This window comes from Bradyrhizobium sp. LjRoot220 (assembly GCF_964252915.1).
In the GTDB taxonomy this organism is placed as follows: Bacteria; Pseudomonadota; Alphaproteobacteria; order Rhizobiales; family Xanthobacteraceae; genus Bradyrhizobium.
In genome coordinates this window covers 222,146-277,137 of the sequence record NZ_CAXUPS020000008.1, presented here as the reverse complement: position 1 = coordinate 277,137, position 54,992 = coordinate 222,146, and the positions used below count along the sequence as shown (strand labels likewise).

The following is a 54,992-nucleotide window of genomic DNA, read 5'->3' as shown; positions in this document are numbered from 1 at the left end:
GCATGGTGGCTTTCTGTGGAGCTGGGGTAAAAAAGGCTTTTGGGGTCGAAGGCGCCTATGCTCAATGGCGCGGCGGCCCAAGGTCGTCAACCCTTTGAGTCCGCCACGGCCGGATGGTTCAAAGGATCAGGACTCCGTCAACCCTTGGAAGCCCCAATTCCTCGTCGTCCCGGCCTTGAGCTCAGATGCGCAATTGCGCATCGGGGGACCCATAACTACGGGAGTGTGTGGTTATGAACGCTGGAGCTCCAGCCCCGGTGCACCAATAAGCATCGGTGGTTATGGGTCCCCGCGCCCCGTGCGCAATTGCGCATCAGGCGGGGACGACGAGAAGGGCGTTTCACACCTCCTGCCCCGACGGCGCGATGCTGGCATCGCTGGTGCCGAGACCGTCGGCCCCGAGGTCGGTCAGCTCGCATTCCAGGCATTCGACGTCCAGCCGCAGGGCACCGCCATGGCTGAACAGCAACAAGGCGCTGCCGCCGGGGGCCTCGCCGGGGTGGAATTCGATCCCGACCAGTTCCAGCACGGCTGCCGGCGCATCCATATCGATATTGCGCGACTTGCACGCCAGCACCCGGTCGAACCGCAGCGCCGCGAGCACCCGCCGCGGGGCGGTGCCGCCGGACAGCGTCTGCTCCCAGTCGAGCCGGTTGATGCCGACCACCAGGCGCTTTTCGCCCTGCCGCCAGACGACGTCGGAGGCCCGCACGCGGGCGTCCTGCACATGCGCCGAGATGACCGAGAGATCATCGGCGTCGAGTGCGATCAGTTTGAGCTGTTCAGCTGTTCCCATCCGATAAAAACTTACCTTTGATTTGCCCGCACCCCGATCGCAAAGCCGGCCCCGATCCCCGGATCATGTCCGGAGACATGGTACGCGCGTCGTTTTGCGCTTTCGCGAGATGCGCGCGTCAATCGCTGATGCGTTGAATGGATGCGCCGCAGGCCGACAATTTTTCCTCCAGCCGCTCGAAACCGCGGTCGAGATGGTAGATCCGGTTGACCATGGTTTCGCCCTCGGCGGCAAGGCCGGCGATGACAAGCGACACCGATGCGCGCAGGTCCGTCGCCATGACCGGCGCGCCGCGCAGTTTTGCGGTGCCCTCGATGGTGGCGGTTTCGCCGTCGAGCGATATTTTCGCGCCGAACCGCGCCAGTTCCTGCACATGCATGAAGCGGTTCTCGAAGATCGTCTCGGTGATCTGCGAGGAACCGCCGGCGCAGGTCATCAGCGCCATCAGCTGCGCCTGCAGGTCGGTCGGGAAACCCGGGAACGGCGCGGTCGATACCGTCACCGGCCGGATGCCGGTGCCGTTGCGGGCGACGTGTATGCCTTCGTTGTTGACCGTGATGACGGCGCCGGCCGCGGTCAGCACGTCGAGCGCCGATTGCAGCAGCTCGGGCCGCGCGCCGGCCAGTTGCACCTCGCCGCCGGTCATTGCCACCGCCATCGCATAGGTGCCGGCCTCGATGCGGTCCGGCAGCACGGGATGCCGCGCGCCGTGCAGCTTTTCGACGCCCTCGATGACGATGCGCGGCGTGCCGGCACCCGCGACCCGCGCGCCCATCTTGTTCAGGCAGTCGGCGACATCGGATATCTCGGGCTCGCAGGCCGCGTTGCCGATCACCGTGGTGCCCTTGGCCAGCGCCGCCGCCATCAGCGCGACATGGGTGCCGCTGACCGTCACCTTGGGAAAATCGATGGCCGCGCCGCGCAGGCCGCCCGGCGCTTTGGCGACCACATAGCCGGCATCGATGGCAAGGTCAGCGCCGAGTTTCTCCAGCGCCATGATCAGCAAGTCCACCGGCCGCGTGCCGATCGCGCAGCCGCCCGGCAGCGAAACCTTCGCCTCGTGCATCCGCGCCAGCAGCGGCGCGATCACCCAGAAGCTGGCGCGCATCCGCGACACCAGCTCATAGGGCGCTGTCGTGTCGATGATGTCCGCCGCCGAAATATGCAGGGTCTGGCCCTGATACGCGCCGTCGCCGGGCCGCTTGCCCACCGCGGTGATATCGACGCCGTGGTTGCCGAGGATGCGCTGCAGCTGCGCGACATCGGCGAGCCGCGGCACGTTGTCGAGCACCAGGGTTTCCTCGGTGAGCAGCCCCGCGATCATCAGCGGCAGCGCGGCGTTCTTCGCGCCCGAGATCGCGATGGTGCCGTTGAGCGGGCTTCCGCCGACAATCCGGATGCGGTCCATGCCAAACCCTTTTGCTATGGGCGAAGTATAGGGGCTACGGGGCCAGACACAAACCGCGAAAACAACCCCATGCAAAGAAAGGATCCTGTTGAGAACGCTTCGAAATTTGCGGCTATTTGATGGGGTTGGGGTTCCACTCGCACTGTCACGATACGTCGTCCCTGCGAACGCATGCGTTCGCAGGGACCCTTAACCCCGGTTATCCATTGTTGAAACGAAGTCGTCGACCGGCGTGCAAATGCAATGGCGTCACGGCGTATGGGTCCCTGCGTTCGCAGGGACGACAGCTAGAGAGATTTAATATCCTCGCTCTCCAGCACCGGCTTCCGGCTAAACAGAAGCTTCATTTCAACCCAGCTCACCCCCTGATGAAGGCGAGCAGGTCGGCGTTGATGGTTGCCGCCTCCGTGGTCGGCATACCGTGCGGAAAGCCCTTGTAGGTCTTCAACGTGCCGTTCTTCAGCAGCTTGGCCGAGAGCGGCGCGGAATCGGCATAGGGGACGATCTGGTCGTCATCGCCATGCATCACCAGCACCGGCACGGTGATCTTCTTCAAATCCTCGGTGAAATCGGTCTGCGAGAACGCGACGATGCCGTCGTAATGCGCCTTGGCGCCGCCCATCATGCCCTGCCGCCACCAGTTCTGGATCACGGCCTCCGAGGGTTTGGCGCCGGGCCGGTTGTAGCCGTAGAACGGACCGGACGGCAGATCGCGGTAAAAGATCGAACGGTTGGCCGCGAGCGCGGCCTGCAATCCGTCGAAGACATCCTTCGGCAGGCCGCCGGGATTGGCCGGCGTCTTCACCATCAGCGGCGGCACCGCGCTGAGGATCGCGGCCTTTGCCACCCGGCTTTCGCCGTGGCGGGCGATGTAGTGCACCACCTCGCCGCCGCCGGTGGAATGGCCGACGTGAACCGCGTTCTTCAGATCGAGATGCGCCGTCACCGCCGCGAGGTCGTCGGCATAGTGATCCATGTCGTGGCCGTCGCCGGTCTGGCTGGAGCGGCCGTGGCCGCGGCGGTCATGGGCAATGACGCGAAAGCCGTTGTTCAGGAAGAACAGCATCTGCGTGTCCCAGTCGTCCGATGACAGTGGCCAGCCGTGGCTGAACACGATCGGCTGGCCGGAGCCCCAATCCTTGTAAAAAATCTCGACGCCGTCTTTTGTGGTGATCGTGGGCATTAGAAACTCCTCTTTTTGCTCTTGCACGTCATTCCGGGACACGCGTCAGCGTGGACCGGGAATCTGGAGATGATTGATAGAAAATTCGGGTTTGAGCTTTGCGTCGTCCGGGAATGACGAAATCACGCAGCCATCGCCGGCCGGTAGCGCCTGATGACACCGATGATCACGACCACGAAAAACACCAGCAGGATGCCCTGGGCGATGGCGAACGGCGGCTCGGCCGGCGGCACGCTCGGCGCCAGCGCGTGCAGCGCCGGCACTTTCAGGAACGACTGGACCACCAGCACGAACACATTGAGATAGAGCGCCACCAGCGCGGTCAGCCCATAGATCCAGCGCCAGGCGCCGCGCTGCTTCATGACGTAGAGCGCGAAGCAGGCGATCGCCAGCAGCACCAACGAGAGCAGGCCGAAGAGATGCGACGGCAAGATCTTTTCGAACAGCAGCGGCGGAATCACAAAGCCGGTGGCGCTGGTCAGGATCGTGAACAGCAGAAAGATCGCGGTCAGGCCCGGCTGCCGCTTCGAGCCGAGCATTCCGAACATCACGATGAGGCCTGTAATGATCCCGATCAGACTGATGATGACATGGACGAGAACAAATGTCGCCGTGCTCATACCGAGTATCATGACGCGCCCCCTTCGTTGGAAACTTGGCGAACGTTACGACGCAGCCGAGGAAATTGCCACACGCATCCGTTGCAACTGCGGCAATGCAGGCATGTGCGGCAACGCACGAGGCACCGACGAAAGTCGCAGGATTTGCAGGACTGTCGCCATCCAAGTGCAATAGCTTTACGTATCGCCTACTTCGCAACCGTCATCCCCGGACGAACGCACTTGCGTTCGCTCGGGAGGTGCGAGTTGAACGGCGCTTAGCGCCGTTCGGCGAGCCTCGAAGGATGTACGGCCCGGCTGGTGGCCGTCGCCCTTCGAGGCGCGCAAGAGCGCGCACCTCAGGGTGACGGAGATAGTGCGAGCGTACTTCCTCAATCTGATTTCTCATAACGCCGGCTTCGAACCATCGGCGAGAAAGCCGTGCAATGCCGCCACCACTTGCGCGCCCTCGCCGATCGCGCCGCCGACGCGCTTGACCGAGCCGGAGCGGACGTCGCCGACCGCGAACACGCCGGACACGGTGGTTTCCAGAAGCGGCACCGGACGTTCGCCATTTTGGCCGCCCTGGACGCCGGTCAGAACAAAACCGGCGCGGTCGACCTTGACGCCGCAGCCCTCGAGCCAGCCGGTCGCGGGGTCCGCGCCGACGAACAAAAACAGGTTGCGGACGTCGAAGCTTTGCACATCGTCCGGCGCCAGACGGCTGCGCCAGCGCACGCGCCGCAGCGAAGCGTCCTCGCCCTCGAGGCCGACCACTTCGGCGTTGAAGATCAATTCGATATTCGGCGTCGCCTCGATGCGCTCGATGAGATAGTGCGACATGCTGGCGCCGAGGCCGCCGCCGCGGATGATCATGTAGACTTTTCGCGCATGACCGGACAAAAACACCGCGGCCTGTCCGGCGGAGTTGCCGCCGCCGACCAGCACGACGTCCTGATCGACGCACAGCTTGGCCTCGATCGGCGAGGCCCAGTACCAGACGCCGCGGCCCTCATAGGCGTCGAGGTTTTCGATTTCGGGCCGGCGGTAGCGCGCGCCGCTCGCGACCACGACCGATTTGGCGCGCAGCGACTGCCCGCATTCGGTCGCCAGCGCAAACAGGCCATCACGCTTGGAGCAATCCAGCGAGCGGATCGAGACTGGGATCAGCATCTCGGCGCCGAATTTTTGCGCCTGGTTGTAGGCCCGCCCGGCCAGCGCCTGGCCGGAAATGCCGGTCGGAAATCCCAGATAGTTCTCGATCCGCGCACTGGCGCCGGCCTGGCCGCCGAAGGCGCAGGAATCAAACACCGCGACCGACAAGCCTTCCGACGCCGCATAGACCGCGGTGGCAAGTCCGGCCGGGCCGCTGCCGACCACGGCGACATCGTAAAGCTTGTCATGCGCATGGTTGGTGATCATGCCCATCGCCAGCGCCAGCGATGTTTCGGACGGATTGCGCAATACGGTGCCGTCGGGACAGACCACCAGCGGCAGATCGCTGCGCGCCGCCGCATAACGCTCGACGAGATCGGCGGCATCCTTGTCAGTCCCGGGATCGAGCAGATGATGCGGCTGGCCGTTGCGCGTCAGGAAGTTTTGCAGGCGCGCCATGTCGCCGAGCGAGGCCGGCCCGATCAGCACCGGGCCGCCGGCGCCGCCCTGGATCAGGCTAACCCGGCGCAGCACCAGCGCGCGCATGATGCGCTCGCCGAGGTCGGCTTCGGCCATCAACAGCGCGCGCAACCGGTCCGGCGGAATTAGCAGCGTCTCGACATCGCCCTCGGCATGGCCGTCGACCAGCGCGACGCGGCCGGAGAGCTGGCCGATTTCGGCCAAAAACTGCCCGGCGCCCTGATCGATCACAGGCGTGACATGGCCGAGGCCGTCGCGCAGCGTGATCGCGACATGGCCCGACAGCACCACGAACATGCCGGGCCCCGGCTTGCCGGTCTCGAACAGCGCCTCGCCATGCCCAAAACTGCGCAATTCGCCGAATCGGCGCATGCGCTCGATTTCATGCGGCGTCAGCCTCGGAAATGTCTGCTCGTGGCGCGGAAACGCAAAAGAATGTTGGCCGGTCGCCGGACCGGCTGTCGTGTCGACTGCACTCATCTTGTTACCCCAAAAGAGAAAACGCGCTTTTCCAAGGCGCCCGGCCATCCGGCGAGCGGTCGGGAATTTTCCCAATCCGCTACTGGCCGGGCTTTTCTCCGCCTGCGTCATCTAGGGAGGCGTCCGCCGTTTCGGAAGATGCAGCCGTCTCGTCGCTGCGCCCCCGCGCCTGCGACTTCCTCCGCTTGAGATTTTCACGCAGCGCCAGCTTGAGGCGCTGCTGTCGCGAATCCTTCACAACCGGGCTGATTTTTCCCGCGCCTTTGCCTTGATCGTTCATCATGACGGGCCTGTTGCCTGCGCCGTCGCGGCGCTCCTGTTCTCCGGGCATATTGGGTTTCGCCGACCCGCCGCGCAATCGTCTCTCCGGATGATTGATTCGTCCGCCCGGGCTTCTCAAGGCCGCCGAGCGAAATGGAACCGGATCAGCCCGGAGTTGGCCCGATTTGAAGCAGCAAAGCTGGTATCCGGTTCGCCGAAACGCTTACGCGTCGATTTTTGCGCGTTTTGGGCCCTTCCCGGCCCCGCCGCGTGCTTGCGCCAGCGGGGCCCTTGTGGCAAGAACCGCCCGCCTGTAGGGGCCTTTCGGGCCGATTCTTGAATACCGGGCATGCTGCCGTAGCTCAGTGGTAGAGCACTCCATTGGTAATGGAGAGGTCGACAGTTCAATCCTGTCTGGCAGCACCAGCCCTTTCAGCATCGGCAAGTTGCCGAACGACCGAGCATTTCACGCTGAGCCGGCCGATGTTCAAGCGATCCTGGCCAAGCTGCCAAAGGATCAGCGGCCACCGCACTGGTCCAATGACCACGTCATGCAAGGTGGAAGACGATCATACACCGTGGAGTTTGTCGGCCGACACAAAATGCGGGTGCGCCCCCCCGACTTCATGCGGGACGATCCGATCGGTTGCACTGCGTATGATGTCGTAGCATTCACACGTTGCTTCCTCGAGCCGCACCCTGTCGATTTCGACCAGGCCTCGCCGAACCGATCTGATGGCACCCAAGGCGCGGAGTTTGGCAATCACCTGCGTCACGGTCGTTCGTCGTACCCCGAGCAACTGCGAAAGCGTCGTCTGCGTTAATGGCAGGGCATTGTCGTGCTCGGTTCGATCGTGCAGGTGAAGCAGCCACCGGGCCATGCGGGCCTCGACCGAGTGCAGTCCGTTGCAGGCCGAGACGTGCTGGAATTGCATGAGTATCGATCTCGTGTGCGCCTCGACCACATGTCTGATGGCGCCGCTCTTCATGTAGGCTGCATGAAACCGCGACACGGAGATTTGCGATGCGGTGCCGCGCACCCGCACGACCGCGGTCACGGACGACATGAAAGAGGGTCCCAGCACCGATAATGCGCCGATCGCTCCCTCGCGCCCGATTACCGCAGTTGCGATCGTTTCTCCGTTCGGCAGGCCGAGCATGAAGGAGATGGCACCGCTATGGGGAAAATAAACATGGTCGCGTCGATCTCCCTCTCGTGTCACCACGGCGTCCTGTTCAAGCGACACCTTCTGGAGATGAGGGGCGAGCAACGCGAGGTCTGCCGCCGGCAACGCGGCGAGAAGACGATTACCGGCGCTCGCCGGACGTCTCATCACGAGAGACTTCTGACCTCAGAAGAACACGCAGCTCTCCTGGAATGTCTTTGGCAGGAATGTCTTCTGCGCTGCGCCGACACTAACTCCACTTTCATCGTGCCGGCTTTGAACGGCCTTCGTGGATACGATCCTTGCTGAGTACCTTAACGCGCCATGCCAGTAAAGGTAAGGCGAACCCTTGAGGCGGCAGGTGATCGGGCGGGACCGCTTCGACGCCAGTGCCCCGCTGGTCAAAGTTCCCGCCAAGGGGCCTGCCACCAGTTCGTAGTTGCTGGCGACCCGCCGATACGGGCTGTCCGTAGGGTATACGTGGCCCGATCAGTGTTTTTGCGCGATGGTAAAATTCGACGATTGTCAGCTAATCGCAGTTGTTCTATCTTTGTTCCGTAACGATTAGTCAAAGACGCCGTTGTATTATCTAGGCTGGGACTGAGAGAACCGGGCCATGGCCGCCGAGTACCGCCTTCGCATCGAGAGCGACATGACCCCCGACACCTTTCCCATGGATCGGTTGGCGGAGTATCTGGGCGCGTTGGCCAAGTTGCTTGGTAAGTCCAAGAGCGTTCACTTCGCGGACATTGAGAGCGGGTCGGCCATTGTGGTCGCGCGGATTGACGATGACGCAAGGGCGTCGGTGGTTGATCGGATAAGGGGTCTGCCAGCGGGCTTCGGCCCAAAAGACGCGCTGAAGGCGTACAGCGACATTGATGAGATGCTACGCCGCGACGGTGCCACAGGATGTTTGCTCAGTGAGGAATACGGCATCGTTATTCCTTTTCCCGGACGCGAACGCCCCGAACCCATCGTGTTTGGCCCGTTCAAGCAGGACGGTACACTTGACGGACAGGTCATTCGGGTTGGTGGCTCTGATGACACGGTCCCGGTACACCTTCGCGATACGGACACCATCCATACGCATCTTCACGCCACGCCAGAGATTGCTCGGCGCATAGCCCAACATCTCCTCGGCCCCGTTGTGCGCGTACACGGGACCGGCACATGGTTTCGGGGCGAAGACGGGATTTGGGAGCTGAAGAGTTTCAAGATCACGGACTTCGAGTTGCTCGGCGACGAACCCCTGACGGAAGTTGTGCGCAACATCCGCAAGATCGGCGGGAGCCAGTGGAATGAAGTGCCGGACCCCGTGCGGTTCCTTATCGAGCAGCGGCGTGATGATGGAGAGTTTCAGTGATCGTCGCCCTGGACGCCACCGTTCTCATCTACATCATCGACGAGAATGCACCGCCTCCCATAGATCCGGCCACTGGGCAAGCTGTAAAAAACTGCAAAGAACGGCTCGATCATCTCCTACTCACCCTTCAGAAGGAGAACGCGAAGATCATCATTCCAACCCTGGCGCTCGGCGAGGTGCTTGTAAAGGCGCAGCAAGCTGCGCCAGAGTTGCTCCGCGATTTGACTTCATCGAAGCACTTTCGGGTCTCGTCGTTTGACGCGATGGCTGCGGTTGAATACGCGGCGATGCACGCAGCGCGGTTGGGAAAGGTCACCACGAACCGAACAAAAGCCAAGTTCGACGAGCAGATCGTGGCCATTGCCAGAGTGGAGAATGCAACGATCATCTATTCGGATGATGGAGACATCGCGAAGTTGGCGAGTCCCAGAATGCAGGTGCTGGGTATCGCCTCACTGCCGCTTCCCGTCGCCAAATCACAGGGCGACATGTTCGAGGCGCAGCAAGAGGCTTATTCGTCAAATCCTGACTTTGGGCGATGGAGCTAAGGTCGCTTTCTCGAGATGACAACTGCTTTCGGCGCTAACGATGGGACCCTGCAGCGGGCGCGCGTGGTGAAGCGAAAAAATTCAACGATTTCAGTGGAAGAGATGCCTTTTTCGATAGTTCAATCCTGTCTAGCAGCACCATTCCTGGCATTACCTCTTGCCTCAAGCGAGACGTCGCCGCGCTCAAAGATCTCCGCGCACCTGCCCTCTATTCTGTCCCGACTGCCATCTCGATCAGCTTTCGAGCAATCGCTTATCCGACGGCCCTGAGCAGATCGACCAGCGTGGTGGCCGTAAACGGTTTTGAGCCGCGATCCGCTAACGACGATCGAGGATCAGAGGGCTCGGCGATTGTGACGCGGGTTTGCTGACCGCCCATCGCGATACCCCTCAATTCGGCATCGCTCAGCTGCTCCACACGCCACGCGCGCGTCCAATTCCGGATTATGATAGCCCTCACGCGGGAGACCTTGAACGGGTTTGCATGAAAATGGGGAAGTTGACTATGCGGTTGTCCAAAGTCGCTGCGTTGTCGCTGATCGTTGCAGCCACGAGCCTGATGCCCGAGTCTCCGGCGCGGGCTGCTCCTGACTGTTCGACGTCGATGACGCTCGCCGATTGGGGCGAGAACTCGACGGGCTATATTGACATCGCGCCCGGGGAGAGTTGCCAGTTTCCGATCCGGATCCGCGGCACGGTGAGCAGTTCCGAGATTTCGCAAAAGCCGGCCCGCGGCAAGTTGAAGAAGCTCGACGTGTCCACCTACGAATACCGGGCAAAGGCCAAATACAAGGGAAGCGATACGTTTGCCATCAAGGCCACGGGCAAGGGGCCGACGGCGTCCGGCACGTCGGTCATTACCGTGAACGCAACCATCAAGTAGCAACTCTCTTTCGATGCTTCGTATGGCCGCGGCCCGCCCTATCGGCGCGAACACGTTATTCTGCGGCGTCGTCCCGAAGCCGATTTGCCGAATGATCCTGCAGTTGCTCGTTCTGAATATGCTTGCTGTCCATCCCGCGCTGATCCGAGTGCTGGGACTTGTCGCGGTTGCTGAGCACCATGTTGTCGCCGATCTTCTCCTTTGCAACATCGGTGTTGGCGCCTGCCCCGGCGCCCTTGCCGTGCGCGCCTGCGCCAACCTGCTTTTTGCTTCCCTTGTTGGGCATCGTTGGGCATCGCTCTCTCCTTGCGTTGGACGCGTAGCTGATCTCCGGCTCACTGCTTCTGTTCGGCCGGTCCGGGCTGCTGCGGCGCGTGGCCGCTTTGGCCGGGATTGTTGTGCTTGTTGTGATCGCTCTCCTGGTTGAGACCGCCGCGACTTACCGGGAATTCACTCTGCCTCACGCCCGCTCTGGCCTTGTGCACCGTAGTGTCCTGTCCGGCACGGTTCGCGGCCTCTTCCGCCGTTCGCCGCGCGTCCGGCACGTCCGACTTTCGCTCCAGAATGCGACGCTGCTGTTCGTGGGTTTTCTTGCCTTGCATATCGGCCTCCGATCATGCGTCTGTTTGTCCCCCCTCATCGCCGCTTGGGCCTGGCGCCGGCGCGGCTCTCACTCTTGTCGATGCCTCCCGCGGCATTCGGGTCGTTTTCCAGATCGCCCTCAATGGTGTTGACGCCTTGCGAGTCCTCGAGGTCGTCCGGGCTGGCCCCCGCCAGATTTGTGCCCTTCGAACCTCCAATCATCGGATTGGTTCGCAGGTCTCTATCGCTCGGCGTTTTCATTTTTGAATGTCTGCTCATGTGCAATCACTCGCCTCCGGCTTTTCCGGCAGGATGCCGGGTGTGATGAATGTCCCGTTCGCCGCCGCCTCCCGAGACCTTGCTATGCTTGCGTTGGCTGCTGTCGGCTGGCGGTTTCTTGATCTCCAGTTCCGCTTTCGCATTCTCGTGAGAAGCGCCTGGACCACCCTGGCGTATGCTGTTTGGCGTCTTGGTGGATGTCGACATCGCGCTGTTCCTTATCGGTCCTGCTGATATCCCTGGTGGGTCGTGTTCTGCTTGATGTTGCCCTGATCGCCCCGTTCCTCGGTGTTTTGCGCACGCTGCTTGCCATGCGGGGCTTGATCGCGAACCATCTGCTTGTCGTCGCCGGTTCCCTTCGGGCTTCGATTCTGCGGAGGCACAGGCGGAAGTTTGCTGGTCATGTGCTTGTCTCCCATCCGACAAAATAAAACGCATGGGGACAAACGATGTTCCTGAGGCCACCTTTTCGCGGAGAGGTCAGTGCCTGAAAGCGACCGTGAAAATGCCCGTGCAACAAATTGCCGCGCAAGGTTTCGCTCTCCGACGAGTTATCGTCGGCACGGGGTGCGAACGGAACGCAAAATTGCGGCGTCCTCATTTCCGAAATGCTCGGACCGCATCGCCGTGATCGTCATATCATTTGCTGACGGAGCAGGTCTTCGATTCCATGCGGCTCGATACCCAGCGCGCCGAAGCCTGCACAATCGGGCGAAGCGACATTGTCCATTCGCATCAGGTCAATCTGGTTGCGCGTAATCGGCGGTCCCGGCAAATTTTCCGCGAGCAAAGCCAGTGCCTGCCACATGACGAACGGCACGGGAACGAACAGGCGTTGCAGGCCGAGATGATCGCAGACCGTTCGCAGCAGGGCCTGATAGCTGTAAATGTGCGGACCACCCAGCTCATGGATGGGTTCGGCCTGAGACGCTTCGAGCGTGCGCGCGATCGCAGCTCCCACGTCTTCCACGCCAGCCGGTTGAAGCTGCGTACGTCCGCTCCCGAACAGCGGAAAGACCGGAAACTTGCGCAGCAGTTTGACCAGCGGAACGAGAAATGCGTCGTCGGGCCCGAACATGACCGCCGGGCGGATGATTCTCGCCAGCGGAAATGCGGCGCGGACCGCGTGTTCGCCCTCGCCACGGCTGCGGATGTACGGCGAAGCCGACGCGGCGTCGGCGCCGATACCCGAAACATGCACCAGCTGCGCCACGTTGGCTTCGCGCGCACGCGTGGCCAGCCTGGCAGCGGCTTCGACATGCACGGAATGGAAGGTCCGCCCGCCCTGCTCGACGTAAAGGCTCACGGCGTTGACGACGCCAAACGTTCCCGCAACGACCGCGTCGATCGAGGCGGCATCGCTGATGTCCGCCCGCACGAACTCCAGCGTCGGTGACGTGCCCCGGACGATCGCGCCACCGCGCTCGGGCCGGCGAGATGCAACGCGCACGGCAAAATGGCGATCGAGCAGGTGTCGAACGACGCGCCGTCCCAAAAAGCCGGTGCCGCCGAACACCGCAACTTTCTGCAGCTCCGTCGCCACCTCAGCGCCGCGGCTTGTCGCTCGGCTCGGCGATATCCTTCATCGCATCCTGAGCCACTTCATCCTCCGCACGGCTGAGGTCGGCGAGCGCAACCACACCGACCAGCCGTTTGGCCCGGTTGAGCACCGGCACGCGGCGTACCTGGTGCTTCGCCATGATCTGCGCCGCGCCTTCGGTATCGTCATCCGCGAAGCAGTAGCAGATGCCCTCCGACATCACCTCGCGAACCGTCGTATTGCCGGCCGCACGCTCCTCGGCGACTGCGCGCACGACGATATCCCGATCGGTGACCATGCCGATCAGGCGGTCGTTTTCGCCAACCGGCAGTGCACCGATATTATCCGCCCGCATGCGCCGTGCCGCATCGCGGATCGTCATGTTGGGATCGGCGAGTTGTACCGTCGGTGTCATGATTTCGTTGACTTGCATGGTTGACCTCCATTGCTGGACTGGTCCGCTGCCGCGTGCAGATTTCAGAGGATGCCTGCCACGACATTGGCCTCGACGGCTACATTGACGGCGACGGGGGGTGGAAACCTTCGGGTTGCATCACCCCGCACATCGCAGCGCCGGTCACGGCTGGATTGTACTTGATCGCGGCATCGGCCATCGAGACGACGCCCACCAGGCGCTTGTTGCGATCGATGACCGGCATCCGCCGGACCTGGATGTCGCTCATGTTGTGAATGACATCGTCGATGCTCTCGTCTTCAAAACAATACATGACGTCGTGGGTCATCGCATCGCGCACGCAGCTTTTTCCATCCATGCCGTGCGCGACGGCGCGTGCGACGATGTCGCGATCGGTAATGGTGCCGACCAGACGATCGTTTTCGCCAACCGGCAGAAAGCCGATGTCTTCGTCCGCCATGCGGCTGGCGATCGCCTGCAGGGTATCATCCGGGCTTGCAAGACGGACGTCGCGGGTCATCACATCGGCGACCTTCATCGTTCCGTCGCCGCGCTTGCGTTGCTGCGCGCCGGCATGGGCCGGCCAGAGCGCCCTGATGTCCCCCGGCAGCACATGGCGGATCTTTGCGGTTTCGGCCTCGCCGATATGACGGTCGACCGCGCGTAACACCGCCTTGATGGCTGTTTCCGGATTGACAGGCTTGCCTCCGCCATCGAGGCCGTCGGCCACGCGCGCGATGAACTCGGCGCGCGAACGTATCGAGTCCGGCTGCACGACGGGCCGATACTGTTCGTAAAATGCGCCTCTGATCAGCAGCGGCATCTGGGCGGCAAGATGCGCCGCATCGTCAACCGGAAGCCGATCCCGCAAGACGCGGAGAACGACCCCGAGGACGCGCCAGGCCAGCCGGCGATCGGGGCCGAGCTCCTTGGAAATTTCCTTGAGCCAAAGATTGGTGGCGTGGATCGATCTGTCGAAAGTTTCAAGACCATTCGTGCTCATGGTGCATCTCCGCCAGTTCAGGTCGTTTGTGGCGGAACGGGCGCGCGCCGAACTGGTTCCAAACGGGATTGCAGAGATTATGTGGAACGGAGCATCGGCCATTCCTTGCTGTTATTGGTGCCGGTTCACGCCGCCGTTCGCGATAAGATGGTCCATATCGCCGCACCCGGGAACCCTGGGTCTGGCAGCCAAAGCACTCCATTGGTAATAAAGCAGTCGACAATTCCAAGCCTCCGGCAGCGCCAGCATTTTCGATGCCCTCATCCCGCAGACCGCGACGTGCATGCCGAATCGAAGGATTGACGGATTGAGGCCGCACGTTCTCGCATTGATCGGCAGTCTTTTCGCAGCCGCGCCGGCTTTCGCGCAAAGCGACCCCGCGCTCGCCTTGCCGCAACTCACCTTGCAGGCGCCGACCGGCGCCATTGGTGAACGGTGCCGCAAGATCGAAGCGGGGGATGCCCTCGTGCCGGTGTCGCTGCATCGGACTTTCCACGATGATTTCGATGTGCATCCGCTGGTCGAGGCGCGCTGGGTGCCGCACTACGCCGGCGGCGCCGCCTGGCCGCAATCGCGCTACTGGGGCGGCGAAGGCTCCGATTTCAAGCGCAAGACCAGCTACAATGGCGAACAGCAGATCTACGTCGACTCGGTCTATGCCGGGCGGGCCACGGTGCCGCTCGGGCTCGATCCGTTTCGGGTCCGCAATGGTATCCTCTCGATCATCGCCAGCAGAACCCCGCCCGACCTGAAGTCCCTGCTGTTCAACAACGAATACATCTCGGGCATCCTCACCACGCAGAGCAAATTCACGCAGAAGTACGGCTATTTCGAAATGCGCTCGAAGATACCGGCCGGCGTCGGCGTGTGGCCGGCGTTCTGGATGCTCGCCGACGATGGCGGCTGGCCGCCGGAAATCGACGTGATGGAAGGCCGCGGACAGCAGCACGACAACATCGTCATGACCACGCATTGGCGGATTCCGGCCACCGGACGCGTCGAACGTTGCGGGTTCGACTTTGCGGTCGCCGATACCAGGAACGAATTCCACAATTATGGTGTGCTGTGGCTGCGCGATCGCATCATTTATTTCATCGACCGCAGGCCGGTGTCGGAGATCAAGGTCCCGGTCGGCTTCGACGCCCCGATGTACATGATCGTCAATCTTGCGATGGGCTCGAAGACGATGGAGGGCGTCGGATTCGTCGACGGCCTGTCTCCCAATGTGGTGGAATTCGAGATCGACCGGATTTCGGCCTATCAAATTGATACATACTGATGATGTGACCGGCCGGGACACGCACGCCGGCAGCAACGAAGCTGACGGAGTACGTAATGCCCGGAAAATTCTCGCGCCGGCACTTTGCCAGACTGGCGGGCCTCTCCGCGCTGGGGCTGGCGGCGACAGCGGCTGACGCGGCCAGCACCCGGCAAAAGCCGGCCGCCGACCCGCACGCCCCCGCCCGTTTCCCGAAAGATTTTCGGTGGGGCACCGCGACATCGGCCTACCAGATCGAGGGCGCCGTCAACGAGGACGGCCGCGGCCGCTCGATCTGGGACACCTTCGCCCACACCCCGGGCACCATCGAGGACAGGACCACCGGCGACCGCGCCAACGAACACTATCACCGCTACAAGGAAGACATCGGCCTGATCCGCGATCTCGGCGTCAGGCACTATCGCTTCTCGATCGCGTGGCCGCGGATTTTCCCTGATGGCACCGGCAAGCCCAATCCCAAGGGCCTCGACTTCTATAACCGCCTGGTCGACGAACTGCTGGCTAGCGGCATCGAACCCTATGCCACGCTGTATCATTGGGACCTGCCGCAGGCGCTGCAGGATCGCGTCGGCGGCTGGCAGTCCAGCGACACCTCCAAGGCGTTCGCCGATTACGCCGGCTATATCGCCGAGCGTTTGACCGACCGGGTCAAATACGTCTTCACGCTGAACGAAGCCGGACGTTTCCTGAATTTCGGCTATGGATGGGGCATCGATGCGCCTGGCCTCAAGCTGCCGGCGGCGGAATTGAATCAGGCACGGCACAACGTCGTGCTCGGCCACGGCCTCGCGGTGCAGGCGATCCGCGCCCGCGGCCGCGCCGGCACCAAGGTCGGCCCGGCGGAGAACATCGCGACCTGCGTGCCGGCCTTCGACACGCCCGAAAACGTCCGTGCCGCCGAAATCGCGACCCGCGAAATGAACGCAGGCCTGCTCGGCGTGATGCTGGAGGGCAAATACACCGACGGCTTTCTGGAATATGCCGGCAAGGACGCGCCGAAATTCACCGCCGACGAATTGAAGATCATCGGCTCACCCAACGATTTCGTCGGCCTCAACATCTACGCGCCGCAATTCTACATCGCAGCGTCAGACAAGAAGCCGGGCTGGTCGGTATTGCCGTTTCCCGGCTCGTTTCCGCACATGAGTGCCGACTGGCTGCGGGTCGGCCCCGAAACGATCTACTGGGCGCCGCGGCTCGCGGCCAAGGTCTGGAACATCAAGGAGATCTACATCACCGAGAACGGCACCTCGTCGGAAGACAGGGTGCATGCCGACGGCAAGATCTACGACCTCGACCGCATCATGTACCTGCGCAACTATTTGCGGCAGCTGCAGCGTGCCGTGGCCGAGGGCGTGCCGGTGCGCGGCTATTTCCTGTGGACCCTGATGGACAATTTCGAATGGATCTACGGCTACGAAAAGCGCTTCGGGGTCATCCACGTCAATTTTGAAACCCAGCGCCGGACGCCAAAGCTCAGTGCGTCGTTTTATCGCGACGTCGTGACGCGCAACGCGATCGGCGTCTGAAGCCGCTCGACCATTGAACGGCTCAATGCAGCGCCACCCGCTGTGACGGCGCGCGATCGCCCTTGACCGCCACAGTCGCGGCGCCTTCATGCCGCACGTTCCGTGATGATTCGTGGCTCATGAACATGCTGGCGGCGCTGACCATCAACACGACATAAAGGCCGAAAATGCCACCGACCCAGCGCCAGTAGATCCGGCGGCTGTCGGGGGCAAGACTTTCGATCAAGCGGCGCATGGTTGCTTCCTCCTCGAGGAACTGATGGCGCTGCGTATAGCTTGCACGCCGGCCACGGTGTGTGACGTACTTCACAGAAGTCGTTTTAACGGAGAAGACGTGACCGGTCCGGAACTGAAGAAACTGCGCCAAGACCTCGGTGAAGCGATCGGCCAACCCCTTGGCGTGGCCGACATGGCCAAGCTCTGCGGGTTGCCGCCGGACGACGGCGCCAACACCATCCGGAAATGGGAAGTCACCGGCCCGACCGGCCCCGTGGCCGAGTTGCTGCGCATCCTGGCGATGGCCAGCGACCGCTATCCGATCCTGGACATGTTCAACGTGTTCGACCGCCATGACGTGCCTGAGAAGGACCGGCCGGCACGGCGGCAGGCGTTCCGCGAGCAGATGCGCGGCGACGTGCGGCGGCGCATTGGTTAAGCAGCTTTCGCGGGGGCACCGCCTCAAGGGCCCCGATTTAAGCCTTGCTTAAGCTTTCATTAGGGCGCCGTTAAGCACCAAAAATAGCACTTCATTAAGCACAAAAAACGTTTGTTCTCCAATGGGTTGGGTTATCAACCGATGTGCCCGGCAAGTGACAGCATTTTATTCAAAAGCTGTCTAACTGATCGCCATGGACGACGCCCGCATGCGGTGTCTCCCAACGATTTTTCCGGAGCCCAAGACCATGAAGAAGTTCCTGCTCGCCACCGTCGTTCTCGCAGCCCTGGGCGCGGCGTCCCCGGCCCTCGGCGCCGACATGGGCGCTCGGCCCTACTACAGCAAGGCGCCGGCCTATGCCGCGCCGCTCTACAACTGGACCGGCTTCTATCTCGGCGCGCACATCGGCGGCGCGTTCTCGAGCAGCAACACCTTCAACGGCCTCGTGCTCAGCGACCACAGCGCCCGCCTGCTCGGCGGCGTGCAGGCCGGCGCCGATTATCAGTTCGCGCCGAACTGGGTCGTCGGCGCCGAGGGCCAGTACAGCTGGCTCGGCGACAACAACCTCAATGCGATTTTCCCCAACGGCTTCGTCTATAACCACGATCAGCGCGCAATCGCGTCGATCACCGGCCGGGTCGGCTACACCTGGGGCCCGGGCATGCTCTATGTCAAAGGCGGCTACGCCTATTCCAACAATCGCGACACGCTGACTTTTGGCGGCGTTCCGGTCGCCTTCACGCTCGATAAGAATCACAGCAACGGCTACACGGTCGGCGCCGGCCTCGAATACATGTTCGCCCCGAACTGGTCGGCCAAGGCCGAGTACATGTATTACGACTTCGGCACCACCCGCTTCGTGACCCCGGTTGCGCTGGCTCCCTTTGGCACCTTCCATAACGACGAGCATACGTTGAAGGTCGGCGTCAATTATCGGTTCAACTTCGCAGCACCGATCGCCGCGCGGTACTGATCGCTTCTACAGGGAGGCGCGAAAAGGCCGGCGTTCACGCCGGCCTTTTTGTTTGCCCCATAGCGTTTTCGAGCGAATTGGCCGCCGGTTCGCGTGAAGCAAACGCGTCAAAACAAAGAGTCCGCCTGAGTTTTTCAAACAATGTTCGATGGCGCGTCGGCGCTCAAAATCGCGAAAACCGTGCGCATTTTCCAAAGTTGTTAACCGGGTACCACGATACTGCCGCGGGGATTCATCCAGGGGTAGCGGTACGGGGCGGCGGCAAATGGCGATATTTTCCAGCATCGGCAAGATCAGGCTCAAGGGTTTCGGCTTTCCAAAATTCGGCGTCAGGGGCAGCCTGTTTGCCGCTTTCGCCGTCATCGCCGGCATGGCGATCGTCATCAGCGCCGGGGCCGGCCTGGTGCTGGGGCATCTGGGGGGCGCCATGGTCGAACTGAGCGGACGGGATATCCCCCGCCTCGCGGCCAGCCTGCAATTGTCGGCGGAGAGCGCCAGCCTGGCCAGCCAGGGGCCGGGGCTGCTGGCCTCGCGCAGCGAGGAGATGCTGAACGAACGCGCCGGGAAGATGCAGGAGACCCAGCGGATCACCCTGCAAAGGCTCGGCGAGATCACCAAATTCGGCGCCAACAAGGATACCGTGGCGGCCCTCACCGAGACGGTGAAGAACATCGAGGACATGATCAAGAGCCTCGGCGGCGCGGCACGCGAACGGCTGGAAACCGCCGCCCAGCACGACAAGCTGTATGAAGCGCTGCGCACAGCCCAAGCCGCTTTCGTCAAGGCCGCAGCACCCGCGATGGTCGACGCCCAGACCCAGCTCAACGGCATTTTCGGCGCCGCCGATTTCTCCCAGGATGAGGCCACCAAGGCGGAGAAAACCGTCGAGCAGCTCGGCGACATCGTCGCCGCCGGCAACCTGGCGGCGTTCAACATGATGGCCGCGCTTTCCTCCGAGAGCAGCGACACGCTCGAAACCATCGAGAAGCAAACCCGCAGCGCGCAACAACGCCTCAAATCCAATCTCGATTTGCTGCCGAAGAATTCCGCGACGACGGCGCTGCGCACCGCCTCCACGGGCCTGCAGGCGCTCGGCGAAGGCAAGACCGGCGTCTTCAAGGTTCGCCAGAAGGAACTGGACGCCGCCGATTACGGCCAGACCATCCTGGAAGAAACCCGCAAGCTCAATGTCGGCCTCGGCATCAGCGTGCAGCAGTTGGTGGACGGGGTGCGCGGCGAGACCGACGCCTCGACCCTGCAGGCCGGCAAGGAGATTTCGCTGGCGACCACGGTGATGCTCGGCCTCGGGGCGGCGACCCTGATCGGATCTGTGCTGTTCGTCTGGCTCTATGTCGGCGGCAACATCCTGCGGCGCATCGGCGCCCTGCAGAGCTCGATGAAGTTACTGTCGAGCGGCGATCTCGAATCACAGATCTACCGTTCCGGCCAGAGCGACGAAATCGCGGAAATGTCGGAATCGCTGCAGGTGTTCCGCGAGAGCATGATCGCCGCACGCGCGCTCACGGCCGACCAGGACAAGGATCGCATCGCCAAGGCCGAGCGCGCCTCGCGCATGGAAGCCCGCATCGTCGAATTCGAAACCACCGTGCAATCAGCGCTGGACAGTCTGCAAACCGCCGCCGGCTCGATGCAGACCACCGCGCAGAGCATGTCGGCGACCGCCGACCAGTCCAGCGCGCTGGTGAGCGCGGTGGCTTCCGCCGCCGAAGAAACTTCGGTCAACGTGCAGACGGTGTCGTCGGGCACCGAGCAACTGTCCTCGTCGATCGAGGAAATCAGCCGTCAGGTCGTCACCTCGGCGGAAATCGCCCGCAAGGCGGTCGAGGAAGCCGGCGCCACCGATGCCACCATGCAGGGGCTGGCCGATAACGCCGCCCGCATCAGCGTGGTGGTCGATCTGATCCAGACCATCGCCTCGCAGACCAATCTGCTGGCGCTGAACGCCACCATCGAAGCGGCCCGCGCCGGCGAAGCGGGCCGCGGATTCGCCGTGGTCGCCTCCGAGGTAAAGAGCCTCGCCACCCAGACCGCGAAGGCCACCGATGAGATCCGCCAGCAGATCGTCAGCATGCAGACGGTGACGACGACGGCGGTCACCGCGATCCGCAGCATCAGCCATACGATCGGCGAGATCAACGACGTCACCACCGTGATCGCGGCTGCTGTCGAGGAGCAGGGTGCGGCGACGCGCGAGATCGCACGCAACATTTCGCATGCCGCCGGCGGCACCAGCGAGGTCTCCAGCAACATCGTCGGCGTCTCCTCAGCCTCGACCGAAGCGGGAACCGCCGCCGGCGAGGTCTTGACCGCTTCCGGCGCGCTCCGCCGCGAAGCCGACGTGCTGCGGGCGGAAATCGACGCGTTCCTGGGAAATATCCGGGCGGCGTGATTGGTGTTCGTCATTCCGGAGCTAATGCGCAGCATAGAATCCGGAATCTCGATATTCCCCGGTGCGCAATTGCGCACCTGAGGCTCGATGCTGCGCATCGCCCCGGAATGACGGGCATGCTTTTTATCCGGACAGGCCCCTGCTTTTTCGGCTAGCGCGGCGCCAAATGTGCGGGTAAGCCGGTAGCATGCACTCGAAAACAGACACCGTTCAGTCCTCGGCCGAGGCCCTGCGCTACCCCTGGGAAAATCACCCCGGCCAGGATCAGGTCGTCGAGGTGATGCCGGGCGTGTTGTGGGTGCGGCTGAAGCTGCCATTCCGGCTCAATCACGTAAACATCTATCTGCTGGCCGACGGCGACGGCTGGGCGATGATCGATTCCGGCTTCGGCAATGAGGAAACCATCGAAGCCTGGACCACGCTGTTCGAGGGCCCGCTCCGGCACGTCAGAGTCTCCCGGCTGATCGTGACCCATTCGCATCCTGATCACGTCGGACTGGCGGGTTGGATCACCGAGCGCTTCGACTGCTCGCTGCAGATGTCGCAGGTCGAATATCTGCAATCGGTCTATCACCAGAACCGCGGCACCGAGGAGCGCCGCAACGCGCAGCGGCTGTTCTTTCGCCGCCACGGCATGGACGAGAGCCTGACCGATACCTTGCTGAGCCGCGGCCAGGATTATCTGAAGCAGGTGTCGATCCTGCCGCCGTCCTATCGCCGGATCTCGCATGGCGACGAAATTTCGATCGGCACGCGGCGCTTCAAGGTCATCACCGGCGGCGGCCATGCGCTCGACCAGGTGATGCTGTATTGCGCCGCCGACAAGCTGTTCCTTTCCGCCGACCAGGTGCTGAGCAAGATCTCGCCCAATGTCAGCGTCTGGGCGGTCGAGCCCCACCAGAACTCGCTCGGCGAATACCTGGCCTCGCTGGCGAGCCTGACCACCACGCTTCCTTACGACGTGATGGTGCTACCCGGCCACGGCGTGCCGTTCTACGGCCTCAAGACCCGGATCAAGCAGCTGGCCGACCATCACGAGGACCGCTGCCGGCTGATCGCCGAAGCCTGCCGGAGCGTGCCGCAGACCTCGAAGGAACTGGTGCCGGTCGTGTTCCACAAGCACGTGCTGGACGCCCACCAGATGGGTTTTGCCGCCGGCGAGCTGATCGCCCACGTCAACTACATGCTGGTCGAAGGACGGCTGACCTCCGAAGCGATCGATGGCGTGCTGTATTTCCGGACCACCTGACGCTTGCAAACTAATCCATGGCTATTGGCTGCAAAAGGGCGCACGGTCGCGGGCATGTTCTCCCGGCTGTCGCGCCAGACAAATTCCAACATTCAAACCTTACCCAGCGGCGGCATTGATTTGACGCCGTCATGCTGACCCGCTCGGCTCTGCTTTATGAGAACGGTCTGCCTGATCTTCCGGCGCTGCTGATCGAGCCGCACCGCAGCCCCGGCGGTATCTGGCGCATCAAGTTCAGCTATGAGACGGCCGAACCGCTTTCGATGAGCGCGGTGCAGGCATCGACGCTGGCGGCAGCCCTTCACGAGATCGGAGAGGCGGAATTGGCTGATGAGATCGACGGCGCGTTGAAGAGCGCGGTTCGCTATTCGTCCATGTAACCTTTCTGAAATGTGACCTCTTGAAATGCAACTTTCTGCCCCGGGGCAATTTCGCCCGCAAAGGAAAATAGATGAAAACAATTATCGCTGTCGTGGCGCTGTGCGCCTTCGCACCAAGCGCGCTCGCCGCAACCCCGGAGTGCCACGCGGTTGAAAACGACAGCGCACGGCTCGCCTGCTACGACGCGGCGCAGCCTCCGAAAATCGCGACGCCCAGGAAGGGCTCCAAGGAAGGCTTTAAGGAAAGCTCCAAGGAAAAGCCGAGGGCGATCGAGAGCGACGCCTCACGGCCCGAATACAAGGATCCCTTCCTCGCGGAGAACGCCCGCACCACCTCCAAACTGAATAATATCTGTCGCGGTTGCTGAGCCGCGCGGCGGGTGAAAGAGGACGGCAATGGCCAAAGTGTCGGACTACCGAATCATTACCTTTCAGCGGCAGCCCGGACTTTGGCGGGCCAATATGACGCCGATCGTCCAGCCGGCCACGATCACGCGGGGCGGGGCGATCCGGGGCTTCGTGACGGCGGAGGACAGCAAGTCCGAGGAAGACGCCATCATCGCGGCCAATCGCGCCATCAGGGAACTCGACTCCTGATCGGATCAGCGGCGCGCTGGATTACCCAGGATTGCGGCGGGCGGCCAAAATACCGGGCCCCTAGATCCCACTTAGCGTGTTGATCGAGATCGAGATTTACCCTGTCTCCGGTGCATTCCGGAGGCCGGCTGAAATGTGTGATTTCACATAGACACCAAACCTGGAAAAGCTCTAAAAAGGCCTCACGCCGCTCCGGCCAGTTGGTTCCAGGGTTCTTGTCAGGTCTTGTGATGGATTACAGCAAATTCTTCTCCGCCGCCCTCGACCGCCTGCATGACGAGCGGCGCTACCGGGTTTTCGCCGACCTCGAGCGGATCGCGGGCCGCTTCCCGCATGCGGTCTGGCACTCGCCGAAGGGCAAGCGCGACGTCGTGATCTGGTGTTCCAACGACTATCTCGGCATGGGCCAGCACCCGAAAGTGGTCGGCGCCATGGTCGAAACCGCGACCCGGGTCGGCACCGGCGCCGGCGGCACCCGCAACATCGCCGGAACCCATCACCCGCTGGTGCAGCTGGAGGCCGAACTGGCCGATCTGCACGGCAAGGAAGCCTCGCTGCTGTTCACCTCGGGCTATGTCTCGAACCAGACCGGCATCGCGACCATCGCAAAACTGATTCCGAACTGCCTCATTCTCTCCGACGCGCTCAACCACAATTCGATGATCGAGGGCGTGCGCCAGGCCGGCTGCGAGCGCCAGATCTTCCGCCACAGCGACATGGCGCATCTGGAAGAACTGCTGATCGCCGCAGGTCCCGACCGGCCCAAGCTGATCGCCTGCGAGAGCCTTTATTCGATGGACGGCGACATCGCGCCGCTGGCCAAAATCTGCGATCTCGCCGAGAAATATGGCGCGATGACCTATGTCGACGAAGTGCACGCCGTCGGCATGTACGGCCCGCGCGGTGGCGGCATCGCCGAGCGCGACGGCGTCATGGATCGCATCGACGTGCTCGAAGGCACGCTCGCGAAAGCCTTCGGCTGCCTCGGCGGCTATATCGCCGGCAATGCCGACATCATCGACGCCGTGCGTTCCTATGCGCCGGGCTTCATCTTCACGACCGCGCTGCCGCCGGCGATCTGCTCGGCCGCCACGGCTGCGATCCGCCACCTGAAAACCTCGAGCTGGGAGCGCGAGCGCCACCAGGACCGCGCCGCCCGCGTCAAGGCGATCCTGAACGCCGCCGGCCTGCCCGTGATGTCGAGCGACACCCACATCGTGCCGCTGTTCGTCGGCGATCCCGAGAACTGCAAGAAGGCGTCCGACATCCTGCTCGAAGAGCACGGTATCTACATCCAGCCGATCAACTATCCGACAGTCGCCAAGGGATCCGAGCGCTTGAGGATCACGCCCTCGCCCTACCATGATGACGGCCTGATCGACGGGCTTGCCGAGGCGCTGTTGCAAGTCTGGGAACGCCTCGGCCTGCCGCTGAAGCAGAAATCGCTGGCGGCCGAGTAACGCTGCCGGCCCTGCGCGTTTCAAAAACCCCCGAGAATCGGGCCGGTAGCGCGATGCGCTGCCGGCTCAATGCGTTTATACTGGCGCTTGCGGCCCGGCGCGGGTGCACAAAACGCGTCCGAACAGAGGCCGGGAAGGGAGACAGGCAGCAATGCTGCACGACTGGGGCGTGATCGCCGCCGCATTCGCCTATATCGGACTGCTGTTCGTCGTCGCCAGCTATGGCGACCGCCTGTCGCCGAGCCAACGCGGCCGCGCCAGCATGATGATCTATCCGCTGTCGCTGGCGATCTATTGCACCTCCTGGACCTTCTTCGGCTCGGTCGGCTTCGCCAGCCGCACCAGTGTCGATTTCCTCGCGATCTATGTCGGCCCGATCCTGATGATCGGTTTGTGCACGCCGCTGCTCCGCCGCGTGATCCAGCTGGCCAAATCGCAGAACATCACCTCGATCGCCGACTTCATCGCCGCGCGCTACGGCAAGAGCCAGGCGGTGGCCGCGACCGTGGCCGTGATCGCGATCATCGGGTCGGTGCCCTACATCGCGCTGCAGCTCAAGGCGATGTCCTCGTCGCTGGAAACCATCCTGAGCGAGGACAGGATGTTCTCCTCGATACCGCTGATCGGCGACATCGCGCTGGTGGTGACGCTGGCGATGGCGGTGTTCGCCGTGCTGTTCGGGACCCGGCAGACCGACGCCACCGAACACCAGCACGGGTTGATGCTGGCGATCGCCACCGAATCCATCGTCAAGCTGGTGGCCTTCATCGCCGCCGGCGCCTTCGTCACCTTCTGGATGTTCTCGCCGGTCGAGCTGATCGAACGCGCGATGAAGACGCCGGAAGCAGTGCGCGCGATCAACTACACGCCTTCGATCGGCAATTTCCTGACCATGACGCTGCTGTCGTTCTGCGCGATCATGCTGCTGCCGCGGCAGTTTCACGTCAGCGTGGTCGAGAATTCCAGCATCGACGAGGTCAACCGCGCGCGCTGGCTGTTTCCGCTCTATCTGGTCGCCATCAATCTGTTCGTGATCCCGATCGCCATCGCGGGCCTCGTCACCTTCCCGTTCGGCGCCGTCGACAGCGACATGTTCGTGCTGGCGCTGCCGATGGAGGGAAACGCTCCCTTGCTCAGCATCGCCGTCTTTGTCGGCGGCCTGTCGGCTGCGACCGCGATGGTGATCGTGGAATGCGTGGCGCTTTCCATCATGGTTTCGAACGACATCGTCCTGCCGCTGGTGCTGCAGCGGAGCCCGCGGACGCGCGCGGGCGGGCAGGATTTCGGCGACTTCCTGCTCAAGGTGCGGCGCTTTGCGATCTTCGCCATCATGGTGATGGCCTATTTCTATTATCGCGCGCTCGGCAGCACCCAACTCGCGGCGATCGGGCTGCTGTCGTTCGCGGCCCTTGCCCAGCTGGCGCCCGCCTTCTTCGGCGGCCTGTTCTGGCGGCAGGGCACCGCGCGCGGCGCCATGGGCGGCATGCTGGTCGGCGTCGCCGTGTGGATCTATACGCTGTTCCTGCCGAGCTTCCTCGAAACCACCACGGCGGGGCTGCAATTCCTGCAGCACGGACCGTTCGGCATTGAGGCGCTGCGCCCACGGGCGCTGTTCGGCGCCGATCTGCCGCCGCTGATGCATGGCGTGCTGTGGTCGCTCGCGCTCAACATCCTGACCTACATCGTGATGTCGATGGCGCGCCAGCCGTCCTCGATCGAACGGTTGCAGGCCGACCTGTTCGTGCCAAGCACGCTGACGCCGATCGCCCCCACCTTCCGGCGCTGGCGCACCACGGTCACCGTGCAGGAGATCCAGAGCACGGTGGCGCAGTATCTCGGCCCCGACCGCGCCCGCCATGCGTTCGAGGCCTTTGCCGCCGCCCACCCCGGCCATCTCGATCCGGCCGCGCCTGCCGATTTCGAATTGCTGCAGCACGCCGAACGCCTGATCGCGTCCTCGATCGGGGCGGCCTCCTCGCGCCTCGTGATGTCGCTGTTGCTGCGCAAGCGCACGGTCTCCGCCAAGGCGGCGCTGAAGCTGCTCGACGATTCCCATGCCGCGCTGCATTTCAACCGCGAGATCCTGCAGACCGCACTGAACCATGTGCGCCAGGGTATTGCGGTGTTCGACGCGGACCTGCAGCTGATCTGCTCGAACGCGCAGTTCGGAGAAATCCTCGCGCTGCCGCCGCATCTGGTGCAACTCGGGATTCCCTTGCAGGAGATCCTCGAATTCATGGACGCCATCAGCCCGCCCGGCTCGGGCCACGGCGACGTCCTGCTGGCGCGACGGCTCAAAGCCTACACCACCGAGGGCGAGCCCTATCTGGAGCGCCTGCCCGACCGTCACATGGTGATCGAGGTCCGTTCCAACCGGATGCCGGGCGGCGGGCTGGTGATCACCTTCTCCGACGTCACGCCAAGCTTCGAGGCGGCGGAAGCGCTGGAGCGTTCCAATGCGACGCTGGAAAAGCGCGTGCGGGACCGCACCGAGGAGCTGACCCGGCTGAATTCCGAACTGGCGCTGGCCAAGAGCACCGCCGAGGACGCCAACATCTCGAAGACGCGGTTTCTCGCGGCCGCCAGCCACGACATCCTGCAGCCGCTGAACGCGGCGCGGCTTTACGTCACGAGCCTGGTCGAGCGCCAGAGCGGCGGCGAGGATTCGCGCCTGGTCGAGAACATCGACGACTCGCTGGAGGCGATCGAGGAAATCCTCGGCGCGCTGCTGGACATCTCGCGGCTCGACGCCGGCGCGATGACGACCTCGATCACGAGCTTCCGGATGGGCGACCTGATGCGGTCGCTGGAAATCGAATTCGCCCCGATCGCCCGCGCCAAAGGGCTCGAGCTGACCTTCGTGCCGTGCTCGCTGCCGGTCGAGTCCGACCGCTCGCTGCTGCGGCGGCTGCTGCAGAACTTCATTTCCAACGCCATCAAATATACCCCGCGCGGGCGGGTGCTGGTCGGCTGCCGCCGCCACGGGCAAAGCCTGCAGATCGGCATCTACGACACCGGCGTCGGGATCCCCGTGCAGAAGCGCGGCGAGATCTTCAAGGAGTTTCACCGTCTCGAACAAGGCGCGCGGATCGCGCGCGGGCTGGGCCTCGGGCTCTCGATCGTCGAGCGGCTGGCGCGGGTGCTCAACCACAGCATCGCGCTGAACGCCAATGCCGGCGGCGGCTCGGTCTTCTCGGTCACGGTGCCGGTTGCCAAGGCGGTCAACTATACCGCCGCGGTCACCAGCGCGACGCCGCTCTCGAAGACGCCGATGAGCGGCGCATTGATCGTCTGCATCGAAAACGACCCGGCAATCCTCGATGGCATGAGGACGCTGCTCACGGCGTGGGACGCCGAGGTGATCGCGGTGGCTGACCCCGAGGCGGCGATCGCGGCGATCGAGGCCTCCGGCGGCAGCGTCACGGGCCTGTTGGTCGACTATCACCTCGACCGCGGCAATGGCGTCGCCGCGATCCGCGAGATCCGCCGCCGTTTCGGCGAGAACATTCCGGCCATCCTGATCACGGCCGACCGCAGCCCGAATGTGCGGGCGGCCGCGCGCGAGGAAAATATCGCGGTGCTCAACAAACCGGTCAAACCGGCCTCGCTCCGGGCGCTGATCGGTCAGTGGCGGGCCCAGCAGCTGGTGGCGGCGGAGTAGGCGCGAGACCGTAGAGCGCAGGATGGGCGAAGCGCAGCGATAGCGGGAAAATCCCCGCCTTCACCAGTCCATGGTTGCCCCGACCATCCGAACCAATTCCGGGTCGTCAAAGTTCCTGGCCGTCGTGACGGCGCCGGCCGCGACCATGTCCGCATGAGCAAGGCTCGTTCGGATCCCAATCGTCGCAATGCCTGCCGCGGAAGCCGATTGAATGCCGGAGCGGGAATCTTCGAACGCAACGGATGAAGCGGCCGCGGCACTCACCGCGCGCAAACCTTCCAGATACGGCATGGGATGCGGCTTGCCGTGGGCAAGTTCGTCGCCGATGACGAGCGCCTTGAACCGATCGGTGATCCCAAGCCCGGCGAGCAGCATCTCGGCATTCAGGCGCGGCGCATTGGTGACCGCGACCATCGGGATGCCGGCGCGATCGGCGCGGTCAAGCAACGTCATCAAGCCGGATAATGGCTGAATTTTCCCGGCAACGAGCCTGCGGAAGGTTGCCTCCTTCTTGCCGATGATGGCGACCTGGCGCGCCGGCGGCTCCCCGGCGAGAAATCGCGCGCTGATCGACGCGTTGGAAAATCCCTGAAGCTCCCTGGAGAAGCGCGCATGATCAAAGCTGTGACCGCGCGGGCCCAGAACCTGATTGAACGCTTCCAGGTGCAGCGCATCGGTATCGGCCAGCGTGCCGTCAATGTCGAACAGCAGCGCTTTCCCTGATACTGGCGGCATTCCGAGTTCTTTGCGGTTACGCCGTCGGCGTACCCTGGCGCCACTGGCCGCCGGAGATTTTCGCGGCTGCGATCACCGCCTGGGTGCGGCTTTCGACGCCGAGCTTCTGCAGGATCGCCGAGACATGCGCCTTGATGGTCGCCTCCGACACGCCGAGCTCATAGGCGATCTGCTTGTTGAGCAGCCCCTCCGACAGCATCATCAGCACCCGCACCTGCTGCGGGGTCAGCGTCACCAGCCGGTCGCGCAGCCGTGTCATGTCCGGATCGTTGGCGGCAGTCAGATCGACGTCCTGCGGAACCCAAACGTCGCCCTCCATCACTTTCATGATGGCGTCGCGCAGCGTCTCGACCCCGAAGCGCTTGGGAATGAAGCCGGAGGCGCCGAAATCGAGCGACCTTCGGATGGTTCCGGCATCGTCGCTGGCGGACACGATCACCACCGGGATCGCCGGATACTGCGCGCGCAGGTAAATCAGGCCGGAGAAGCCGCTAATCCCCGGCATGGTCAGATCGAGCAGGATCAGGTCGACGTCGGAATCCCGTTCGAGCAGCGCGGTCAGTTCGTCGAACGACCCCGCCTCGCTGATCACAGCCGAACCCACAACGCTCGTCACCGCTTGCCGCAAAGCGTCGCGGAATAGGGGATGATCATCGGCAATGACGAGATGGGTGCTGGAAGCGGCAGTCATTTATTTCTTGTGAAAAGCGTTGCGGCAAACCGTTCAACCGCATTCTGTCGGTCAAGCGGTGTTCAATTGTCCCCTGCCCGGCTGCCGCATGCAAGCGCGCAATACCGGCACGCCGCAAAGCGGTTAATCTCCGAATTTGTGCACCGCAGCAAGACCTCCGGCACGGGCGCGCGTCAATCGCGGAACAAGAGATCGCGGGTCAGTTCATCGATGTTGGTGACGGCACCCAGCGCGACACGCAATCGGTCGCGGTCGCGGACCGACAATCGCTTGACCGCGACCTTGTTGGAGGGCGGAGTTCCGTGCGCGATATCCTCAATCTGCTGCGCCAGGATGAGATCGACAAACACGCCCTGCGCGGCGACGAGCGCATCCAGATCGGCCTCGCTGACATCGACCAGCGCCTTCACGCCGGCGAGCCGCGCCGGCGTGGATCGCGCCAACACATGATGGCGGATCGCCATCGCACGTGCGGCGGCCACAATACCAAAAAGCCCGGCCGCCTTGAGGTCGATGCGGCCGCCTTTGGTGCGGATGCCGCCGAAAAGCTTCAGGCTCGAGGGAATGCTGACGTCCTCGACCAGAAGCTTGGCAAACGCGGCCTGCCCTTCGGCGGCCGCGAAGGCAGCCTGCCTGATGGCGACGGCAAGACTGCCATCGCCATGGACGGCGCGCAGGTCGAAGAAGATATCGACGGACAGCAGATCCTCGGGATTGGCGCGCATGATCCAGTGGTCGATCCGATTCCGCCACGTTGCGACCGAGCCGCGCCAGGGCGCGTTCTTCGCCATGACGCCACCCCTGCAATACGGCACGCCGGCCTCGTGCAGGATATCCGCGACATGGGTCCCGAGGCCCGCGAACCAGCGATCCTCCTCGCCATCAGGCTCGCCGCGCTCGAAGATCACCGCATTGTCCTGGTCCATCGCCAGCAGGCTTTCGCCGCGCCCGGCCGAGCCGAGCACGATCATGGCGTAACCGCATGGCGGTTCGCCCTCGCCGCGCTGCCACATGATCCGCTCGGCGATCACGGCGGCCTGCCCGGTCAGTGCGCCGAGTTCGCGGGAAATCACTTCCGCGATGTCGCGGCCGGGCAGTCCTTCCGCCATCAGGGATTCCGCGACCCGCGGCAGCTTGGCCCAGGCAACCGCCAGGGCGTGCGCGTCCGCCGCATCGTCGATCTCTTCGCCGAGCGAGATCGCCTCCCCGGCGCGCAGGTGCAGCAGGTCCCGCGCCGACAAGGCGCCGATCACGTCGCCGGCCTCGTCGACGACGCCGAGATGTCGGGTCTTGAGACGATTCATGCGGCCGATGGCGCGATAGACGAAGGCGTCCGCCGGAACCGCTGCGAGCGGCCGGCTCGCGATCTGCCCGACCGGCAGATCGAGCGCGGCGGCGCCGAACCGCGCGATCGCGCGCAGCAGGTCGCGTTCCGTGACAATGCCCGCCTCCGCCGCCTTGACGCCGCCGGAAACCGCATGCGGCCCGACATACACCGCCGATATTCTCTCGCTCGCGAGCCGCGCGAGGGCATCGTGGATCGAAATGCCGGGCTCAACAAACACCGCAGGCACCCGCATGATGTCGCGGTTGCGGTGCCGATAGGCGTAGCTGTCGAAGCGTTTCAGGGTCCCTTCCGCATCGGCACGTGCCGGAGCCTCGACGGCATCGATCCAGCCGCTGCGCGCCTGATCGTCGAGTACAGCCGTGAGGGCGAGGCAGGCCCGTTCCGCTTCGGCAATGGTGCGGATACCGTGGTCGCGCAGTCTCGGTACCAGTGCCAGAAACACCCGCGCGGTCGTTGTCGCGTCGCCGAGGGCGGAGTGCCGGTCGGCGGTGCCGACACCGAGCCAGGCGGCGAGGTGCTCCAGCGTATAGCCGGCCAATTCCGGTGCGGCGATCTGCGCCAGCAGCCGCGTGTCGAGCGTCCGCGGCCGTATCCACGGCAAGCCGGCGAGATCGCATTCGCGCTTCAGCACGGCGAGGTCGAACCCGACCGTGTGCCCGATCACCACCGCCTGACCGAGAAACGCACGGAAGCCCGGCCAGACATCGGCAAACAGCGGCGCGTCGGCGACCATGGCGTCGTCGATGCCATGGACGCGCGTCGTCTCGGCGGGAATCGATTGACCGGCCGGCCGCAGCAATTGACGGAACGAGCCGTCGGCAACCGGTTTGCCGGCCGAAAGCCGTAGCCCGGCAAGCTCGATCACGCGCGCATAGCGTGGATCGAGCCCGGTGGTTTCGGTATCGATGACAACGGCGTCGAGCGACAAAAGCGGAGCCCCGCTGTTTGCCCTGTCCATCGCCCCTCCCTGCCGGTGGCCGCGTGCGATCAATCCGGCCTATGCCGCGGCACCCACGATCAATGCCCGTTCCAGCGCGGCCTTGTCCATCCGCGCAATCAATTCGTCATGAATGTTGCAAAGGCTGACGCGCAGATAATTGCGCGTCGTCTGGAAATCCCGCCCGCGCAGCTTTTCGTGGATCGGCATCATCGAGAAATAGCTTTCCGCCAGCGGTTCGGGAACGTCCATCACGCGCTTGGGCGCATGGCCGCCGACCAGATCGAGCCGATGCGCAAGTTCGCCGCGTGCTTCGAGCCAGGCCGCTTCGCCGATCGACGGAGGGACCGGATAGCGGTCGAAAACCGAGAGAACCACCAGGATCAATTGATCGAGAATAGCCCGGCGCTGGGTCCCGGCGTGATGAGTCAGCACCCCCTCGATCATTTCGCCCACCATCGCAAGGCCGAGCGGATAGGCCCTCCAGCGGGCGTGCTCGACGGATTGCGCAAATTCCTTTTCGGCGAACAAGACCTTTGCATAGTGACCCGCGCGGGCGCGCGAGTATTCGTAGATGCCCTTTTGCACGATGAAGGCGGACTGCGCGTCGATGAAATCCGCAAGCGCAGCCCGATCGCGAATCGGCGGACGGGGGCGAAACAACCTTTCGAACAGCTTCATCTCTCATCCAGCCCGATCGGCCGAGGTCACTGCGCTAGCTTAACCCATCTGGCTCGCAACAAGTGCAATGTTCTCAGCGTATCCCTGTTAGCAGTTGCAACAATTCGATACCCGCCGAAAGTATAATTAAGACCTGAGCATTCGTAGTGTTAGCCTTTCATTGTTCCAATATCGGCACAAGACCGTTGGGACAGCGGCAAGGGGGGCGCCGCGCTGAAGGGATTTTACATTCCCCTCGATCATTCATCCCGGCACATTTTGCTGGCCGGTGTCTTGAGGGAGGAATTGCGATCCATGCCTGAATCCAAAAGTATGAAAGAGAGAGAAGAAGCGCACTGGGCAAAGACCTCGCGTCTGATGTTCACGCATCTCGGTGTCTGGTTCTTCTTCGGTTACGTCATCCACATGTTCGTGGTGCCGCTCAACAAGATCACCATTCCGATCCTCAACTTCCCGCTCGGCTTCTACATGGCCGCGCAGGGCTCGCTCATCGTGTTCGTGGTCATGCTGTTCATGTTTGCGAAACAGCAGGACAAGATTGACCGCGAATTCGGCTTTGCCGAGGAAGATTGAAGGGGAAAGAGATCATGGCCACGAAATCTGAAGGCGGCGGCGACTTTCTCAACAATCTCGGGCGGGTCTATAGCATCTACACCGGAGGCTTCGTCGCCTTCGTCATCTTGATCGCAGTGCTCGAGAAGATGGGTGTACCGAACACGATCCTCGGTTACCTGTTCGTGTTCTTCACGCTCGCGGTCTATGCCATCATCGGCGTTCTCTCGCGAACGGCGCAGGTCTCCGAATACTACGTCGCCGGCCGCAGCGTGCCGGCTTTTTACAACGGCATGGCGACCGGCGCCGACTGGATGTCGGCGGCGTCCTTTGTCGGCATGGCCGGCACTCTGTTCCTGCTTGGCTATGACGGCATCGCATGGGTGCTCGGATGGACCGGCGGATTCGTGCTGGTGTCGATCCTGATCGGGCCGTACCTGCGCAAGTTCGGCGCCTATACCGTGCCTGACTTCCTGGCATTCCGGTACGGCGGCAATCTCGCCCGCGGGCTCGGTGTGATCGTGCTGGTCGCCTGCTCCTTCACCTATGTGACGGCGCAGATTTACGGCACCGGCATCATCGCCTCGCGCTTCCTCGGGATGCCGTTCGAACTCGCGGTTTTCGCCGGACTTGTCGGCATCCTGGTCTGCTCGATGCTGGGCGGAATGCGGGCGGTGACCTGGACCCAGGTGGCCCAGTACATCGTGCTGATCATTGCCTACCTGGCGCCGATCGTGATCCTGTCCACCAAGAAGTACGGGATTCCAATTCCCGAACTCACCTACGGGCAGGCCATCGCCGATATTACGGCGCGGGAGCAGCAGATGCTGGCGACCGGCCTTGCCACGGTGGCAAACCTCAAGCCGCATATTCAGCCCTTCATCAACTACACCCCGCTGAACTTCTTCGCGATCATCCTTTGCATGATGGTCGGAACGGCTTCGCTGCCGCACATCCTGATGCGCTACTTCACCACCCCTTCGGTGCGTGCGGCGCGGCAGTCGGTGGCATGGTCGCTGCTGTTCATCTTCCTGCTGTACTTCTCGGCGCCGGCCTACGCGGCGTTCTCGAAGCTCGAAGTTTACACCAACATCATCGGACGGGATCTGACCGCGATTCGCCCATGGATCTTCAATTGGGGTGAACTCGGGCTGATCCAGATCTGCGGCAAGAACGCTGCCAGTATCGACGCCATCATTGCAGCCTGCAAAGCGATTGCCGATCATCCCGGTGTCGTCCGGCTGCAGGACTTCATCATCAATACGGACGTGATCGTGCTCTCCACCCCGGAGATCGCGGGACTGCCGTATGTGATCTCGGGTCTGGTCGCCGCCGGCGGTCTTGCCGCCGCGCTGTCCACCGCTGACGGGCTGCTGCTCGCCATCGCCAACGCGTTGTCGCACGACGTCTATTACAAGATGGTCGATCCCAACGCCCCGACCGTGCGCCGGCTGATGGTTGCCCGCGTACTGCTGCTGATCGTCGCCGTGATTTCGGCCGCGACTGCAGCGACCAAACCCGGGGACATTCTGGCCATGGTCGGCTGGGCGTTCTCACTCGCGATGGCCGGCAACTTCCCGGCTCTCGTGATGGGCGTCTGGTGGAAGCGGGCCACGGCGACCGGCGCGGTCTCCGGCATCATCGCCGGCTTCGGACTGTGCCTGTTCTATCTCGTCACAACCCGCTACTTCCCGGGCGCCGGCGTGAAGTATTTCGGCATGACCTCCCTTGTGAACCCGATAACGGGCGGACCGCTGGTCGACGTCGCGAAAGCGATGGCGTTGCCCAACGCGATGGAGGCCTTCCCGACGCTCGCCCACCCCTTGGCCAACAAGGTCGGCTGGTTCGGCCTCACCAACATCGCCTGCGGGATGCTGGGAGCGCCGCTCGGCTTCGCGGTGATCTACGTCGTCAGCAAACTCGGCAAGGAGCCGTCGGCGGAAATGCAGGCCTATGTCGACGATATCCGCAAGCCGCGGGGCAGGACGGTGCTCGAAGAGAAGACCACTTAAGAGCGCAACGGCTGATATCGGCAAACGGGGCCCTTCGGGGCCCCGTTTTGTTTTCCACGAAGCCACGACATCGCTTGCCGGGAAACGCGCCACTTGCCATTGTTGGGCACGAGCGTGGTGTCGTCACACATCTCGATTCGTCGATTGCTGAAGGCTCGCGGGAGAATCGGACGTTGGATACTGCAACCTCCATCGCCACCTACTGGTATTATCACCTGCCAAACTTCGTCCTGGCGGCGTTGATGTACACCATGCTCGGCCGGTTCCTGCTCGGCCTGATGGTCGATGCGGATTCGCCGAACTATATCTGGCGGTTCTTTTGCCGGTTCACCGATCCCGTGATCGGCGTCATCGCGATGGTAACTCCGAAGGTGACCGCTCCCGCCGTGCTGTGGCTGTTCGGCTTTGTCTGGATGTTCTGGCTGCGCGTCGCACTTCACTACATATTGCTGCTGTTGAATCTCGCGCCCCGGTTCGGTGGAGCGGCATCATGAACCGCAATTTCTATTTCATCGGAATTGCGTTCTTCGGAATGATCAACGGGATATTCAACCAGCTCGCGCTGATCTTCGCGCTGCTGTATGTCCAGTTGCTCGCCGGCCCCCTGTTGTTTGGCAGCCTGTCTCTGACGCTGATGTTCGCATCGCTGATGGTCTCGACCGCCACGGTCATTCTCGGCGGGATTCCTGCTGCCATCTACGAGCGGGTCACCGGCGCACCGGAATCGAACAATGTCTCGCTCTGGATCTGGCTTGCCGGAGTCGCTCTCCTGACATTGCCCGCCGCCGGCAATTTTCTCAAAATCGGCCTCTAGCCCGACCGCCCGAGGTTGAGGGCGCAGAACCTTGGCGCTACTCTGAGCCGGCACGTTCTTGCCAACGACGGAGAGTGGCGGATCATGGAAGAGATGCGCCGTATTGCTTATGAAACGGTGCTGCGCGCGTGCGCGTTTGCCTCACTTGCCATCTTCTGCATCATGATTGGCTTGTCCTTCCTTCCGCGTTCCGCGTTTCAGGCGGGCGGCTTTCTCAGCATGTTGATGACGCTTGTTCTGGTGCTGAAGGCTCATGAAGCCCAGACCAAGGACCACCGCCGGACCGAGATGTGGCTCTATCTCCCCAAGGACAGCCGTCCGCCCCAAGCCTCGGCTCAAAAAACCGTATCGACGCTCATGCGCGAAATCTATTTTCTGTTCGCGCGCTGGACCGCACTGATCTCCATCGTGATGTGGAGCATTGCGCTGTTCCTCTCTGTTATTGGACTTTAGTTTGAAGCTGCACGATTAATGGGCAGAACTCCTGCGCAGCGAGGTTCCCGCCTTTTGTCTAACTGATTTGCAAAATTGCGCGCGAGCCAAGGCATCGTCGAAGACATTGGCCATGGATCATGGCGGCTATTTTTCTCGGAAAAGCCGGCGCTACTCGCGATTCGCAGGCCGCAATGACACCCGCGCGGCGATCGCCTTCCAGGAATTGTCCACACGCAGCACGGATCGATGCCAGCCGAAAGTACTATTGGGGCACGGTTCTCGAACATGTAGTGAGGCGCCTAATTAATTGAGCGTCGAACTGACGCAACGCACGTGTTCGTGTTTCAAAGAAAAAAGTGGGAGCGATCGAAATGTCTTCAATGGCGGCAACGGAAAAAGTTCGAACCGGAGGAATGACGAAGGACGAACGTTTCGTCATTCTCGCCTCGTCACTCGGTACCGTCTTCGAATGGTACGATTTCTACCTGTTCGGCTCGCTGGCCAGTGTGATCGGCGCGCAGTTCTTCGGCGTCATTGATCCCGCAACCAACCAGCCGATGTTCAACCAGGCCACGCGCGACATCTTCGCGCTGCTGGCGTTCGCCGCGGGTTTCATCGTCCGCCCGTTCGGCGCCATCGTGTTCGGCCGGGTCGGCGACATCGTCGGCCGCAAATACACCTTCCTCGTCACCATCCTGATCATGGGCCTGTCGACCTTCGTCGTCGGCCTGCTGCCCAACGCCGCCACCATCGGCATCGCGGCGCCGATCATCCTGATCGGCTTGCGCCTGCTGCAGGGCCTCGCGCTCGGTGGCGAATATGGCGGAGCGGCGACCTACGTGGCCGAACATTCCCCGATGGGCAAGCGCGGCTACTACACCTCGTTCATCCAGACCACGGCCACGCTCGGCCTGTTCATGTCGCTTTTGGTGATCCTGTTCACCCGATCCGCACTCGGCGAACCTGAATTCGCGAAGTGGGGCTGGCGCATTCCGTTCCTGGTTTCGGTGTTCCTGCTCGGCATCTCGGTCTGGATCCGGCTGCGGCTGAATGAATCGCCGGTGTTCCAGAAAATGAAGGATGAAGGCAAAGCCTCAAAGGCGCCGCTGACCGAAGCCTTTGCCAACTGGAGCAACGCCAAGATCGTCATTCTTGCGCTGGTCGGGGGCGTGATGGGCCAGGGCGTGGTCTGGTACACGGGCCAGTTTTACGCGCTGTTCTTCATGCAATCGATCCTCAAGGTCGACGGCTACACCGCCAACCTGCTGATTGCCTGGTCCCTGCTGTTCGGCACCGGCTTCTTCATCGTGTTCGGCGCGCTGTCCGACAAGATCGGCCGCAAGCCGATCATTCTGGCAGGCTGCCTGATCGCGGCGCTGACCTTCTTCCCGATCTTCAAGATGATCACCAGCAACGCCAACCCGGCGCTCGAAAAGGCGATCGAAACCGTGAAGGTCGAGGTGGTCGCCGATCCCAAGGGCTGCGGCGATCTGTTCAACCCGGTCGGCACCCGCGTCTTCACCGCGCCTTGCGACACCGCCCGCGCCTATCTCGCGCAGCAGTCGGTCAAGTATTCGACGCGCTACGAAGGCTCCGGCGTGAAGGTCGTCGTCAACGGCAAGGATGTGGCTTACGCGGATGCCAAGACATCGAACCCGGCGGTGCTGGGCGCGGTGCAGGCTGCAGGCTATCCGAAGGCCGGCGACGCCCAGATCGTGAAGATGGCGCACCCGTTCGACATCTTCAAACCGCGGGTCGCGGCGGTGATCGGGCTGCTGTTCGTCCTGGTGCTCTTCGTCACCATGGTGTACGGGCCGATCGCGGCGATGCTGGTCGAACTGTTCCCGACCAAGATCCGCTATACCTCGATGTCGCTGCCCTACCACATCGGCAACGGCTGGTTCGGCGGTCTGTTGCCCGCGACATCGTTCGCGATCGTGGCCTCGACCGGCGATATCTACGCAGGTCTCTGGTACCCGATCATCTTCGCATCGATCACCGCGGTCGTCGGCTTCTTCTTCCTGCCGGAAACCAAGGACGTCGACATCACGAAGTAACCAGGTTCGTCCGCTGGGCATCCGGCGGACGATCACAATACGAACCGGCCGCGGAGCGATCCGCGGCCGGTTTTGTTTTGCCGAAGCGCGTTATGCCGTCGCGCCGATGAACTGCAGCACGATCTCGCGCCGGTGCGGCCGCGCCCGGTGCTCGATCAGGTAGACCGCCTGCCACGTTCCCAGCGCCAGCGCGCCGCGCAGCACCGGGACCTGCAGCGAGGTCGCGGTCAGCATGGTCTTGATGTGCGCGGGCATGTCATCGGGGCCTTCGGTGTCATGCCGCCATCCGGCGTTTTCGGGCGCGGCGCGGTCCAGCGCCGTCGCGAGATCGTCGAGCACGGCCGGGTCGGCATTTTCCTGGATCGTCAGCGACGCCGAGGTATGGCGGATGAACAGCGTCAGCATCCCTTCGCGCGCCCCGGCTTCGCGCACGAACTTTGCGACTTCCGCGGTAAGATCGCTAAAGCCTGCACCCGGGGTTTGCACGGTCAGCAGCGAGGAGACGATGGCGGTCGCGGTGACGCTGGAGGATGGCGTGCGGGTAAGCTTGGGTGATGTCACAAAAGCCTCGGAATCGTAGGGTGGGCAAAGGCGCACTTCGCGCCGTGCCCACCATGTATTTGATCGAACGCATTGGTGGGCACGCTTCGCTTTGCCCACCCTACGAACCTCATCAAATCCTGCCGTTGACGTCCTTCTGCACGCGGTTGGCCATCTCGATCAACCGCTTCCAGGCCCGCTCCAGGAACGACATCATGCGTTCCATGTCGCGGTCGCTGGGCAGTGGAATCTCGATCTTGCGGTCGCCCTCGACGATCTTCGGCTCGCTTTTCTTCAGCGAGTCGGATTTCGGCATCGGCTCTTCGGTCTTGCCGGCAACGGCCGGCCCGCGCGAAGCGAGGTCCTTCCTGAGTTTTTCATTGTCGGCCTGCAGCCGGCCGATCTCCGCCTCGAGCGCCGCACGCTCATCGGGCACCGCGTAGCAGGCCCAGCCAGCGCCCGAATTGCTGCAGGTCGAAATCGCGCCGGTTCTCGTATCTAGCCGGAGTACGCCATCCGACGTCGAGGACAGCGCATAACGGCCGTTCTCGGTGTCCGGCATCGCCTGCGCAGCCGCGGCGCTTGCGCCGGCAAGATCCAGCACCAGCACGGCAAGTACCGGGAGAAACAATCTGGAGGACGACGCTGTGCTCATGGGCTTGCTCCGCCTGAAGGACAGTACCGGTTTCCTCAACCGTCGGGATAAGTACGGACAGAACACGTATGGAGACGCCTCACGCAACGGCCTGAGCTATTGAGCTATGGGCCGCGCGGCCGAACTTCAACGCGTCTGCCCGGCAATTCGATCCGGTCCTTGGGCATCCACCCGGATCCTATCCGGGGCAGGCTTCGCCCGAAAACGCTTTTGCTGCTGCAGTGCGATGGCGGGTCCACAGGTCCGTGGAATATCTCTAAATAAATCCAATTAAATCAATGCACTAACTGGTTACGGCGCAATCTTGACTTGATTAGACGCGGTAAGTATGGTCCGCGCGGCTTTTAAGGGTGACGGGCGTAATTTCCATCAACCGCAGCATCGTTTAATGTCTTGGGCATGGCCAAAGACAAAAGCGACAACGCAGGTGGAGATCGCGATCAATCGTCGTCCGATGAAGCTGCGCTTTCCGCAAGGCTCGGAAGTCTCGATCACCGGTTGTCCGAAATTCGGGACAGCCGAAAAATCAGGACTGACCAACCCGGCACTGAAAGCGGCGACAGGGCGGCCAGAGCTTCGGCGATGGCGCTCGGTTTCCGCCTTTCCTCGGAGTTGGTTGCGGGCGTTGTCGTCGGGGCAGGGATTGGCTGGGGTTTCGACTGGTTGTTGTCGACATCGCCGTTCGGTTTCATCGTGTTTTTGCTGCTCGGCTTCGTCGCCGGCGTGGTCAACGTGGTGAGATACGCGGGCGTAGCCTCGGGCAAACGCTGAGCACCGGCGGGAAGTCACGACATTTGAAATTCGATTGCCGGCACCCCAGGCCGGCGGACCAAGGCCCGCGCGGATGAAAATCGACCCGATTCATCAGTTCAATATCGAGCCCCTCTTCACGATTGGCCATATCGGCAATCAGACGATCGCCTTCACCAACTCGTCGCTCTACATGTTCATCGCGGTGGCGCTGACTGCGGTGCTGATGCTCGGTGGCGGGCGGCAACTGGTTCCCGGCCGTTTCCAATCGGTCGCCGAAATTTCCTACGAGTTCGTCGCCAGCACCATTCGCAGCACCGCCGGCTCGGAAGGCATGAAGTTCTTCCCGCTGATCTTCACGCTGTTCATGTTCATCTGCGTCTCGAACCTCGTCGGCATCATTCCCTACACCTTCACCATTTCGAGCCACATCATCGTGACCGCCGCGCTGGCGTTCCTGGTGTTCTTCACGGTGCTGATCTACGGCATCTACAAGAACGGCTTCAAGTTCTTCAAGATTTTCGTGCCCAGCGGCGTTCCGATCTACATCCTGCCGCTGGTGATGTTCATCGAAATCCTGTCGTTCTTCCTGCGGCCGGTTTCGCACAGCGTGCGTCTGTTCGCCAACATGCTGGCCGGGCACATCGCGCTGAAGGTGTTCGCGGGCTTCGTCGCGATGCTCGGCGTCTCGCTGGGCGCGGTCGGCTGGATCGGCGGCATCCTGCCGCTGGCGCTCACCGTCGCATTGACCGCGCTGGAGCTGCTGGTCGCGTTCCTGCAGGCCTACGTGTTCGCGATCCTCACCTGCATCTACCTCAACGACGCCATTCATCCGGGACACTAAGCGGTCCGGAGAATTCCCACCTCAACTTCGTCCTATCCTCTCAAGGAGCTCAAGAAAATGGAAGCATCAGCAGCAAAACTCATCGGCGCGGGCATCGCATGCATCGGCATGGGCGGCGCGGGCGTCGGCGTGGGCATCATCTTCGGCAACTACCTCGCCGCAGCGGTGCGCAATCCTTCGGCAGCCCAGGGCCAGTTCGGCAACCTGATCTTCGGCTTCGCGGTGACCGAAGCGCTCGGCATTTTCTCGCTGCTGATCGCGCTGCTGCTGCTGTTCGTTCCGCTCTGAGCTGCACCTTCCCGCGCCGCCTTCCGGCGGCGCGCATGACAGCAACAGGAGTACCCCGTGGCTGAAAAAAGTCAGGGCGCCCCCGCCAAGGGCCAGAAGACCGGCGCCCACACCGAAGCCGATGGCCACCACGGCGGAGGTTTTCCTCCGTTCGAGTCGAGCACCTTCGCTTCGCAGCTGGTGTCGCTGGTCATCGCGTTCGTCGCGCTCTATCTGATCGTGTCGCGCATTGCGCTGCCGCGCGTCGGCGGCGTGATCGATGCACGTCAGAACGCGATCGAAGGCGATCTGGCGGCGGCGCAGAAGCTGAAGGACGAGTCCGACGCGGCGCTGAAGGCGTATGAAAGCGACCTGGCCGCGGCGCGCTCGCGTGCCCAGGCCATCAGCGCCGAGACCCGCGAGAAGCTGAACGCGGCCGCGGAAGCCGAACGCAAGACGCTGGAAGACCAGCTCTCCGCCAAGCTCGCCCAGGCCGAGAAAACCATCGCGGCAACGCGCGAAACCGCCATGAGCAACGTCCGGGGCATTGCCGCGGATGCAGCCGGCGCGATCGTGCAGCGGCTGACCGGCGTGCTGCCCGACGGCGGCACGGTGAACAGCGCCGTCGATGCTTCCTTGAAGGGATAGATGATGTTCGCCGAGCCAGAAACCTGGGTTGCCATTGCGTTCGTCATCCTAATGGCGCTGTTTGCCTATCTCGGCATCCATCGCACGGTGCTCAAGGCGCTCGACCATCGTGCCGATCGCATCAAGGCCGAGCTCGACGACGCACGCCGCCTGAAGGACGAGGCCGCCGCGCTGCTCACCGAGTACAGGAACAAGCGCTCGAGCGCCGAGCGTGAGGCCGAGGAAATCATTTCCAACGCCAAGGCCGAAGCCGAGCGGATCGCGGTCGAAGCCAAGGCCAAGATGGAAGATTTCGTCGTCCGCCGCACCAAGACCGCCGAGAGCAAGATCGCGCTCGCCGAGGCGCAGGCGCTCGCCGACGTCCGTTCCGCCGCGGCCAATGCCGCCGTGGCCGCGGCGTCGACCATCCTGTCGCAGTCGGTCAAGGGCTCGCTCGCCGATGACCTGATGGCCAAGGGTATCGCCGAGGTTCGCGCCAAGCTGAACTGAGCGACTTCGCATTGCGAGATAGAAGCCGGCGCGAGCATTTCGCGCCGGTTTTTTATTGCGTCGGCGCCGCCTTCCTGCGCGGCGCCGGACGTTCCGGCTTCAGGGCCTGCGGGTCGAAGCCGATGTAGAAGATGTAGTTGTCGGCGGTCCCGGGCGCAGGCACCGGATAGACCAGATCTTCGACCACCAGGGTGAAGGGTTCGCTGCCGGTCTCGGTCATGTTGACCGTGGTCTGATAGGCCTTGGTGGCGATGGTCTTTTCGCTGATCCCGCCCTGCACCACCGCGACCCGAAGCGGAACCTGGACCGATGCCGGCGCGCCGGCGGGACCGGCGATGACGCGCCCCTGAATCCCGATTCGCGCGGTGATGACGCCGCCATTGAGGCTGCATTCCCGCGCCGTCTTGCCGATGGTCGCCTGGAAGCGCAAATCGTTGCCGACCGGCTGCTTGCCGGGCGCGGCCACGGCATAAGTCGAGGCGCCGGCCCTGATCCTCACGTCCGGACAGGTCAGGTCGCCGATATCCTGCTCAGCTTTCGGCGCCTCGGCACCCTGGGCCGGCTCCTCCGACTTGCCGCCGAACAGGCCCTTGAAGCGGTCGGTCAGCGACTGCGCCGACGCGGGCTGCGCGAAGCCGCAGCCAAGCCCGGCCACGACCGTGGCCGCGAGCGCCATTCTGAACAACCTGATGTCACCCATGCGACGTCCCCTGCCATTCACGTCATCTCGAAGTCATCATCCCCGGCGGCCTTATAGCAGGCCAATGGCGGCGAACCCAAGGCCACCTGAAGGCACCCGGGATGCCCGGGAACGCCCTGAAATCAAGGCTCAACCGCGGAAATCCTCGTGCAGCATGCCGAACAGCAGATGGTCCTGCCAGACCCCGTTGATGCAGAGATAGCGCCGCGCCAGCCCCTCGCGGGTAAAGCCGCACTTCTCCAGCACCCGGATCGAGGGCGTATTGGTGGGAATGCAGGCCGCCTCGATACGGTGCAAACTGAGCTCGCCGAACAGCGACGGCAGCAGCACCCTGAGCGCCGCCGTCATGTAACCGCGACGGGCATGGGGCTGGCCGACCCAATAGCCGATGGTGCCGGCCTGCACGATGCCGCGGCGGACATTGGCAAGCGTGATGCCGCCGATCATGGTTCCGTCCGATTCGCGGAAGATGACGAACGGATACGACCGGTCGGCCGCGATGTCCTCGGCATAACGCCGCAGCCGCCGCCGGAAGCCGGCCCGGGTGAGATCGTCCGACGGCCAGATCGGCTCCCACGGCGTCAAATAGGCCCGGCTGTGTTCACGCAATTGCGCCCATTGCAGGTAATCCGCCATCTGCGGGGCGCGCAGCAACAGGCCGTGGCCGCGCGGCATGAGTGCGGCCGGTCCGCTGGATGGCAACCGAAACAGGGCCATGCCCTAGCTCCCAGAACGCGCTCCTCGATGGAGCAGCGCTTAATGCGGCAGTGTCTTAACGCGGCAGTGGTCTTAATGTAGCAAGCTCTTGGCCTTCGCCTTGGTCAATCCTTCCGCAAAAGCCACCGCCGTGTCCAGACCCCTGCCGCTGCCGAGCGCCACGACCGCCGGCCGGCTGCGCGAAAGCAGGCCCCGTGCGGCGTTGCGGGTCGATTCCACGCTCACCGCGTCGATCCGGGCGACCAGTTCCTCCGCCGTCAGCGGCCGGCCATAGGCCAGCATATGGCGGGCGAGTTGCTCGGCACGGGAGGAGCAGCTTTCCAGCGCCATCAACAGCCCCGCCTTCATCTGCGCCTTGGCGCGGGCGATCTCGGCCTCGGTCAGGGTTTCCACCGCGTCGTTGATGACGTCGACGATCACTTCCATCATCTCCGGCGCGTCGTTCGGATCGGTACCGGTGTAGAGGCCGAAGAACCCGGTGTCGGTATAGGGCGCGTGGAAGGTGTAGATCGAGTAGCACAGGCCGCGCTTCTCGCGCACTTCCTGGAACAGCCGCGACGACATCCCGCCGCCGAGCGTGTTGGTGAACACCTGCAGCGAGAACAGCGACAGGTCGGTCTGCGGCACGCCCTCGAGCGCCAGCGTCAGATGCGCCTGTTCGAGGTCGCGATGCACCACGCGCGAGCCGCCCTTGCCGAACATCGCAGCTTGCGGATTCGGCGCCGGCGTGGCTTCGAAGCTGGCAAACCGCTGCGCCACCTCCTCGACGACGCGCGTGTGATCGACGGCGCCCGCCGCCGCCACCACCATGTCCGGCCCGCGATAATGCCGGGTGAGATAGCCGCGCAGCATGTCGCGATCGAATTTCTTCAGCGTCTTGGTGGTGCCGAGCAGCGACCGCCCCATCGGCTGGTCGGGATAGCAGAGCTCGTTGAGGTGCTCGAACACGACGTCGTCGGGCGTATCCTGCGCCGCGCCGATTTCCTGGGCGATGACGCCCTTCTCGCGCTCGAGTTCATCCGGCGCGAAGGACGGATTGGCGAGGATGTCGGACAGCACGTCGAGCGCCAGCGGCACGTCGGCTTTCAGCACCCGCGCGTAATAGGCGGTGGTCTCGGTCGAGGTTCCGGCATTGAGGTCGCCGCCGACCGCCTCGATCTCTTCGACGATCTCGCGCGAAGAGCGCCGCGTGGTGCCTTTGAACGCCATATGTTCGAGCAGATGCGAGATGCCGTGCTCGTCGGGCTTCTCGTCGCGGCCGCCGACGCCGGCCCAGACGCCGAGCGCGGCGGTCTCCAGATGCGGCATGCTGTCGGTGACGATGGTGAGGCCGGATGCAAGCTTGGTGACGTCGACGCTCATCCGGTAACTCCCTGCTTCGCGGCACGGCTCACCGAGCGCACGAATCTCTCTACTTCGGCTGAATCGTTTTTCATCACCGTGATGTGTTCAGATTTGGTCAGGAGGCCGTCGAGCCAGGCCGGCAATTGCGGCCGCACGCCGCAGGCGGCCTCGACCGCATCGGGGAATTTGGCCGGATGGGCGGTCGACAGCACGATATTGGGGATCCCTGAATCCGAGGTGTCGCGATCGGCCACCGCCAGCGCCACCGCGGTGTGGGGATCGACGAGATCGCCGGCTTCGCGCCAGGCGGCGCGGATCGCCGCCGCGGTCTCGGTCTCGTCGGCGCGCCCGGCGTCGAATTCCTCGCGGATCGCGGCCAGCGTCGCATCCGGCAGCACGAAACGCCCGGACTGTTTCAGCGAACCCATCAGCCGCCGCACGCTGGCGGCATCGCGGTGGCTGGCCTCGAACAGCAGCCGCTCGAAGTTCGAGGAGATCTGGATATCCATCGAAGGCGAGGCTGACGCGTGCACATCGCGCACCTCGTAGATGCCGGTCTTGAGCGTGCGCGGCAGGATGTCGTTGATGTTGGAGGCGATGCGCAGCCAGCGGATCGGCAGGCCCATCTTCTTCGCCACGTAGCCGGCAAAGATGTCGCCGAAATTCCCGGTCGGCACCGTGAAGTCCACCTTGCGTGCGGGCGAACCGAGCGCCACCGCCGAGGTGAAGTAATACACCACCTGTGCAACCACCCGCGCCCAATTGATCGAGTTGACACCCGACAGCGAGACCGCATCGCGAAAGCCGTGGTGATTGAACATGTCCTTCACGATCGCCTGGCAGTCGTCGAAATTGCCTTCGATCGCCAGCGCATGCACGTTGGCGGCGCCCGTCGTCGTCATCATCCGCCGCTGCACGTCGGAGATGCGGCCATGCGGAAACAGCACGATCAGATCGACATTGTCGAGACCGGCAAAGGCATCGACCGCCGCACCGCCGGTATCGCCTGACGTGGCCACGACGATGGTGGTGCGCTGCGCGCGCTTGGCCAGCACGTGATCCATCAGCCGCGAGATCAACTGCATCGCGACGTCCTTGAACGCGAGCGTCGGCCCATGAAACAGTTCGAGCACGAATTGACTGGAGCCGGTCTGGCGCAGCGGCACCACCGCGGGATGGCGGAACGTCGCATAGGCTTCATTGGCCATGCGGCCGAGATCAGCGTCGGAAATTTCACCGCCGGCGAACGGCCGCATCACCTCGACCGCGACTTCCCAATAGGGCCGTCCGAAAAATCCGGCGATGGTCTCCGGCGAGAGCTGCGGCCAGGTTTCAGGCAGATAAAGGCCGCCGTCGCGGGCGAGCCCGGTCAGCATCACATCGCAAAAGCCCAGAGTGGGAGCTTCCCCCCGCGTCGAAATATACCGCGTCAAACCGCCCTCCAAAGGCTTAGGCATTCCGCCAAGCCTTTGATACCTATGAATTTATTACCCTTCGTCAACGACAAAGCGCGCGGCACCATAAAGCGTTTTCGGGACTTGGGAAATGCCGCAATGACGAAAAAGGGGAGCGAGGGTGGGGTTTGGTCGATTGGCACGCAGATGTCGCCTCACCCGGTTTTGTCGTCCCCCGCGAAAGCGGGGGACCCAGTACGCCGCGGCTTATCGGTTCAATCATCGGCGTCTCTGGATACTGGGTCGCCCGGTCAAGCCGGGCGATGACAACTGAATATGTGTTCGCAATCTCGCGGCTTGATACGCCCGAGCTTTGCCAGAAATCTCCTTGCCCCCGAAAACAGAGGGCGCAGGGAATGCCGGATGCGCGCTGCACCCGCGATCTCGTGTGCAATGTGCACAAGAAAGTGCGCACACGAGCATACAGGGCAGCGGAGAACATCCGACATTCCCTGCGCAATGGCTTTACGGCTTATAACGAGCTCTCCCCGGAGAACGGCTCTTTTGCCTCCGTTGCGCCCTGAAAAGCAGTTGCCTCCAGGTGCATTGACGCCAGCACCGCGACGTCAGGACCACACGCCTTTGCCGTACGCTCTCGTGCCGTTCGTTATCGGCACTACCAGCGTCCACCGCGACCCGTCCCAACGATCGTGACGATCATGATACGCCCCTCTGGCGGGACGGGATGGCGGAGATATAGACTGATTTTCATTTCCGTAAAAGCGAAATATTTTTTGTTTCGGGGCTTGACACCGATTCTGACAAACAGAAGTGATTTGCCCGTCGGGTCAATTTGCCGCGCTCGACCGGGCTTGCGGGCGCAGACGACGCCCCGATCAGGCGGCCCGGACCTCGCTGAGAAACGCGCTCACTTGCTCGCGCAGGCGCTGCGATTCGGCCGACAACGTCGTGGCGGCGGCTTCGACCTGCGTTGCCGCCGTGCCGGTCTCCGATGCGGCCTGGGTAACGCCGACGACGTTGGCCGACACTTCCTGCGTTCCGGTGGCGGCCTGCTGCACGTTGCGGGCAATGGCCTGGGTCGCCGCCCGCTGTTGTTCCACCGCCGCCGAAATCGCGGCCGCAACCTCACTGATTTCTCCGATGGTCTTGCCGATCCCCGCAATGGCCACAACGGATTTGTTGGTGGCGCCCTGGATCGCGGCGATCTGGCTGGAGATGTCCTCGGTCGCCTTCGATGTCTGGTTGGCCAGGCTCTTCACCTCCGAGGCCACCACGGCGAAGCCTTTGCCGGCGTCCCCCGCCCGCGCCGCCTCGATGGTGGCGTTCAGCGCCAGCAAATTGGTCTGCGACGCGATATCGTTGATCAGCTTCATGATATCGCCGATCTTCTCGGTCATCGTGGCAAGGCTCTGAACATCGGCGTTGGTCTGACCGGCTTCCTCAACCGCCTTTGCGGCGATACTTGCCGAATGGGTCACCTGACGGCCGATCTCGGCCACAGACGCCGACAGTTCTTCGGTTGCCGCGGCGACGGTCTGCACATTGACCGACGTATCCTGCGCGGCGGCGGCGACCGCCGACGACTTGCTGGTATTCTCGGTGGCGACCGCCGACATCTTGGCTGCGGTCGCGCGCATTTCGGCGATGGAAGTGGCAACCGTTTCGAGCACGGCGGTGGCATGAAGGTCGAATCCGCCGGTCAACTGGTCGATCGCCTGCTGGCGGCGCTCTTTGGTCCGGCGCTCGGCCTCCTGGTCCCCCGCCACCGCGTCGGCCTTGATGGCATTGTCCCGGAACACCTGAACCGATCGGGCCATTTCGCCGATCTCGTCGGTGCGCGACAGCGCCGGCACGTCGATCGAGTGATCGCCGCCGGCAAGACGCTGCATCGCGGTCGTCATCGCCTGCAACGGCCGCGCAACGCGGCGCGACACGACCCAGATCGAAAACGCGCCGACGGCGATGCCGAGCAGCGTGAGCGCGATGACGAATATAAGCCGCGTCTCGGTAGCTGTGGCCTTGACGGCGGCGTGCTCGGCGGTGACGTCGACGGCGGCATCCTTGATCCGGACGATCAGTTCCAGCGCCGGGTTCGAAACCTCGAACCACTGCTGAACCGACATCGGATAGGCGGTCCCGGCGACACCGGCCTTGGTGATCGCATCGGTATGGGCCTGCAGGCCCTGAATGTAACCGCGCTCGACCTCGGCCACCGCTGCAACCAGCTTGGGCGCACCGCCGGCGCTCATGTCGCGGATGGTCTGCCAGGCCGATTGAGCGTAACCGCGCCAACTGGCGATGTCGCGCTGCTGGTCTGCCGATAGCGGCCGGCTGGCGGACAGGTTCGCCGCGTGCGTAGCGCGCTCGCGGCCGGCATACTCGCGCATCAGAAACGCGCTTTGCTTGACCATCGTGAGCTGGCCGACGATGGCGTCTTCCTTGCTCACTTCGCGCGATGCCGCGGTCCACAGGTTCTGAATCTTGGCCAGCAGATCCGACAGAGCGGGATACCAGGATTTCAGCAGCTCGACGTCACGCTGTTCCTTGGGCAATTGCAGGGCCGCGTCGGCGCTGAGACGTATCTTCTTGACGCGGTCGTAGGCCTGCCGGACATCGGCGATCAGCCGGTCGCCCTCGGCAATCCCGCTGACGGAGATTCGGTCCAGCGCATTCGACAGCAAGGGATCGCCCTCCGCCCGGCGCTTGTCGATGACGGTCCGGACCTGGGCGGCAACGGGAGCCGGTGCCTGCAGCGCCGTATTGGTCTGGCCGCGCTCCAGCTGAATGCTTTCAAGCCCCTTGAGCAACAGATCGGTATTCGCGTTCACCTGGGCCACGCGTCCGGCCCCAACGTAACCGCGCCAGGCTTCCATCCCCGCGATGCCGCAGGCAATGAGAACGAGGATGGCAAGCGTCCCGACCACCGCTGCAAGCGTGGTCTTCAGGCTGAGGCCCCGGAAGCGGCCTGCCATCATGTCGGTGCTCATCGATATCTTCCAATTCGCCGATGCCAGAGCCTTCTGCCTATCTTCATAGCGCGAACGGGTTACAGGGCACTTAATTGGACCAAACGGTCATTTTCGCCCTTATCCGGAGCCGCCTTCCACGCGATAACGTTCAGATCAAGCGCGACAACACGCCGGCACCGGCCAGCAGCACGACCACGATCCATGGCGGCCACTTCCAAACCGTGAGCAGCAGAAAGCCCGCGAGCGCGAGGGCAAAATCGCGCGGCGTCACGACGGCGCTGGTCCAGACCGGATGGTAGAGCGCCGCCGCGAGAATGCCGACCACGGCAGCATTGGTGCCGCGCATGGCGGCTTGCGCGGCCGGGCGTGTGCGCATCGCATCCCAGAACGGCAACATGCCGTAGACCAGCAGCAGGCCCGGAAGCGCCAGTGCGACGAGGGCAATCACCGCACCGGCAAGGCCGTTCGGTGCCGGGCCCGTCACCGCGCCAAGATAAGCGGCGAAGGTAAACAGCGGCCCCGGCACGGCCTGAGCCAGCCCGTAACCCGCCAGGAACACCTCGTTGCTGACCCATCCCGGGGTGACGACCTCGGCCTGAAGCAGCGGCAGCACGACATGGCCGCCGCCAAAGACCAGCGCGCCCGACCGGTAGAACGCGTCGAACAGCGCCAGAGCCTGCGAGCCGGCCGCCGGGACGACGAGCGGTGGAATCAGGAGCAGGGTTGCGAACAGAACGAGCGCAATGAAACCTGCGCGCCGGGTGACGGGAAAATCCAGATGTCCGGACACCGGCGCGGCCTCGCCCCGGCAGAGCCAGAGGCCGGCGCACGCACCTAGTACGATCGCGGCGACCTGCCCGAACGATCCGGTGAAAATCACGACGATCCCGATCGCGGCGAGCGCGATGCCGGCGCGGGCACGATCCGGCGTGAGCGTTCGCGACATCCCCCAGATCGCTTGCGCGACGACCGCGACGGCGACGAGTTTGAGGCCGTGCAGGAATCCTTCGGACACCGGCCCGGTAAATGAGGCAGCCCCCATTGCAAAGGCGAACAGGATCAGCGCCGAAGGCATGGTAAAGGCGAACCAGGCCGCAAGGCCGCCCAAAAGTCCATTGCCGCGCTGAACGCCGAGGGCAAAGCCGACCTGGCTGGAGGCCGGCCCCGGCAGGAACTGGCAAAGTGCGACCAGATCCGCGTAGGACGTCTCGTCCAGCCATTTGCGGCGTTCGACGAACTCGCTGCGGAAATAGCCGAGATGCGCAATCGGCCCGCCGAACGACGTCAGGCCCAGCTTGAGGAAAGCCGCGAACACTTCCGCAACCGAGCCCTTCGCGGATTCGCGGCTCATCTGATGGCACCGGCCACAAACGTCAGCGCTTGATGGCCGCGCCGGTGAACGCGCGAACCCGGATTTTGGCGAGCGCCAATGTCATGGCTCAAATTCATGTGCGTCGGCCCCGATATCGCCCGACGGTATCGGGAACCGACAATGTCGCCAAGCGTGCCCGTCCCACGCGATTGTTGCGTGCAGTACATGCCTCAATCGATTCCAACGCACTGTCCCCGAATCGCCATTGAATAGTGCGGATCGCGTCGCCTGAGGAACAGCCCACTCGCACGAAAAAGCCGCACAAACAGATCAGATTGCGCTCACCAACGAGAATACGGCGGGAACCATCCGATCCCGCCGGCATTGTCGTCAACGTTTCGAATTCCGGGAGACTTCCATGAAAACGGCAAAAATCATGCTGGCTGGACTGGCCGCCCTCGCCCTCGGTTCAGCGGCTTCAGCCCAAGAGGCGATGACGGGAACGGTCACGCGGATTGACCGGACCGACGGGACGGTCGCAATTCAGCTGCACCGCACGCCAACGCAGAGCGGCACCGTCGGCGCTGCCAAGACAGACAGTAAGACAGACGGTCCTGCCGAAGAACTCAAGACCAAGATACAGGGCAATCTGTTGAACGTCCTGCACGCCGGTGACCGGGTCAAGTTCTCCCTCACCGACGTGGGCGGAACCAAGACGATCAGCAACGTCGAACGGCCGTAACCGACGGGCACGCCGAGCCGGCGACCTCAAGCAGGATCGAAACGCAAAAAGGGCCGCGGGTGATGCCGCGGCCCTTTCTCCTGGAAGGGTCTGTCGTTACTCCGTGCAGACCTTGGTCGTCTTCATGCCGGCTTCGATTTGTGTCCTGGGCTGTTCGTGTGTCTTGGCGGCAACCCGCGACGAAACCATATGTTCCACTTTTTCCCGAAATCCCGGAGGAGCGCACCACGCATCACATCACTATTTCTGCCGATGGATAGTACGCCACTCGGGAATAAACGGCAACTCCGAGACAGTCCAACATTCGTTCGGGCATCTCCCTGCGAGCGGAACAAACCCATCGCCGGGAACTTGTAGACGCATCGCACTCAGGCGATGGGAGGACGACTGCATGAGACGCATTGTACTGGTTGGCTGCGCGCTGCTGCTGGCGATGACCGCATCCGCTTCCGCCAGGCTGGGGATCGCGCCGCTTGCCGCGCAGGACGACACGGTGATTCAGGTCAAGCGCGGACATGGACGCGGTCACGGGCACCGCATGGGCCGCGGCGGCCGCGGTCATCATTACGGCTGGGGCCGGGGCCGTGGACACCATTACGGCTGGCGCCATCATCGCCGCTTTTATTGATATGCGAATTTCGCCGGTGCGGCTTTCATCGATCATTGCCCCGACGAAAGCACACATTGGCGATATGGACGGTCGCGCCGACAGGCGCGGCCGGTTCTGTTTTCCGACAAGCAAGTTTTCTCTGACAAGCAAGTCTTCTGACGAGCCTGCTTTCTGAAAAGGCGGTTTTCTGACAAGGCTGCGCCGGTCAGTCCAGCCCCATCTCGACGGCGATCCGGATCAGGTCGGAATGGTTCTTGGCGCCGAGCTTCTGCTTCAGCAGCGAGGTGGTGTTGGCCACCGTCTTGTAGGAGATACCGAGCGCGTCGGCGACTTCCACGATCTTGTCGCCGCGGCCCAGCAGCCGCAGGATTTCCAGTTCGCGCGCGGTCATCTGCGAAGCCGGATTGGCCTTGATGGAAGCGCCCGAGAACGTGACCGCCTCCGCCAGTTGCGGCGAGATGAAGTTGTCGCCGGACGCCACCTTGCGAACGGCCTTGATCAGCATCCGCGGATCGTCGCCCTTGGCGACATAGCCTTGCGCGCCCATCTCGATGGCGCGAACCACGAAGGCGGGATCGTCATTCATGCTGAACATGATGATCTTCGCGCCCGGATCCTCCTTGCGAATCCGCCGCATCAACTCAAAACCCGAGACATCGGGAAGCTTGATGTCGATGATTGTGACGTCCGGGCGTCGCGTCACAAAGGCCCTGTGACCGGATTTTGCATCGCCGGCCTCGTCGATCTTGACCGAAGTGTCCGAAGCGAACAGCGATCGGCATCCCGACACGACCACGGGATGGTCGTCGACGATCAGGATCCTGGTTGCCGATTTGGCGATATTCTGCATCCTTGCAGCCTCTTTCGGGATAAATAGGCATTTCGCGATGATTGGAAAGAGGAATCTCCGCAACGGGAGTTAGAATAGTCCAAATGTGGAAGAATCTTTCTCTTCGAATGCGGCTGGTTCTCCCGCTCGGCACCATGTTCGTGGCCGCGCTGCTGCTCGGGGCCATTTCGCTGCGGCTTTTCGCGCCGGCCCAACTGATGGAGGAAAGCGAGCCGGCATTGCGCTCGGCACGGGCGGTTGCCGAGGCGCTCAACAGCGCGCTGCTGTCCTCCAATAATCCGCAACAGACGCTCGACGCGTTTGCGCAAGCGTTGGGCACATCGGAAGGCATCCGGTTCCGGCGCAGCGGTAGCGAGATGAGCACGCCCTCACCGGTCGAGGTACGCACCCCGCTTGGAAGGGTGCCGCACTGGTTCGTCGATCTTCTCGGCTTGCCGGAGACCGGCGCCTCGTTTCCGGTGCGGATCGGCGCAACGCAGGTCGGCGACATCGTGTCCGCCCCCGATCTTTCAGCCGACATTTACGAAAAGTGGGTCGGATTTCTCGCACTGGTTTCGTCCGTCAGCGTCCTGATGCTCGTGACCGGCACGATCGCCTATTTGACCGCAGGCACCGTGGTCGACGCGCTGCGGCGTTTGGGCGAAGGCCTGACGCGGATGCGGAGCGGCGACTACGAGCACCTGATCGCGGCCTCGGGACCGCCGGAAATACGCAGGAGTGCAGAGGAGGCCAATGAACTCGCACGCACGCTGAGCCAGCTAAGCCAGGACAACCGCAGCCTGCTGCGAAAGATCGTCTCCCTGCAGGACGACGAACGCCGCGACATCGCACGCGACCTGCATGACGAACTCGGGCCATTGCTGTTCGGAATCCGCGCCAATGCGGTGGCGCTACAGGATGGCGCGGCGCAGGACGGGAAACCCGGCGCTTCGGTCGAGGCCATGCTTTCCTCGGTCGAGGCGCTGCAGTTCGCCAATCGCCGTATCCTCGACCGGCTGCGGCCGCTCCATATCAGCGAATTGGGGCTCGAGAAGAGCGTCCAGACCCTGCTGCAGTATGCGCGATCGCAGGCGGCCGGTCTCAGACTGACGTTGCGGATCGATCCCCGCCTGAACGACGTCGATGGCCTGCTTTCCCAGACGATCTACCGGGTCATCCAGGAGGGCGTGACCAATGTCCTGAGGCACGCCAATGCCAGCGCGATGAGCGTCGCGGCGGCGATCGAAGGCCGTCACGTATTGGTGGAGATTTCCGACGATGGCGTCGGATTCCCGTCCAACCAGCGGTTTGGCCGGGGACTGACCGGCATGCATGAACGTGTCCGCGCCCTTAGCGGGACCTTCGAATTCAAGCGGGAGAACGGCCGAACCTATGTCCGCTGCCGTTTGCCGGCTGGCGAGTGAGGCGCGCCTTACGGATCGATCCCGCGCGCCGTTGCCAGCGGCAATGCAAGCTCCGGCCTGCAGTGCGAGCGTTCGATCTTGCCCGCTGTGTCAAACTGAAAAGACACGCGAACCGGCGGCTGATCCATGAATCGGTAGACC

General features: G+C 63.1%; 59 protein-coding genes, 1 tRNA gene and 1 pseudogene (2 of these 61 running past the window's edge). 29 read left to right on the top strand and 32 right to left on the bottom strand.

The features are described from left to right. The 7 genes from hisD to ACSQ84_RS28985 all read right to left on the bottom strand — a co-directional run. Positions 1–4: the 5' end (the start) of a histidinol dehydrogenase gene (hisD, locus tag ACSQ84_RS29015; protein ID WP_436215142.1), read on the bottom strand. It extends 1,292 nt beyond the left edge of the window; 4 of the gene's 1,296 nt are visible here — the first part of the coding sequence; its start codon is at positions 2–4; its stop codon lies beyond the left edge, outside the window. Between the two features lie 336 nt (positions 5–340). Continuing rightward, the gene (locus ACSQ84_RS29010; protein WP_436215141.1) at positions 341–796 is read right to left on the bottom strand and encodes a DUF2948 family protein; all 456 of its coding nucleotides are present in this window, start codon (positions 794–796) and stop codon (positions 341–343) included. Positions 797–914: 118 nt separating this feature from the next. Further along, positions 915–2,204 carry a UDP-N-acetylglucosamine 1-carboxyvinyltransferase gene (gene murA / locus ACSQ84_RS29005; protein ID WP_436215140.1) on the bottom strand — a complete coding sequence of 430 codons (1,290 nt, stop codon included), beginning with the start codon at positions 2,202–2,204 and terminating at the stop codon, positions 915–917. A gap of 358 nt (positions 2,205–2,562) precedes the next feature. After that, positions 2,563–3,387 (bottom strand): alpha/beta fold hydrolase, encoded by an 825-nt coding sequence (locus ACSQ84_RS29000; protein ID WP_436215139.1) that lies wholly within the window; start codon positions 3,385–3,387, stop codon positions 2,563–2,565. 122 nt (positions 3,388–3,509) lie between these two features. Next, the gene (locus tag ACSQ84_RS28995; protein WP_436215138.1) at positions 3,510–4,019 is read right to left on the bottom strand and encodes a hypothetical protein; all 510 of its coding nucleotides are present in this window, start codon (positions 4,017–4,019) and stop codon (positions 3,510–3,512) included. Positions 4,020–4,391: 372 nt separating this feature from the next. Then, positions 4,392–6,101, bottom strand: coding sequence for an FAD-dependent oxidoreductase (locus tag ACSQ84_RS28990; RefSeq protein WP_436215137.1), 1,710 nt, complete (start codon positions 6,099–6,101; stop codon positions 4,392–4,394). A 79-nt stretch (positions 6,102–6,180) separates the two neighbouring features. Continuing rightward, entirely contained in the window at positions 6,181–6,432 is a 252-nt protein-coding gene (locus ACSQ84_RS28985) for a hypothetical protein (RefSeq protein WP_436215136.1), read from the bottom strand. 281 nt (positions 6,433–6,713) lie between these two features. On the opposite strand from ACSQ84_RS28985, the gene ACSQ84_RS28980 reads away from it, so the two are divergent. Further along, positions 6,714–6,788 (top strand) — tRNA-Thr (locus tag ACSQ84_RS28980). 143 nt (positions 6,789–6,931) lie between these two features. Here the strand turns inward: ACSQ84_RS28980 and ACSQ84_RS28975 are convergent. Beyond that, entirely contained in the window at positions 6,932–7,696 is a 765-nt protein-coding gene (locus ACSQ84_RS28975; RefSeq protein WP_436215135.1) for a Crp/Fnr family transcriptional regulator, read from the bottom strand. Positions 7,697–8,144: 448 nt separating this feature from the next. On the opposite strand from ACSQ84_RS28975, the gene ACSQ84_RS28970 reads away from it, so the two are divergent. The 3 genes from ACSQ84_RS28970 to ACSQ84_RS28960 all read left to right on the top strand — a co-directional run bounded on the left by ACSQ84_RS28970 (position 8,145) and on the right by ACSQ84_RS28960 (position 10,322). Next, on the top strand, positions 8,145–8,891 hold the full coding sequence (locus ACSQ84_RS28970) for a hypothetical protein (RefSeq protein WP_436215134.1): 747 nt from the start codon (positions 8,145–8,147) through the stop codon (positions 8,889–8,891). Beyond that, positions 8,888–9,439, top strand: coding sequence for a PIN domain-containing protein (locus ACSQ84_RS28965; RefSeq protein ID WP_436215133.1), 552 nt, complete (start codon positions 8,888–8,890; stop codon positions 9,437–9,439). The genes ACSQ84_RS28970 and ACSQ84_RS28965 overlap by 4 nt, the downstream gene beginning before the upstream one ends. 505 nt (positions 9,440–9,944) lie before the next feature. Next, positions 9,945–10,322, top strand: coding sequence for a hypothetical protein (locus ACSQ84_RS28960; RefSeq protein ID WP_436215132.1), 378 nt, complete (start codon positions 9,945–9,947; stop codon positions 10,320–10,322). Positions 10,323–10,377: 55 nt separating this feature from the next. Here ACSQ84_RS28960 and ACSQ84_RS28955 read toward each other — a convergent pair whose 3' ends face one another. The 9 genes and pseudogenes from ACSQ84_RS28955 to ACSQ84_RS28915 all read right to left on the bottom strand — a co-directional run. Continuing rightward, positions 10,378–10,608 (bottom strand): hypothetical protein, encoded by a 231-nt coding sequence (locus ACSQ84_RS28955; RefSeq protein WP_436215131.1) that lies wholly within the window; start codon positions 10,606–10,608, stop codon positions 10,378–10,380. A 49-nt stretch (positions 10,609–10,657) separates the two neighbouring features. Then, positions 10,658–10,924, bottom strand: a complete 267-nt coding sequence (locus ACSQ84_RS28950) for a hypothetical protein (protein WP_436215130.1) — start codon at positions 10,922–10,924, stop codon at positions 10,658–10,660. Positions 10,925–10,958: 34 nt separating this feature from the next. Further along, positions 10,959–11,165, bottom strand: a complete 207-nt coding sequence (locus tag ACSQ84_RS28945; protein WP_436215129.1) for a hypothetical protein — start codon at positions 11,163–11,165, stop codon at positions 10,959–10,961. A 24-nt stretch (positions 11,166–11,189) separates the two neighbouring features. After that, positions 11,190–11,390 (bottom strand): hypothetical protein, encoded by a 201-nt coding sequence (locus ACSQ84_RS28940; RefSeq protein ID WP_436215128.1) that lies wholly within the window; start codon positions 11,388–11,390, stop codon positions 11,190–11,192. A gap of 11 nt (positions 11,391–11,401) precedes the next feature. Beyond that, positions 11,402–11,587: a hypothetical protein gene (locus ACSQ84_RS28935; RefSeq protein WP_436215127.1), complete on the bottom strand. Its 186-nt coding sequence runs from the start codon at positions 11,585–11,587 to the stop codon at positions 11,402–11,404. 230 nt (positions 11,588–11,817) lie between these two features. After that, the gene (locus ACSQ84_RS28930) at positions 11,818–12,726 is read right to left on the bottom strand and encodes a complex I NDUFA9 subunit family protein (protein WP_436215126.1); all 909 of its coding nucleotides are present in this window, start codon (positions 12,724–12,726) and stop codon (positions 11,818–11,820) included. 1 nt (position 12,727) lies between these two features. Then, positions 12,728–13,156: a CBS domain-containing protein gene (locus ACSQ84_RS28925; protein ID WP_436215125.1), complete on the bottom strand. Its 429-nt coding sequence runs from the start codon at positions 13,154–13,156 to the stop codon at positions 12,728–12,730. Positions 13,157–13,235: 79 nt separating this feature from the next. Continuing rightward, complete coding sequence (locus tag ACSQ84_RS28920; RefSeq protein ID WP_436215162.1) at positions 13,236–13,676, bottom strand: CBS domain-containing protein; 441 nt, start codon at positions 13,674–13,676, stop codon at positions 13,236–13,238. 60 nt (positions 13,677–13,736) lie between these two features. Then, positions 13,737–14,141, bottom strand: a pseudogene (locus ACSQ84_RS28915) (DUF2267 domain-containing protein); the annotation flags it as partial. Between the two features lie 307 nt (positions 14,142–14,448). Here ACSQ84_RS28915 and ACSQ84_RS28910 point away from each other — a divergent pair. Both ACSQ84_RS28910 and ACSQ84_RS28905 read left to right on the top strand, forming a co-directional pair. Next, positions 14,449–15,420 carry a glycoside hydrolase family 16 protein gene (locus tag ACSQ84_RS28910; protein WP_436215124.1) on the top strand — a complete coding sequence of 324 codons (972 nt, stop codon included), beginning with the start codon at positions 14,449–14,451 and terminating at the stop codon, positions 15,418–15,420. Between the two features lie 56 nt (positions 15,421–15,476). Next, positions 15,477–16,949 carry a GH1 family beta-glucosidase gene (locus ACSQ84_RS28905; protein ID WP_436215123.1) on the top strand — a complete coding sequence of 491 codons (1,473 nt, stop codon included), beginning with the start codon at positions 15,477–15,479 and terminating at the stop codon, positions 16,947–16,949. A 22-nt stretch (positions 16,950–16,971) separates the two neighbouring features. On the opposite strand, the gene ACSQ84_RS28900 is transcribed toward ACSQ84_RS28905, so the two are convergent. Then, positions 16,972–17,184 (bottom strand): hypothetical protein, encoded by a 213-nt coding sequence (locus tag ACSQ84_RS28900; RefSeq protein ID WP_436215122.1) that lies wholly within the window; start codon positions 17,182–17,184, stop codon positions 16,972–16,974. Positions 17,185–17,283: 99 nt separating this feature from the next. Between ACSQ84_RS28900 and ACSQ84_RS28895 the strand changes: the two genes are divergently transcribed. From ACSQ84_RS28895 to ACSQ84_RS28855, 9 genes are all read left to right on the top strand, one after another. Continuing rightward, positions 17,284–17,604 carry a hypothetical protein gene (locus ACSQ84_RS28895; RefSeq protein WP_436215121.1) on the top strand — a complete coding sequence of 107 codons (321 nt, stop codon included), beginning with the start codon at positions 17,284–17,286 and terminating at the stop codon, positions 17,602–17,604. A 247-nt stretch (positions 17,605–17,851) separates the two neighbouring features. Beyond that, entirely contained in the window at positions 17,852–18,577 is a 726-nt protein-coding gene (locus ACSQ84_RS28890; protein WP_436215120.1) for an outer membrane protein, read from the top strand. Positions 18,578–18,842: 265 nt separating this feature from the next. After that, complete coding sequence (locus tag ACSQ84_RS28885; protein ID WP_436215119.1) at positions 18,843–20,987, top strand: methyl-accepting chemotaxis protein; 2,145 nt, start codon at positions 18,843–18,845, stop codon at positions 20,985–20,987. A 187-nt stretch (positions 20,988–21,174) separates the two neighbouring features. Next, positions 21,175–22,236, top strand: coding sequence for an MBL fold metallo-hydrolase (locus tag ACSQ84_RS28880; protein WP_436215118.1), 1,062 nt, complete (start codon positions 21,175–21,177; stop codon positions 22,234–22,236). A gap of 131 nt (positions 22,237–22,367) precedes the next feature. Next, positions 22,368–22,616 carry a hypothetical protein gene (locus tag ACSQ84_RS28875; RefSeq protein WP_436215117.1) on the top strand — a complete coding sequence of 83 codons (249 nt, stop codon included), beginning with the start codon at positions 22,368–22,370 and terminating at the stop codon, positions 22,614–22,616. A 71-nt stretch (positions 22,617–22,687) separates the two neighbouring features. Next, positions 22,688–22,984 carry a hypothetical protein gene (locus ACSQ84_RS28870; protein ID WP_436215116.1) on the top strand — a complete coding sequence of 99 codons (297 nt, stop codon included), beginning with the start codon at positions 22,688–22,690 and terminating at the stop codon, positions 22,982–22,984. A gap of 28 nt (positions 22,985–23,012) precedes the next feature. Further along, the gene (locus ACSQ84_RS28865) at positions 23,013–23,213 is read left to right on the top strand and encodes a hypothetical protein (RefSeq protein ID WP_436215115.1); all 201 of its coding nucleotides are present in this window, start codon (positions 23,013–23,015) and stop codon (positions 23,211–23,213) included. A 230-nt stretch (positions 23,214–23,443) separates the two neighbouring features. Next, positions 23,444–24,673, top strand: coding sequence for a 5-aminolevulinate synthase (hemA, locus tag ACSQ84_RS28860; RefSeq protein ID WP_436215114.1), 1,230 nt, complete (start codon positions 23,444–23,446; stop codon positions 24,671–24,673). A gap of 151 nt (positions 24,674–24,824) precedes the next feature. After that, positions 24,825–28,334, top strand: a complete 3,510-nt coding sequence (locus tag ACSQ84_RS28855; protein WP_436215113.1) for a PAS domain-containing hybrid sensor histidine kinase/response regulator — start codon at positions 24,825–24,827, stop codon at positions 28,332–28,334. A gap of 60 nt (positions 28,335–28,394) precedes the next feature. Here ACSQ84_RS28855 and ACSQ84_RS28850 read toward each other — a convergent pair whose 3' ends face one another. The 4 genes from ACSQ84_RS28850 to ACSQ84_RS28835 form a co-directional block, all read right to left on the bottom strand. Continuing rightward, positions 28,395–29,069, bottom strand: coding sequence for an HAD family hydrolase (locus ACSQ84_RS28850; RefSeq protein WP_436215112.1), 675 nt, complete (start codon positions 29,067–29,069; stop codon positions 28,395–28,397). Positions 29,070–29,085: 16 nt separating this feature from the next. Continuing rightward, positions 29,086–29,760 (bottom strand): response regulator transcription factor, encoded by a 675-nt coding sequence (locus ACSQ84_RS28845; protein WP_436215111.1) that lies wholly within the window; start codon positions 29,758–29,760, stop codon positions 29,086–29,088. Positions 29,761–29,933: 173 nt separating this feature from the next. Then, positions 29,934–32,066 (bottom strand): DUF294 nucleotidyltransferase-like domain-containing protein, encoded by a 2,133-nt coding sequence (locus ACSQ84_RS28840; RefSeq protein WP_436215110.1) that lies wholly within the window; start codon positions 32,064–32,066, stop codon positions 29,934–29,936. A 39-nt stretch (positions 32,067–32,105) separates the two neighbouring features. Continuing rightward, entirely contained in the window at positions 32,106–32,726 is a 621-nt protein-coding gene (locus tag ACSQ84_RS28835) for a hypothetical protein (RefSeq protein WP_436215109.1), read from the bottom strand. 294 nt (positions 32,727–33,020) lie between these two features. On the opposite strand from ACSQ84_RS28835, the gene ACSQ84_RS28830 reads away from it, so the two are divergent. The 6 genes from ACSQ84_RS28830 (at position 33,021) to ACSQ84_RS28805 (ending at position 38,596) form a co-directional block, all read left to right on the top strand. Then, positions 33,021–33,299: a DUF4212 domain-containing protein gene (locus tag ACSQ84_RS28830; RefSeq protein ID WP_436215108.1), complete on the top strand. Its 279-nt coding sequence runs from the start codon at positions 33,021–33,023 to the stop codon at positions 33,297–33,299. Positions 33,300–33,313: 14 nt separating this feature from the next. After that, positions 33,314–35,290: a sodium:solute symporter family protein gene (locus ACSQ84_RS28825; RefSeq protein ID WP_436215107.1), complete on the top strand. Its 1,977-nt coding sequence runs from the start codon at positions 33,314–33,316 to the stop codon at positions 35,288–35,290. A 173-nt stretch (positions 35,291–35,463) separates the two neighbouring features. Next, a complete protein-coding gene (locus tag ACSQ84_RS28820) occupies positions 35,464–35,784 on the top strand; it encodes a hypothetical protein (protein WP_436215106.1) in 321 nt (106 codons plus the stop codon). After that, a complete protein-coding gene (locus ACSQ84_RS28815; protein WP_436215105.1) occupies positions 35,781–36,104 on the top strand; it encodes a hypothetical protein in 324 nt (107 codons plus the stop codon). The genes ACSQ84_RS28820 and ACSQ84_RS28815 overlap by 4 nt, the downstream gene beginning before the upstream one ends. A gap of 84 nt (positions 36,105–36,188) precedes the next feature. Then, complete coding sequence (locus ACSQ84_RS28810; RefSeq protein ID WP_436215104.1) at positions 36,189–36,557, top strand: hypothetical protein; 369 nt, start codon at positions 36,189–36,191, stop codon at positions 36,555–36,557. Between the two features lie 395 nt (positions 36,558–36,952). Continuing rightward, a complete protein-coding gene (locus tag ACSQ84_RS28805; RefSeq protein WP_436215103.1) occupies positions 36,953–38,596 on the top strand; it encodes an MFS transporter in 1,644 nt (547 codons plus the stop codon). 90 nt (positions 38,597–38,686) lie between these two features. Here the strand turns inward: ACSQ84_RS28805 and ACSQ84_RS28800 are convergent, their stop codons facing one another. Continuing rightward, the gene (locus tag ACSQ84_RS28800; protein ID WP_436215102.1) at positions 38,687–39,157 is read right to left on the bottom strand and encodes a secondary thiamine-phosphate synthase enzyme YjbQ; all 471 of its coding nucleotides are present in this window, start codon (positions 39,155–39,157) and stop codon (positions 38,687–38,689) included. Positions 39,158–39,269: 112 nt separating this feature from the next. Further along, positions 39,270–39,791, bottom strand: a complete 522-nt coding sequence (locus tag ACSQ84_RS28795) for a hypothetical protein (RefSeq protein WP_436215101.1) — start codon at positions 39,789–39,791, stop codon at positions 39,270–39,272. A gap of 399 nt (positions 39,792–40,190) precedes the next feature. On the opposite strand from ACSQ84_RS28795, the gene ACSQ84_RS28790 reads away from it, so the two are divergent. The 5 genes from ACSQ84_RS28790 (at position 40,191) to ACSQ84_RS28770 (ending at position 42,789) form a co-directional block, all read left to right on the top strand. After that, on the top strand, positions 40,191–40,562 hold the full coding sequence (locus ACSQ84_RS28790) for an AtpZ/AtpI family protein (RefSeq protein ID WP_436215161.1): 372 nt from the start codon (positions 40,191–40,193) through the stop codon (positions 40,560–40,562). Between the two features lie 73 nt (positions 40,563–40,635). Beyond that, the gene (locus tag ACSQ84_RS28785; protein ID WP_436215100.1) at positions 40,636–41,385 is read left to right on the top strand and encodes a F0F1 ATP synthase subunit A; all 750 of its coding nucleotides are present in this window, start codon (positions 40,636–40,638) and stop codon (positions 41,383–41,385) included. 57 nt (positions 41,386–41,442) lie between these two features. Beyond that, complete coding sequence (locus ACSQ84_RS28780; protein ID WP_192735362.1) at positions 41,443–41,673, top strand: F0F1 ATP synthase subunit C; 231 nt, start codon at positions 41,443–41,445, stop codon at positions 41,671–41,673. Positions 41,674–41,730: 57 nt separating this feature from the next. Continuing rightward, positions 41,731–42,300, top strand: coding sequence for a F0F1 ATP synthase subunit B family protein (locus ACSQ84_RS28775; protein WP_436215099.1), 570 nt, complete (start codon positions 41,731–41,733; stop codon positions 42,298–42,300). 3 nt (positions 42,301–42,303) lie between these two features. Then, positions 42,304–42,789, top strand: a complete 486-nt coding sequence (locus ACSQ84_RS28770; RefSeq protein WP_436215098.1) for a F0F1 ATP synthase subunit B family protein — start codon at positions 42,304–42,306, stop codon at positions 42,787–42,789. A gap of 52 nt (positions 42,790–42,841) precedes the next feature. On the opposite strand, the gene ACSQ84_RS28765 is transcribed toward ACSQ84_RS28770, so the two are convergent. From ACSQ84_RS28765 to chrA, 6 genes are all read right to left on the bottom strand, one after another. Then, the gene (locus ACSQ84_RS28765) at positions 42,842–43,489 is read right to left on the bottom strand and encodes a hypothetical protein (RefSeq protein WP_436215097.1); all 648 of its coding nucleotides are present in this window, start codon (positions 43,487–43,489) and stop codon (positions 42,842–42,844) included. Positions 43,490–43,618: 129 nt separating this feature from the next. Beyond that, positions 43,619–44,206 carry a GNAT family N-acetyltransferase gene (locus ACSQ84_RS28760; protein ID WP_436215096.1) on the bottom strand — a complete coding sequence of 196 codons (588 nt, stop codon included), beginning with the start codon at positions 44,204–44,206 and terminating at the stop codon, positions 43,619–43,621. A gap of 72 nt (positions 44,207–44,278) precedes the next feature. Beyond that, a complete protein-coding gene (locus ACSQ84_RS28755; RefSeq protein ID WP_436215095.1) occupies positions 44,279–45,568 on the bottom strand; it encodes a M16 family metallopeptidase in 1,290 nt (429 codons plus the stop codon). Then, positions 45,565–46,983, bottom strand: coding sequence for a threonine synthase (gene thrC / locus ACSQ84_RS28750; protein WP_436215094.1), 1,419 nt, complete (start codon positions 46,981–46,983; stop codon positions 45,565–45,567). The genes ACSQ84_RS28755 and thrC overlap by 4 nt, the downstream gene beginning before the upstream one ends. A gap of 857 nt (positions 46,984–47,840) precedes the next feature. Next, positions 47,841–49,952 (bottom strand): methyl-accepting chemotaxis protein, encoded by a 2,112-nt coding sequence (locus ACSQ84_RS28745; RefSeq protein WP_436215093.1) that lies wholly within the window; start codon positions 49,950–49,952, stop codon positions 47,841–47,843. Positions 49,953–50,082: 130 nt separating this feature from the next. Beyond that, positions 50,083–51,285: a chromate efflux transporter gene (chrA, locus tag ACSQ84_RS28740; protein WP_436215092.1), complete on the bottom strand. Its 1,203-nt coding sequence runs from the start codon at positions 51,283–51,285 to the stop codon at positions 50,083–50,085. A 379-nt stretch (positions 51,286–51,664) separates the two neighbouring features. Between chrA and ACSQ84_RS28735 the strand changes: the two genes are divergently transcribed. Both ACSQ84_RS28735 and ACSQ84_RS28730 read left to right on the top strand, forming a co-directional pair. Next, positions 51,665–51,988 (top strand): copper-binding protein, encoded by a 324-nt coding sequence (locus ACSQ84_RS28735; RefSeq protein ID WP_436215091.1) that lies wholly within the window; start codon positions 51,665–51,667, stop codon positions 51,986–51,988. A 391-nt stretch (positions 51,989–52,379) separates the two neighbouring features. After that, positions 52,380–52,616 (top strand): hypothetical protein, encoded by a 237-nt coding sequence (locus tag ACSQ84_RS28730; RefSeq protein WP_436215090.1) that lies wholly within the window; start codon positions 52,380–52,382, stop codon positions 52,614–52,616. A gap of 187 nt (positions 52,617–52,803) precedes the next feature. Here the strand turns inward: ACSQ84_RS28730 and ACSQ84_RS28725 are convergent, their stop codons facing one another. Continuing rightward, positions 52,804–53,448: a response regulator transcription factor gene (locus ACSQ84_RS28725; RefSeq protein ID WP_436215089.1), complete on the bottom strand. Its 645-nt coding sequence runs from the start codon at positions 53,446–53,448 to the stop codon at positions 52,804–52,806. Positions 53,449–53,555: 107 nt separating this feature from the next. Here ACSQ84_RS28725 and ACSQ84_RS28720 point away from each other — a divergent pair, with 107 nt between their 5' ends. Then, positions 53,556–54,851, top strand: coding sequence for a histidine kinase (locus tag ACSQ84_RS28720; protein ID WP_436215088.1), 1,296 nt, complete (start codon positions 53,556–53,558; stop codon positions 54,849–54,851). Between the two features lie 8 nt (positions 54,852–54,859). Here ACSQ84_RS28720 and ACSQ84_RS28715 read toward each other — a convergent pair whose 3' ends face one another. Beyond that, positions 54,860–54,992, bottom strand: the end of a protein-coding gene (locus ACSQ84_RS28715; RefSeq protein WP_436215087.1) for a hypothetical protein. It continues 263 nt past the right edge of the window; only the last 133 of its 396 coding nucleotides appear in the window; its start codon lies beyond the right edge, outside the window; its stop codon occupies positions 54,860–54,862.

Bases quoted from the DNA above. Each gene is read 5' to 3' on its own strand.
- ACSQ84_RS28855 (WP_436215113.1), top strand. From the start codon at position 24,825: ATGCTGCACGACTGGGGCGTGATCGCCGCCGCATTCGCCTATATCGGA.
- ACSQ84_RS28935 (WP_436215127.1), bottom strand. From the start codon at position 11,587: ATGACCAGCAAACTTCCGCCTGTGCCTCCGCAGAATCGAAGCCCGAAG.
- ACSQ84_RS28765 (WP_436215097.1), bottom strand. From the start codon at position 43,489: ATGGGTGACATCAGGTTGTTCAGAATGGCGCTCGCGGCCACGGTCGTG.
- murA (WP_436215140.1), bottom strand. From the start codon at position 2,204: ATGGACCGCATCCGGATTGTCGGCGGAAGCCCGCTCAACGGCACCATC.
- ACSQ84_RS28830 (WP_436215108.1), top strand. From the start codon at position 33,021: ATGCCTGAATCCAAAAGTATGAAAGAGAGAGAAGAAGCGCACTGGGCA.
- ACSQ84_RS28970 (WP_436215134.1), top strand. From the start codon at position 8,145: ATGGCCGCCGAGTACCGCCTTCGCATCGAGAGCGACATGACCCCCGAC.
- ACSQ84_RS28875 (WP_436215117.1), top strand. From the start codon at position 22,368: ATGCTGACCCGCTCGGCTCTGCTTTATGAGAACGGTCTGCCTGATCTT.
- ACSQ84_RS28925 (WP_436215125.1), bottom strand. From the start codon at position 13,156: ATGCAAGTCAACGAAATCATGACACCGACGGTACAACTCGCCGATCCC.
- ACSQ84_RS28985 (WP_436215136.1), bottom strand. From the start codon at position 6,432: ATGCCCGGAGAACAGGAGCGCCGCGACGGCGCAGGCAACAGGCCCGTC.
- ACSQ84_RS28810 (WP_436215104.1), top strand. From the start codon at position 36,189: ATGGAAGAGATGCGCCGTATTGCTTATGAAACGGTGCTGCGCGCGTGC.
- ACSQ84_RS28850 (WP_436215112.1), bottom strand. From the start codon at position 29,069: ATGCCGCCAGTATCAGGGAAAGCGCTGCTGTTCGACATTGACGGCACG.
- ACSQ84_RS28760 (WP_436215096.1), bottom strand. From the start codon at position 44,206: ATGGCCCTGTTTCGGTTGCCATCCAGCGGACCGGCCGCACTCATGCCG.
- ACSQ84_RS28865 (WP_436215115.1), top strand. From the start codon at position 23,013: ATGGCCAAAGTGTCGGACTACCGAATCATTACCTTTCAGCGGCAGCCC.
- ACSQ84_RS28735 (WP_436215091.1), top strand. From the start codon at position 51,665: ATGAAAACGGCAAAAATCATGCTGGCTGGACTGGCCGCCCTCGCCCTC.
- ACSQ84_RS28920 (WP_436215162.1), bottom strand. From the start codon at position 13,676: ATGAAGGTCGCCGATGTGATGACCCGCGACGTCCGTCTTGCAAGCCCG.
- ACSQ84_RS28960 (WP_436215132.1), top strand. From the start codon at position 9,945: ATGCGGTTGTCCAAAGTCGCTGCGTTGTCGCTGATCGTTGCAGCCACG.
- ACSQ84_RS28840 (WP_436215110.1), bottom strand. From the start codon at position 32,066: ATGGACAGGGCAAACAGCGGGGCTCCGCTTTTGTCGCTCGACGCCGTT.
- ACSQ84_RS29010 (WP_436215141.1), bottom strand. From the start codon at position 796: ATGGGAACAGCTGAACAGCTCAAACTGATCGCACTCGACGCCGATGAT.
- hemA (WP_436215114.1), top strand. From the start codon at position 23,444: ATGGATTACAGCAAATTCTTCTCCGCCGCCCTCGACCGCCTGCATGAC.
- chrA (WP_436215092.1), bottom strand. From the start codon at position 51,285: ATGAGCCGCGAATCCGCGAAGGGCTCGGTTGCGGAAGTGTTCGCGGCT.
- ACSQ84_RS29000 (WP_436215139.1), bottom strand. From the start codon at position 3,387: ATGCCCACGATCACCACAAAAGACGGCGTCGAGATTTTTTACAAGGAT.
- ACSQ84_RS28815 (WP_436215105.1), top strand. From the start codon at position 35,781: ATGAACCGCAATTTCTATTTCATCGGAATTGCGTTCTTCGGAATGATC.
- ACSQ84_RS28795 (WP_436215101.1), bottom strand. From the start codon at position 39,791: ATGAGCACAGCGTCGTCCTCCAGATTGTTTCTCCCGGTACTTGCCGTG.
- ACSQ84_RS28880 (WP_436215118.1), top strand. From the start codon at position 21,175: ATGCACTCGAAAACAGACACCGTTCAGTCCTCGGCCGAGGCCCTGCGC.
- ACSQ84_RS28905 (WP_436215123.1), top strand. From the start codon at position 15,477: ATGCCCGGAAAATTCTCGCGCCGGCACTTTGCCAGACTGGCGGGCCTC.
- ACSQ84_RS28845 (WP_436215111.1), bottom strand. From the start codon at position 29,760: ATGACTGCCGCTTCCAGCACCCATCTCGTCATTGCCGATGATCATCCC.
- ACSQ84_RS28745 (WP_436215093.1), bottom strand. From the start codon at position 49,952: ATGAGCACCGACATGATGGCAGGCCGCTTCCGGGGCCTCAGCCTGAAG.
- ACSQ84_RS28890 (WP_436215120.1), top strand. From the start codon at position 17,852: ATGAAGAAGTTCCTGCTCGCCACCGTCGTTCTCGCAGCCCTGGGCGCG.
- ACSQ84_RS28955 (WP_436215131.1), bottom strand. From the start codon at position 10,608: ATGCCCAACAAGGGAAGCAAAAAGCAGGTTGGCGCAGGCGCGCACGGC.
- ACSQ84_RS28990 (WP_436215137.1), bottom strand. From the start codon at position 6,101: ATGAGTGCAGTCGACACGACAGCCGGTCCGGCGACCGGCCAACATTCT.
- ACSQ84_RS28770 (WP_436215098.1), top strand. From the start codon at position 42,304: ATGTTCGCCGAGCCAGAAACCTGGGTTGCCATTGCGTTCGTCATCCTA.
- ACSQ84_RS28945 (WP_436215129.1), bottom strand. From the start codon at position 11,165: ATGAAAACGCCGAGCGATAGAGACCTGCGAACCAATCCGATGATTGGA.
- ACSQ84_RS28790 (WP_436215161.1), top strand. From the start codon at position 40,191: ATGGCCAAAGACAAAAGCGACAACGCAGGTGGAGATCGCGATCAATCG.
- ACSQ84_RS28720 (WP_436215088.1), top strand. From the start codon at position 53,556: ATGCGGCTGGTTCTCCCGCTCGGCACCATGTTCGTGGCCGCGCTGCTG.
- ACSQ84_RS28950 (WP_436215130.1), bottom strand. From the start codon at position 10,924: ATGCAAGGCAAGAAAACCCACGAACAGCAGCGTCGCATTCTGGAGCGA.
- ACSQ84_RS28755 (WP_436215095.1), bottom strand. From the start codon at position 45,568: ATGAGCGTCGACGTCACCAAGCTTGCATCCGGCCTCACCATCGTCACC.
- ACSQ84_RS28730 (WP_436215090.1), top strand. From the start codon at position 52,380: ATGAGACGCATTGTACTGGTTGGCTGCGCGCTGCTGCTGGCGATGACC.
- ACSQ84_RS28805 (WP_436215103.1), top strand. From the start codon at position 36,953: ATGACGAAGGACGAACGTTTCGTCATTCTCGCCTCGTCACTCGGTACC.
- ACSQ84_RS28785 (WP_436215100.1), top strand. From the start codon at position 40,636: ATGAAAATCGACCCGATTCATCAGTTCAATATCGAGCCCCTCTTCACG.
- ACSQ84_RS28780 (WP_192735362.1), top strand. From the start codon at position 41,443: ATGGAAGCATCAGCAGCAAAACTCATCGGCGCGGGCATCGCATGCATC.
- ACSQ84_RS28995 (WP_436215138.1), bottom strand. From the start codon at position 4,019: ATGATACTCGGTATGAGCACGGCGACATTTGTTCTCGTCCATGTCATC.
- ACSQ84_RS28940 (WP_436215128.1), bottom strand. From the start codon at position 11,390: ATGTCGACATCCACCAAGACGCCAAACAGCATACGCCAGGGTGGTCCA.
- ACSQ84_RS28835 (WP_436215109.1), bottom strand. From the start codon at position 32,726: ATGAAGCTGTTCGAAAGGTTGTTTCGCCCCCGTCCGCCGATTCGCGAT.
- ACSQ84_RS28885 (WP_436215119.1), top strand. From the start codon at position 18,843: ATGGCGATATTTTCCAGCATCGGCAAGATCAGGCTCAAGGGTTTCGGC.
- ACSQ84_RS28900 (WP_436215122.1), bottom strand. From the start codon at position 17,184: ATGCGCCGCTTGATCGAAAGTCTTGCCCCCGACAGCCGCCGGATCTAC.
- ACSQ84_RS28870 (WP_436215116.1), top strand. From the start codon at position 22,688: ATGAAAACAATTATCGCTGTCGTGGCGCTGTGCGCCTTCGCACCAAGC.
- ACSQ84_RS28825 (WP_436215107.1), top strand. From the start codon at position 33,314: ATGGCCACGAAATCTGAAGGCGGCGGCGACTTTCTCAACAATCTCGGG.
- ACSQ84_RS28725 (WP_436215089.1), bottom strand. From the start codon at position 53,448: ATGCAGAATATCGCCAAATCGGCAACCAGGATCCTGATCGTCGACGAC.
- ACSQ84_RS28975 (WP_436215135.1), bottom strand. From the start codon at position 7,696: ATGAGACGTCCGGCGAGCGCCGGTAATCGTCTTCTCGCCGCGTTGCCG.